The 56,475-nt window shown below is 61.5% G+C and carries 48 protein-coding genes, 9 tRNA genes and 4 pseudogenes (2 of these 61 cut by a window edge); 30 read left to right on the top strand and 31 right to left on the bottom strand.

Going from position 1 to position 56,475, the window contains the following annotated elements:
• The 7 genes from gltX to C8D04_RS07575 all read left to right on the top strand — a co-directional run.
• A protein-coding gene (gltX, locus tag C8D04_RS07605; RefSeq protein ID WP_116004295.1) for a glutamate--tRNA ligase crosses the window boundary here: on the top strand, positions 1–607 show its end. The gene continues 818 nt to the left of window position 1, outside the view; 607 of the gene's 1,425 nt are visible here — the last part of the coding sequence; its start codon lies off the left edge, out of view; the stop codon is at positions 605–607.
• Positions 608–672: 65 nt separating this feature from the next.
• Positions 673–748 (top strand) — tRNA-Ala (locus C8D04_RS07600).
• A 30-nt stretch (positions 749–778) separates the two neighbouring features.
• Positions 779–854 (top strand) — tRNA-Glu (locus C8D04_RS07595).
• Positions 855–905: 51 nt separating this feature from the next.
• Positions 906–982, top strand: a tRNA-Asp gene (locus tag C8D04_RS07590).
• Positions 983–1,045: 63 nt separating this feature from the next.
• Positions 1,046–1,121 (top strand) — tRNA-Ala (locus C8D04_RS07585).
• 30 nt (positions 1,122–1,151) lie between these two features.
• A tRNA-Glu gene (locus C8D04_RS07580) sits at positions 1,152–1,227 on the top strand.
• Positions 1,228–1,278: 51 nt separating this feature from the next.
• Positions 1,279–1,355, top strand: a tRNA-Asp gene (locus C8D04_RS07575).
• A gap of 104 nt (positions 1,356–1,459) precedes the next feature.
• Here C8D04_RS07575 and C8D04_RS07570 read toward each other — a convergent pair.
• The 3 genes from C8D04_RS07570 to C8D04_RS07560 form a co-directional block, all read right to left on the bottom strand.
• Positions 1,460–2,218, bottom strand: coding sequence for a 3-hydroxyacyl-CoA dehydrogenase (locus C8D04_RS07570; protein WP_116004294.1), 759 nt, complete (start codon positions 2,216–2,218; stop codon positions 1,460–1,462).
• A 126-nt stretch (positions 2,219–2,344) separates the two neighbouring features.
• Positions 2,345–3,400 carry an extracellular solute-binding protein gene (locus C8D04_RS07565; protein WP_116006082.1) on the bottom strand — a complete coding sequence of 352 codons (1,056 nt, stop codon included), beginning with the start codon at positions 3,398–3,400 and terminating at the stop codon, positions 2,345–2,347.
• A gap of 309 nt (positions 3,401–3,709) precedes the next feature.
• Positions 3,710–4,258: a phasin family protein gene (locus tag C8D04_RS07560; RefSeq protein WP_116004293.1), complete on the bottom strand. Its 549-nt coding sequence runs from the start codon at positions 4,256–4,258 to the stop codon at positions 3,710–3,712.
• A gap of 360 nt (positions 4,259–4,618) precedes the next feature.
• On the opposite strand from C8D04_RS07560, the gene C8D04_RS07555 reads away from it, so the two are divergent.
• From C8D04_RS07555 to rmuC, 4 genes are all read left to right on the top strand, one after another.
• A complete protein-coding gene (locus C8D04_RS07555; protein ID WP_116004292.1) occupies positions 4,619–5,077 on the top strand; it encodes a thioesterase family protein in 459 nt (152 codons plus the stop codon).
• Between the two features lie 276 nt (positions 5,078–5,353).
• Positions 5,354–6,763 (top strand): sodium:proton antiporter, encoded by a 1,410-nt coding sequence (locus C8D04_RS07550; RefSeq protein ID WP_116004291.1) that lies wholly within the window; start codon positions 5,354–5,356, stop codon positions 6,761–6,763.
• A 15-nt stretch (positions 6,764–6,778) separates the two neighbouring features.
• On the top strand, positions 6,779–7,756 hold the full coding sequence (locus C8D04_RS07545) for a D-glycerate dehydrogenase (protein ID WP_116006081.1): 978 nt from the start codon (positions 6,779–6,781) through the stop codon (positions 7,754–7,756).
• Positions 7,757–7,812: 56 nt separating this feature from the next.
• Positions 7,813–9,402, top strand: coding sequence for a DNA recombination protein RmuC (rmuC, locus tag C8D04_RS07540; protein WP_233521137.1), 1,590 nt, complete (start codon positions 7,813–7,815; stop codon positions 9,400–9,402).
• A gap of 15 nt (positions 9,403–9,417) precedes the next feature.
• On the opposite strand, the gene C8D04_RS07535 is transcribed toward rmuC, so the two are convergent.
• Positions 9,418–11,088, bottom strand: a complete 1,671-nt coding sequence (locus C8D04_RS07535; protein ID WP_116004290.1) for a methyl-accepting chemotaxis protein — start codon at positions 11,086–11,088, stop codon at positions 9,418–9,420.
• A 249-nt stretch (positions 11,089–11,337) separates the two neighbouring features.
• On the opposite strand from C8D04_RS07535, the gene pstS reads away from it, so the two are divergent.
• On the top strand, positions 11,338–12,435 hold the full coding sequence (gene pstS / locus C8D04_RS07530; protein ID WP_165829124.1) for a phosphate ABC transporter substrate-binding protein PstS: 1,098 nt from the start codon (positions 11,338–11,340) through the stop codon (positions 12,433–12,435).
• Between the two features lie 318 nt (positions 12,436–12,753).
• Positions 12,754–13,140, top strand: a complete 387-nt coding sequence (locus C8D04_RS07525; protein WP_116004289.1) for a single-stranded DNA-binding protein — start codon at positions 12,754–12,756, stop codon at positions 13,138–13,140.
• 67 nt (positions 13,141–13,207) lie between these two features.
• Here the strand turns inward: C8D04_RS07525 and C8D04_RS07520 are convergent.
• The 5 genes and pseudogenes from C8D04_RS07520 to cysM all read right to left on the bottom strand — a co-directional run.
• Positions 13,208–13,312: pseudogene (locus C8D04_RS07520) on the bottom strand (IS5/IS1182 family transposase); the annotation flags it as partial.
• Positions 13,308–13,913, bottom strand: a pseudogene (locus C8D04_RS07515) (DDE-type integrase/transposase/recombinase); the annotation flags it as partial. The pseudogenes C8D04_RS07520 and C8D04_RS07515, both read right to left, overlap by 5 nt.
• Positions 13,914–13,941: 28 nt before the next feature.
• Entirely contained in the window at positions 13,942–14,169 is a 228-nt protein-coding gene (locus C8D04_RS07510) for a sulfurtransferase TusA family protein (protein ID WP_116004288.1), read from the bottom strand.
• A gap of 5 nt (positions 14,170–14,174) precedes the next feature.
• A complete protein-coding gene (locus C8D04_RS07505) occupies positions 14,175–14,741 on the bottom strand; it encodes an NUDIX domain-containing protein (protein ID WP_116004287.1) in 567 nt (188 codons plus the stop codon).
• A gap of 66 nt (positions 14,742–14,807) precedes the next feature.
• On the bottom strand, positions 14,808–15,710 hold the full coding sequence (cysM, locus tag C8D04_RS07500; protein ID WP_116004286.1) for a cysteine synthase CysM: 903 nt from the start codon (positions 15,708–15,710) through the stop codon (positions 14,808–14,810).
• A gap of 39 nt (positions 15,711–15,749) precedes the next feature.
• Here cysM and C8D04_RS07495 point away from each other — a divergent pair.
• Positions 15,750–15,834: transfer RNA gene (locus C8D04_RS07495), tRNA-Leu, on the top strand.
• Between the two features lie 92 nt (positions 15,835–15,926).
• Here C8D04_RS07495 and C8D04_RS07490 read toward each other — a convergent pair.
• The 4 genes and pseudogenes from C8D04_RS07490 to map all read right to left on the bottom strand — a co-directional run.
• Positions 15,927–16,055 (bottom strand): annotated as a pseudogene (locus tag C8D04_RS07490) (IS630 family transposase); the annotation flags it as partial.
• A gap of 38 nt (positions 16,056–16,093) precedes the next feature.
• Positions 16,094–16,380 (bottom strand): annotated as a pseudogene (locus C8D04_RS19190) (transposase); the annotation flags it as partial.
• Positions 16,381–16,400: 20 nt separating this feature from the next.
• Positions 16,401–18,986: a [protein-PII] uridylyltransferase gene (locus tag C8D04_RS07480; RefSeq protein WP_116004285.1), complete on the bottom strand. Its 2,586-nt coding sequence runs from the start codon at positions 18,984–18,986 to the stop codon at positions 16,401–16,403.
• 173 nt (positions 18,987–19,159) lie between these two features.
• Complete coding sequence (gene map / locus C8D04_RS07475; protein WP_116004284.1) at positions 19,160–19,975, bottom strand: type I methionyl aminopeptidase; 816 nt, start codon at positions 19,973–19,975, stop codon at positions 19,160–19,162.
• 157 nt (positions 19,976–20,132) lie between these two features.
• On the opposite strand from map, the gene purL reads away from it, so the two are divergent.
• A complete protein-coding gene (purL, locus tag C8D04_RS07470; RefSeq protein ID WP_116006077.1) occupies positions 20,133–24,161 on the top strand; it encodes a phosphoribosylformylglycinamidine synthase in 4,029 nt (1,342 codons plus the stop codon).
• Positions 24,162–24,212: 51 nt separating this feature from the next.
• Here the strand turns inward: purL and C8D04_RS07465 are convergent, their stop codons facing one another.
• Positions 24,213–24,725 carry a hypothetical protein gene (locus C8D04_RS07465; RefSeq protein WP_116004283.1) on the bottom strand — a complete coding sequence of 171 codons (513 nt, stop codon included), beginning with the start codon at positions 24,723–24,725 and terminating at the stop codon, positions 24,213–24,215.
• Positions 24,722–25,387, bottom strand: coding sequence for an adenylate/guanylate cyclase domain-containing protein (locus C8D04_RS07460; protein ID WP_116004282.1), 666 nt, complete (start codon positions 25,385–25,387; stop codon positions 24,722–24,724). Before C8D04_RS07460 ends, C8D04_RS07465 begins: the two co-directional genes overlap by 4 nt.
• A 151-nt stretch (positions 25,388–25,538) precedes the next feature.
• Between C8D04_RS07460 and C8D04_RS07455 the strand changes: the two genes are divergently transcribed.
• A complete protein-coding gene (locus C8D04_RS07455) occupies positions 25,539–25,910 on the top strand; it encodes a hypothetical protein (RefSeq protein WP_233521135.1) in 372 nt (123 codons plus the stop codon).
• A 20-nt stretch (positions 25,911–25,930) separates the two neighbouring features.
• Here C8D04_RS07455 and C8D04_RS07450 read toward each other — a convergent pair whose 3' ends face one another.
• The gene (locus C8D04_RS07450; RefSeq protein ID WP_116004280.1) at positions 25,931–26,515 is read right to left on the bottom strand and encodes a C40 family peptidase; all 585 of its coding nucleotides are present in this window, start codon (positions 26,513–26,515) and stop codon (positions 25,931–25,933) included.
• 194 nt (positions 26,516–26,709) lie between these two features.
• Here C8D04_RS07450 and C8D04_RS07445 point away from each other — a divergent pair, with 194 nt between their 5' ends.
• From C8D04_RS07445 to C8D04_RS07420, 5 genes are all read left to right on the top strand, one after another.
• A complete protein-coding gene (locus C8D04_RS07445) occupies positions 26,710–28,239 on the top strand; it encodes a thymidine phosphorylase family protein (RefSeq protein WP_233521239.1) in 1,530 nt (509 codons plus the stop codon).
• A gap of 2 nt (positions 28,240–28,241) precedes the next feature.
• Positions 28,242–29,156 carry a ribose-phosphate diphosphokinase gene (locus tag C8D04_RS07440; protein WP_116004278.1) on the top strand — a complete coding sequence of 305 codons (915 nt, stop codon included), beginning with the start codon at positions 28,242–28,244 and terminating at the stop codon, positions 29,154–29,156.
• 65 nt (positions 29,157–29,221) lie between these two features.
• Positions 29,222–29,824: an isochorismatase family protein gene (locus tag C8D04_RS07435; RefSeq protein ID WP_116004277.1), complete on the top strand. Its 603-nt coding sequence runs from the start codon at positions 29,222–29,224 to the stop codon at positions 29,822–29,824.
• Between the two features lie 383 nt (positions 29,825–30,207).
• Positions 30,208–31,014: a TatD family hydrolase gene (locus C8D04_RS07425; RefSeq protein ID WP_116004275.1), complete on the top strand. Its 807-nt coding sequence runs from the start codon at positions 30,208–30,210 to the stop codon at positions 31,012–31,014.
• A gap of 2 nt (positions 31,015–31,016) precedes the next feature.
• Positions 31,017–31,679: an ankyrin repeat domain-containing protein gene (locus C8D04_RS07420; RefSeq protein ID WP_116006076.1), complete on the top strand. Its 663-nt coding sequence runs from the start codon at positions 31,017–31,019 to the stop codon at positions 31,677–31,679.
• Here C8D04_RS07420 and msbA read toward each other — a convergent pair whose 3' ends face one another.
• The gene (msbA, locus tag C8D04_RS07415; protein ID WP_116004274.1) at positions 31,680–33,473 is read right to left on the bottom strand and encodes a lipid A export permease/ATP-binding protein MsbA; all 1,794 of its coding nucleotides are present in this window, start codon (positions 33,471–33,473) and stop codon (positions 31,680–31,682) included.
• Positions 33,474–33,659: 186 nt separating this feature from the next.
• Between msbA and tolB the strand changes: the two genes are divergently transcribed.
• The 5 genes from tolB to C8D04_RS07390 all read left to right on the top strand — a co-directional run bounded on the left by tolB (position 33,660) and on the right by C8D04_RS07390 (position 37,219).
• Positions 33,660–34,910, top strand: a complete 1,251-nt coding sequence (tolB, locus tag C8D04_RS07410; protein ID WP_233521134.1) for a Tol-Pal system beta propeller repeat protein TolB — start codon at positions 33,660–33,662, stop codon at positions 34,908–34,910.
• A 42-nt stretch (positions 34,911–34,952) separates the two neighbouring features.
• On the top strand, positions 34,953–35,492 hold the full coding sequence (gene pal / locus C8D04_RS07405) for a peptidoglycan-associated lipoprotein Pal (protein ID WP_116004272.1): 540 nt from the start codon (positions 34,953–34,955) through the stop codon (positions 35,490–35,492).
• The gene (ybgF, locus tag C8D04_RS07400; RefSeq protein WP_116004271.1) at positions 35,492–36,283 is read left to right on the top strand and encodes a tol-pal system protein YbgF; all 792 of its coding nucleotides are present in this window, start codon (positions 35,492–35,494) and stop codon (positions 36,281–36,283) included. The genes pal and ybgF overlap by 1 nt, the downstream gene beginning before the upstream one ends.
• Before the next feature lie 47 nt (positions 36,284–36,330).
• Positions 36,331–37,101, top strand: a complete 771-nt coding sequence (locus tag C8D04_RS07395) for a tRNA threonylcarbamoyladenosine dehydratase (RefSeq protein WP_116006075.1) — start codon at positions 36,331–36,333, stop codon at positions 37,099–37,101.
• A gap of 42 nt (positions 37,102–37,143) precedes the next feature.
• Positions 37,144–37,219 (top strand) — tRNA-Lys (locus C8D04_RS07390).
• Between the two features lie 99 nt (positions 37,220–37,318).
• Here C8D04_RS07390 and C8D04_RS07385 read toward each other — a convergent pair.
• The 10 genes from C8D04_RS07385 to C8D04_RS07335 all read right to left on the bottom strand — a co-directional run bounded on the left by C8D04_RS07385 (position 37,319) and on the right by C8D04_RS07335 (position 49,865).
• Positions 37,319–38,146, bottom strand: coding sequence for an ABC transporter permease (locus C8D04_RS07385; protein WP_116004270.1), 828 nt, complete (start codon positions 38,144–38,146; stop codon positions 37,319–37,321).
• Positions 38,147–38,150: 4 nt separating this feature from the next.
• Positions 38,151–39,011, bottom strand: a complete 861-nt coding sequence (locus tag C8D04_RS07380) for an ABC transporter ATP-binding protein (RefSeq protein ID WP_116004269.1) — start codon at positions 39,009–39,011, stop codon at positions 38,151–38,153.
• Positions 38,992–39,996 (bottom strand): ABC transporter substrate-binding protein, encoded by a 1,005-nt coding sequence (locus tag C8D04_RS07375; protein WP_233521238.1) that lies wholly within the window; start codon positions 39,994–39,996, stop codon positions 38,992–38,994. Before C8D04_RS07375 ends, C8D04_RS07380 begins: the two co-directional genes overlap by 20 nt.
• A gap of 453 nt (positions 39,997–40,449) precedes the next feature.
• Positions 40,450–40,525 (bottom strand) — tRNA-Thr (locus C8D04_RS07365).
• A gap of 11 nt (positions 40,526–40,536) precedes the next feature.
• Positions 40,537–41,544, bottom strand: a complete 1,008-nt coding sequence (locus C8D04_RS07360) for a class 1 fructose-bisphosphatase (RefSeq protein WP_116004267.1) — start codon at positions 41,542–41,544, stop codon at positions 40,537–40,539.
• A 10-nt stretch (positions 41,545–41,554) separates the two neighbouring features.
• Positions 41,555–44,278, bottom strand: coding sequence for an aminopeptidase N (pepN, locus tag C8D04_RS07355; protein WP_116004266.1), 2,724 nt, complete (start codon positions 44,276–44,278; stop codon positions 41,555–41,557).
• A 9-nt stretch (positions 44,279–44,287) separates the two neighbouring features.
• A protein-coding gene (prfB, locus tag C8D04_RS07350) for a peptide chain release factor 2 (RefSeq protein ID WP_116004265.1) occupies positions 44,288–45,392 on the bottom strand; the annotation gives its coding sequence in 2 pieces (ribosomal slippage) (positions 44,288–45,310 and positions 45,312–45,392; 1,104 coding nt in all).
• Positions 45,393–45,492: 100 nt separating this feature from the next.
• Complete coding sequence (locus tag C8D04_RS07345; RefSeq protein ID WP_133243611.1) at positions 45,493–46,092, bottom strand: PAS domain-containing protein; 600 nt, start codon at positions 46,090–46,092, stop codon at positions 45,493–45,495.
• Between the two features lie 27 nt (positions 46,093–46,119).
• A complete protein-coding gene (locus tag C8D04_RS07340; RefSeq protein WP_116004263.1) occupies positions 46,120–48,684 on the bottom strand; it encodes a chemotaxis protein CheB in 2,565 nt (854 codons plus the stop codon).
• 263 nt (positions 48,685–48,947) lie between these two features.
• Positions 48,948–49,865 (bottom strand): alpha/beta hydrolase, encoded by a 918-nt coding sequence (locus C8D04_RS07335; protein WP_116004262.1) that lies wholly within the window; start codon positions 49,863–49,865, stop codon positions 48,948–48,950.
• Between the two features lie 136 nt (positions 49,866–50,001).
• Here C8D04_RS07335 and C8D04_RS07330 point away from each other — a divergent pair, with 136 nt between their 5' ends.
• The 3 genes from C8D04_RS07330 (at position 50,002) to plsY (ending at position 52,394) form a co-directional block, all read left to right on the top strand.
• A complete protein-coding gene (locus C8D04_RS07330) occupies positions 50,002–51,063 on the top strand; it encodes an aldo/keto reductase (protein ID WP_116004261.1) in 1,062 nt (353 codons plus the stop codon).
• 71 nt (positions 51,064–51,134) lie between these two features.
• Positions 51,135–51,638 (top strand): aminoacyl-tRNA deacylase, encoded by a 504-nt coding sequence (locus C8D04_RS07325; protein WP_116004260.1) that lies wholly within the window; start codon positions 51,135–51,137, stop codon positions 51,636–51,638.
• 69 nt (positions 51,639–51,707) lie between these two features.
• The gene (gene plsY, locus C8D04_RS07320; RefSeq protein ID WP_116004259.1) at positions 51,708–52,394 is read left to right on the top strand and encodes a glycerol-3-phosphate 1-O-acyltransferase PlsY; all 687 of its coding nucleotides are present in this window, start codon (positions 51,708–51,710) and stop codon (positions 52,392–52,394) included.
• 8 nt (positions 52,395–52,402) lie between these two features.
• Here the strand turns inward: plsY and C8D04_RS07315 are convergent, their stop codons facing one another.
• On the bottom strand, positions 52,403–53,269 hold the full coding sequence (locus C8D04_RS07315; protein ID WP_116004258.1) for a TIGR00730 family Rossman fold protein: 867 nt from the start codon (positions 53,267–53,269) through the stop codon (positions 52,403–52,405).
• A gap of 317 nt (positions 53,270–53,586) precedes the next feature.
• Here C8D04_RS07315 and C8D04_RS07310 point away from each other — a divergent pair, with 317 nt between their 5' ends.
• Positions 53,587–54,747 carry a cytochrome P450 gene (locus tag C8D04_RS07310; RefSeq protein WP_116004257.1) on the top strand — a complete coding sequence of 387 codons (1,161 nt, stop codon included), beginning with the start codon at positions 53,587–53,589 and terminating at the stop codon, positions 54,745–54,747.
• A 3-nt stretch (positions 54,748–54,750) separates the two neighbouring features.
• Here the strand turns inward: C8D04_RS07310 and crcB are convergent, their stop codons facing one another.
• The 3 genes in view from crcB to C8D04_RS07295 are tightly spaced (at most 30 nt apart) and all read right to left on the bottom strand, a layout consistent with a single transcriptional unit that may run on beyond the window.
• Entirely contained in the window at positions 54,751–55,134 is a 384-nt protein-coding gene (gene crcB, locus C8D04_RS07305) for a fluoride efflux transporter CrcB (RefSeq protein ID WP_116004256.1), read from the bottom strand.
• Between the two features lie 30 nt (positions 55,135–55,164).
• Complete coding sequence (locus C8D04_RS07300) at positions 55,165–56,469, bottom strand: TRAP transporter large permease subunit (protein ID WP_116004255.1); 1,305 nt, start codon at positions 56,467–56,469, stop codon at positions 55,165–55,167.
• Positions 56,462–56,475: the 3' portion of a TRAP transporter small permease subunit gene (locus C8D04_RS07295; protein ID WP_116004254.1), read on the bottom strand. It continues 496 nt past the right edge of the window; only the last 14 of its 510 coding nucleotides appear in the window; its start codon lies beyond the right edge, outside the window; it ends in the stop codon at positions 56,462–56,464. Before C8D04_RS07295 ends, C8D04_RS07300 begins: the two co-directional genes overlap by 8 nt.

The raw sequence follows: 56,475 nt of genomic DNA, 5'->3' as shown, positions 1-56,475 counted from the left end.
GGTGAACTACCTTGCCCGCCTGGGGTGGAGCCATGGTGATGATGAAATTTTCTCGCGGGCGCAGTTCCTGGAATGGTTCAACCTCGATCATTTGGGGCGCAGTGCCGCACAATTTGATGATGCCAAGCTGCGCTGGGTGAACGCACAGCACATCAAGGCCACCAACGACGATAGCTTGGCCGCTTTGGTCGCTGCTCAGTTAGTCCGGCGTGGTATTGCGGCAGATGCGCTCAATGATGGCCGTCTGCCTCGCATCTGTGCCTTGTTCAAGGATCGTTGCGACACTACTGTCGCGCTGGCGGACTGGGCCCAGTTGTTCTATGGCGATACGGTGACTCCGTCGCAGGAAGATTTGGATAAGCACGTCACGGCAAGCGTGCGCCCTGCGCTGAAGGCGCTGGCGACGGTGTTGCAGAGCTGCGCGTGGGACAAGGCGTCTATCGCTGCAGCCTTGAAGGAGGTGCTGGCCTCCCACAGTCTGAAAATGCCACAGCTGGCCATGCCGGTGCGTGTGCTCACGGCGGGCACGGCGCACACGCCTTCCGTGGATGCCATGCTGGAGTTACTGGGACGCGAAAAAGTTGTGGATCGATTGAAAAAGGTTTGAAAAAGCAGTCTATAATTCAAGGCTCAGAGAATGAAAGCAACCAATGATTGCGGTTGTTCGATGTGGGGGGTATAGCTCAGCTGGGAGAGCGCTTGCATGGCATGCAAGAGGTCATCGGTTCGATCCCGTTTACCTCCACCACAATTTGTTATCGGTTAGTTCCAAGGTTTTGACCCCATCGTCTAGAGGCCTAGGACATCACCCTTTCACGGTGAGTACCGGGGTTCGAATCCCCGTGGGGTCGCCAAGTTGTAGCGCTTGGCTTGTGTTGAGAAATGCAAGCGAAAGCTGCCTGCCAGGAGTGGTAGTTCAGTTGGTTAGAATACCGGCCTGTCACGCCGGGGGTCGCGGGTTCGAGTCCCGTCCACTCCGCCAGTCAAAACCCTTGCAGGTCTTTGATATGCAAGGGTTTTTCTTTGGCAAAAGCCAAAGTTTCGTGGGGGTATAGCTCAGCTGGGAGAGCGCTTGCATGGCATGCAAGAGGTCATCGGTTCGATCCCGTTTACCTCCACCACAATTTGTTATCGGTTAGTTCCAAGGTTTTGACCCCATCGTCTAGAGGCCTAGGACATCACCCTTTCACGGTGAGTACCGGGGTTCGAATCCCCGTGGGGTCGCCAAGTTGTAGCGCTTGGCTTGTGTTGAGAAATGCAAGCGAAAGCTGCCTGCCAGGAGTGGTAGTTCAGTTGGTTAGAATACCGGCCTGTCACGCCGGGGGTCGCGGGTTCGAGTCCCGTCCACTCCGCCAGCATTGAAAAGCCGCCAGTCGCAAGACTGGCGGCTTTTTTTTGAATTAAATTGGCCTCCAGCGCCTGGAGTACAAGCGCAGGGAGCTATCAAAAGAGAAGCAAATCAGCGCGGCGCCAGGCGAATGGCTCCATCCAGGCGGATGACTTCGCCATTGAGCATGTCGTTTTCAAAGATGTGTTGAACCAGTTTGGCGTAGTCCTGAGGCGTTCCCAGGCGGCTTGGGAAGGGCACGCCAGCGGCCAAGGCATCCTGCACTTCCTGGGGCATGCCAAACAGCATGGGCGTGCCAAAGATACCAGGGGCGATGGTCATGTTGCGGATGCCATTGCGGGCCAGGTCACGGGCAATGGGCAATGTCATGCCCACCACGCCGCCCTTGGAGGCGCTGTAGGCTGCCTGGCCAATCTGGCCGTCGTAGGCAGCGACGCTGGCGGTGGAAATCATCACGCCGCGCTCGCCGGTGGATTCGGGGTCGTTCTTGCTCATGGCTTCGGCCGCCAGGCGGATCATGTTGAAGCTACCAATCAGGTTGACCGTGATCGTCTTGCTGAAAACGGCCAGTGCATGCGCGCCATTTTTGCCCACGGTCTTTTCTGCTGGAGCGATGCCTGCGCAGTTGACCAGGCCCATGAGTTTGCCCATGGAAACTGCCTGTGCCACCACGGCCTGGCCGTCGGCTTCGCTGCTGACATCGCATTTCACAAAGGCGCCACCAATCTCCTGAGCGACCGCTGTGCCTTTTTCGACCTGCATGTCCGCAATGACCACCTTACCACCCTGGGCTGCCAGCATGCGTGCCGTGCCTTCACCCAGGCCCGATGCGCCGCCGGTCACGATAAATACCTTGCCCTTGATTTCCATATTGAGTCTCCAGTGAATGACGTTGACGTAAACGTCAATTATTACCGATGTCGTGCGCATAAAAATGCCCGGTCGGTGCCGGGCATGTGGAGAGCCTGGGGCTCCTGGGTGTTGTGGCGTTGCCGATTATTTGAAACCTACGCGGTCCAGCATTTGCTGCACCTTGGTCACATTGGCGCCCACGGCGCTGATTGGGATGGTTTCGCTCTTGAAGGGCGTACCACCGGTCATGGCCTTGAGTGCCGGGTTGTCGATAGCGACGTTTTTGGCAGCGGGCCACTCGTTGTTGCCATTGGCGAAGTAGTTTTGTGCTTGCGGGCTGGCCAGGTATTCCAGGAACCGGATCGCGTTGGCAGGGTGCTTGGCGTGCCGTGCGACAGCGCCTCCTGCAATGTTCATGTGGGTGCCCCAGGATTGCTGGTTGGGGAATACGACGCCCACTTTGTTGGCTACGGCCACGTCTTCTGGTTTGGACGAGCGCATCAGGCGTGCAAGGTAATAGCTGTTGGTGACGGCGATCTCGCACTCACCCGATGCCACGGCCTTGATCTGGTCGGTGTCGCCGCCCTTGGGGTCGCGAGCCAGATTGGCGACCATGCCTTTGAGCCAGGCCTCGGCCTTTTCTGGGCCCATGTGTTCAGTGACCGCGCCAAACAGGCTCAGGTTGTAGGGGTGCGAGCCTGAGCGAATACACAGCTTTCCCTTGTTCTTGGGGTCGCCCAGTTCCTCGTAGGTGTCCACATCGGTCTTGTCGACCTTGACTTTGTTGTAGACGATGACGCGAGCCCGGGTGGACAGGCCAAACCATGAGATGCCGCCGTCGGTTACTGGTGTGCTGCGCAGATGGGTGGGGATGGCGTCGTTCAGCAGCTTGGACTGGATTGGCTGGAACAGTCCGTCCACTTCGCCCTTGTACAAACGTGCGGCGTCTACCAGTAAAACTACATCGGCCGGCGATGCCGAGCCTTCGGCTTTAAGACGTGCCAGGATGCCTGCGTCGTCGGCGTCCACGCGGTTCACTTTGATGCCGGTGGCTTTGGTGAAGTCGTTGTACAAGGCCTCATCGGTGGAATAGTGCCGGGCCGAATACAGATTGACGACCTGGTCTTCAGCCAGGGCCGCACCCGCGGAAAGGCTCAGGAAACAGCCCGAAATCAGGGCGCGCAGAATCGTTTTGGACATGGATTGCATTGGAAATGTAGCGATTCCTCTATGCTAAAGCAAACGCGAACAATTCGCAATTGAATTGTGGGGTTCAGTGATGTCCGCTTGTCTGTTCCGTATGTTGTCTGCAAAGCCTTCAATGGCCCATTCAAACGAAAGGCCAAAAAAAAGCCCAGTCTTGCAACCGGGCTTTGAAAGGATCCTGAAACGGGGGTTTCGAGAGGATCCAAGGAGACAACTGGAGATCCCTGATTTCTCAAGGAGCTGTCCGCATTATGCGGGTAATCCCTTGCTGGCGCCTAGAGAGATTTCTCCAGACGTCGTGTATTAACGCTTGCGTGGAGCAGCGGTCTTGGCTGCGTCGGCAGCCGATGCGGCCACGGCGTTGAAGTTGGCTTCGGCAGCGTCGGTCGCTTGTTTGACGGCCTTTTGAACCGACTCAAAAGCGTTGTTGGCAGCAGAGACGGCGCTCTTCATCACGGCCACAGCGGTTTCTGAGCCTGCGGGGGCGTTCTTGGTAGCGGTGTCGACCAGGTTGGCGATGTTCTTCTGGGCTTCGGTGGTTTTGGCTTCCACGGCCTTGGTGAACTCGCTGCCGGTGCCCGAAGCGATGTCGTACAGGTGACGACTGTAAGAAGCAGTCTTTTCAGCCAAGGGCTGGAGGATGCCGGCTTGCAGAGCCATCAGCTCTTGAACGTCCTTGACGCTGAAAACGGCTTGGGCGTGGCTGGCGGCTTCGTTCAGTGCGGCGCGCGAAGCGGTCACATTGAGTTCAACCAGTTTTTCCACGCCTTCAAAAGCCTTGCTGGTCAGGCCGAAGAGGGTTTCGATGTTGGCTTTGTGTGCGGCCAGGATTTGTTCGGTAGTCAGCGACATGTCATATCTCCTAAAAGTGGTGCCTGGCGAATCCCAGGGGTTACAGACATCTGCGCTGATCAGAACCAGGTGGTTATGTTGCAGTGCAGCATGATGCGAATTCTACGCTGTTGCAGGCTGAATGCAAGCGAAATTGTTGCAATGCAGCATTTTAGGGAGGTGACTTTACAAACTGATGCCAGCAACTCTGCCGGGCTTCGGGTGCCGAAAGCTGCAAAAGCGGTGCGTTGGTACGGTTTCTGTCCTCCATTCCGTCATCATTAAAATTTCGCGGCCAAGTGCGGCGGCTCAGTAGGGCGGTTCACCAAGGTGACGGTCGCCGCTGTCACCGGAGCCTCGGCGCTGGCAGAATGGCCACCCATGAACCACGCGGCCTTACCCGCGCGCCCGGCACCGGTGTCGCGCAGTGCTTACCCTGTCTTTCGCACCATCACCACCCGCTGGATGGACAACGACGTTTATGGGCATGTCAATAACGTTGTTTACTACAGCTGGTTTGATACGGCGGTGAATGCCTATCTGATTGAACAGGGCGTGCTGGACATTCATACGGGTGCCACCATTGGCCTGGTGATTGAAACGCAATGCAATTATTTTGCGCCCCTGGCGTTTCCGCAGACGGTGGAGGCGGGTATCCGTGTGGCGCGCCTCGGTTCGTCCAGTGTGCGCTACGAGGTGGGCCTTTTTGCGGCTGGAGAGCCTCTTACGGCCGCGGCTGGGCATTTCATCCATGTCTATGTCGATCGTGCAACGCGCCGTCCGGTGTCCGTGCCGCCGTCTCTGCGTACGGTGCTGGAGACTTTGCTGATCAAGGACTGAGGGGCGGCCTGGGCGCAGCAGACGGCGTAGCGGGACTTCCTGACAGAAGGTTTGCAAGGGGGCTTGCCTATGGGGCTATGGCGTCCATGGGAAGAAACCTCGCCTACACTTTGAGGCAGCGTTCGCCGGGTTGGTGAGATGGGGATCTCTCGGCCGCTGCCGTCATGCCTTGTGGGGTGGCTGGGCCGATTTTTGCCTGGACACCTTGCACTTCCGTGTTGGCCGTGTGGCGACCGCCCAGTCTGTGGTTCCAACAAAAGATAGGGAGACAAACCCATGAAACTTTTTCGCTGGCTCACCTTGGCCGTTCTTGGGGCGCTGCCCAGTCTGGCCATGGCGGCAGACATTGATGGCAGTGCGTTGCCGCTGTGGTGGGGCATCCCCTTTGCGGGTATTTTGCTGTCCATTGCCCTCGTACCGCTGATGGCGCCGATTTTTTGGCACCACCACTTTGGCAAGGTGGCTGCTGTCTGGGGATTGCTGTTTCTGGTGCCGTTTGCCCTGGTTTTCGGCCCCGGTCTGGCGGGCGCAAGCCTCGTGCATGCCTTGCTGGCGGAGTATCTGCCTTTCGTCATTCTTTTGACGGCGCTGTTTACCGTGGCAGGCGGTATCTATATTCGCGGCAACCTGCATGGCAGTCCGGCGCTCAACACCACCATCCTGGCCATTGGCGCCGTGCTGGCCAGCTTCATGGGTACAACAGGGGCGTCCATGCTCCTGATCCGCCCCCTGATCCGTGCCAACGACAACCGTGCGCACAAAGCGCATGTCGTGGTTTTCTTTATCTTCATCGTCTCAAACGCAGGGGGCTCACTGACCCCGCTGGGCGATCCGCCGCTGTTCCTGGGTTTCCTCAAGGGCGTGGATTTTTTCTGGACGGTGAGCCACATTTTCCAGGAAACGCTGTTTCTCGTGGGTACGTTGCTGGTTCTGTTCTTTGCGCTCGACAGTTGGTTCTTCCGCAAAGGCGGGGAAGTTACGAAGTCGGACCCTACGCCTGATACGCGCGCGATTGGTTTTGACGGCAAACTCAATTTTGCCCTGCTGGGCGTAGTGGTTTCCCTGGTGCTGCTCAGTGGATTCTGGAAGTCGTCTGTTGTCTTTGATATCGCAGGCACCGAAGTCGGGCTGCCCGGCATCGTGCGGGACATCGGTTTGTTGATGGTCACGGGCCTCTCCCTTTGGCTCACGCCCAAGCTGGTGCACGAGAAAAACCAGTTCGGCTGGGGTCCCATGCAGGAAGTCGCCAAGCTGTTTGCGGGCATCTTTCTGACCATCATTCCGGTGATCGCCATGCTCAAGGCGGGCGTGAATGGCCCGTTTGGCGCCATCGTCAGTGCGGTGACCCGGCCCGATGGTTCACCCGATCCGGCCATGTATTTCTGGGCCTCCGGGATTTTGTCTTCGTTCCTCGATAACGCGCCGACCTATCTGGTGTTCTTCAACACGGCAGGCGGCGACCCCGCGGTGCTGATGACCACATTGGCCCCCACGCTGGCCGCCATCTCGGCGGGTGCTGTATTCATGGGGGCCAACACTTACATTGGTAACGCACCCAACCTCATGGTCAAGGCCATTGCCGAAGACCGCGGCGTGAAAATGCCCAGCTTCTTCGGCTACATGCTCTGGTCGTGTGGTATTTTGGTACCACTGTTCGTGTTGATGACCTTCATCTGGTTCCGCTGATCAATGGGCGCCACCATGGACAAACCCGCAATCCTGGTGGCGCGTGCCATCTTTCCCCAAGTGCTGGAAAAGCTTGCACAGCACTTCTGTGTCGACTCAAACACCGACGATCGAGACTGGACGCCAGATGAGTTGGTAAAGCGCCTGCAAGGCAAGGTGGGGGTACTCACTACAGGTGGCCAGCGCATCGATGCCGCACTGCTTGCCGCGTGCCCGCAACTGCGCATCGTGGCCAACATGGCCGTGGGGTACAACAATTTTGATCTTGATGCAATGACGCGGGCGGGAGTGCAAGGCACCAACACTCCCGACGTGCTGACCGAAACTACGGCCGACTTCGGCTTTGCCCTGCTGATGGCCACGGCCCGCCGCATAACCGAAAGCGAGCATTACCTGCGCGCAGGCCTGTGGAAAGACTGGCGCTACGACATGTTTGCTGGCGCCGAGGTGCATGGCAGCCGCTTGGGCATCATCGGCATGGGGCGCATCGGGCAGGGCATTGCACGGCGCGGTGCGCACGGCTTTGGCATGGACGTGGTTTATCACAACCGCTCGCGCCTGCCATCCGACCTGGAGGCCGCCTGCAAGGCGCGCTACGTAGCCAAGGACGAGCTGCTGCGCACGGCTGACCACGTGGTGCTGGTACTGCCTTACACGCCAGCATCGCACCACACCATCGGTGCGGCAGAACTCGCGTTGATGAAGTCCACGGCCACCTTGGTCAACATCGCGCGCGGCGGCATCGTGGATGACGCTGCGCTTGCCACCGCCCTGCGCGAGCGCCGCATCGCCGCTGCCGGGCTGGATGTTTTTGAAGGCGAGCCACAGGTGCACCCAGACTTGCTGGCAGTGCCCAATGTGGTGCTCACACCGCACATTGCCAGTGCGACTGTTGCGACGAGACGCGCCATGGCCATGCTGGCAGCAGACAACTTGATCGCCTTCTTTGACGGGCGCGGTGCGCTGACGCCGGTGAACACGCTTGCTACATAAAATACCAGTCAAAATGGCCATAAACGCTTATGCAGTAAGCGTAATAAGCTATCAAAATGAAAGCAAATGCCTTGGGTTTTGACCCCATGACCGTGCTGGCGATGGTCTTGCTGGCACTGGCAGCCTTGTGCCTGGGCTGGCTTTGGGGTGCCGCCCGTGCGCGCCGCGAGGCGGTTGTACAGCATGAGCAGATTGCAGTCCAGGCACGTCGCCAGGCGCAGATGGAAGTGCAGGCCACCGCCAACGCCCACATCGCCACCGCGCAGGAGCGGGTGCGGGGCCTGGAAGCCGAGCGCGTTAGCCTGCTGGGCGAGCTGCAGCACATCCGAGCGCAGGCCGCGGATTGGCGTCAGGCGCTGGACCTGGCACGCGACGACAGGGCCCAGCTGGCCGAGCGCGCGGCCCGCGTGCCGACCTTGGAGGCCCAGGCGCAGGACCAGGCTGCGCAGACCCAGGCGGCGCGCCAGCAGGTCGCCGAACTGCACAGCCAGCTGGCCGTGCTGGCCGCGCAAATGGACGCCCAGCGCCGCGCATCCGAAGAAAAACTGCAGCTTTTGAGCGAGGCGCGTGAGTCGCTTACCCACCAGTTCAAAAGCCTGGCCAACGACATTCTTGAAGAAAAAGGCAAGCGCTTTGCCGAGCAGAACCAGCAAAGCCTGGGTCAGTTGCTCGACCCCTTGCGTGCGCGCCTGCAGGAGTTCCAGGGCAAGGTGGAGTTGTTCTACGACACCGAAGGCAAACAGCGCTCCGCCCTGTCACAGCAGGTGCACCAGCTTATGGGCCTGAACCAGGCGCTGAGTGAGGATGCCAAAAATCTCACCCATGCTCTCAAAGGATCGACCAAGGCCCAGGGCAACTGGGGCGAACTGGTTCTGGATCGTGTACTCGAACTCGCTGGTCTGCGCCCGGGCATCGAATACGACGTGCAGGAAAACCACTTGCGTGACGACGGCACGCGCGCCCAGCCCGACGTGGTGATCCATCTGCCCGAAAACCGCCACCTGGTCGTGGACGCCAAGGTGTCGCTGATTGCCTACGAAGAATTTGCCAACGCCGAGACCGACTTGCAGCGCGCCGCCGCCCAGCGCCGCCACATTGAATCAGTGCGTCAGCACATCAAAGGCTTGGCCGAGCGCAACTACCAACAATTGCACGGATTGCAGTCGCTCGATTTCGTGCTCATGTTCGTACCCATCGAGCCCGCCTTCATGCTCGCCGTCACCAGCGACAGCCAGCTCTACAGCGACGCCTGGAACAAGAATGTGCTGCTGGTGAGTCCGTCCACCCTGCTGTTCGTCGTGCGCACCGTAGCCCACCTGTGGCGCCAGGAAGCGCAAAGCCGCAACGCCCAGGAAATCGCCAAGCGCGGCGCCGAGCTGTACGACCGCTTGGCCGGCTTTGTGGAAGATCTGGACAAGGTAGGCAAAAACCTGGGCCAGGCCCAGGATGCCTACACCAAGGCCTACAACAAGCTCAGCCAGAACAAGGGCAACGTAATCCGCCAGGCCGAAATGCTGAAAGAACTGGGAGTCAAGCCCACCCGTTCGCTGCCTTCGCCGCTGGTGGACAGGGCGCTGGACGATGAGGCCATGCCGACACCGGCAGCGCCGACGCAGGAAACGGAGCCCGGGCCGCCAGTGGACTGAGTGTCTTGCTGCACCTTATCCGGGCAAGGCAGGGCTGCGAGCCCACCGTTCTGCCGCATTGCGTTGTAGTGCCAGTGCGCGCTGTTGGGGCCCGTTCACCATGGGGGGTGCGCTTGCTTCCAGGGTATAGGGCGTGCCATCAGCGGTCAGTTTGAACTGATGAATGACTTTCAGCAGGTGCCTGACCTGGGTTTTCATACCCGTAGAAGCTAACGAATTGTCATCCACAAGCGCCGCATTCTGTTGTGTCACGGTGTCCAGATGCCGGACGGCTTCGTTGATCTGCGAAATACCCCGGGCTTGCTCTTGGCTAGCGTCCTTGATCTGGGTGATGAGGCTCACGACATGATTGACGTGTGTGACGGTGTTGGCCACGCGTTCTCCGGCCTGGCTGACCAAGGAGGAACCGAGTTCGACACCGCATACGCTGGCCGATATCAGTGCCCGGATCTCGCGGGCCGCCATGCTGCTGCGCTGGGAAAGTCGGCGAACCTCCCCTGCCACCACCGCAAATCCTCGGCCCTGCGCACCTGCACGGGCGGCTTCGACTGCCGCATTGAGTGCCAGAAGATTGGTCTGGAACGCGATGTCATCAATCACCTTGATGATGTCCGTCACTTTTCGAGACTGGCCGTTGATTTCCTGCATGGTTGCGATGACGTCCTGCATCACCGTTCTGCCCTCATTGGCCACCATGCTTGCCTCATGGGCGAGAGTTGCTGCGCGGCTTGCGTTGTCGGTGTTGTGCTGAACCGTGATGGTGAGCTGCTCCATGGACGCTGCTGTTTCTTGGAGGCTGGATGCTTGCACCTCTGTCCTCTTTGCCAGGTCCTCTGTTCCATCTGCAATGAATGCGGCGTCTCCTGCGACCCTGGCAGTGCTCTCGCCTACTTGCGTGATGACATGCACCAACTGGTTGTTCATCTCACGCAATGCCTGCAATAGCTCGGCCGTTTCGTCGGTGCCCTGCACTTCAATTTGCGTACTGAGATCGCCGCCGGCCACGGTTTGGGCCACGGTGACGGCCTGGCGCAATGGCCGGGAAATAGACCTTGTAATGACGAGAGCCATGCCAGCACCAATCAGAAGAGCCAGTACCGTGGCCCCCATCATCCAGGCATGGATGCTTTCACTCAGGTGCCTGGCAGCAGCGAATTCGGCGGCGGCCACTTCGATCTGCAATGCGACGAGCTGCTCGGCCGCCACCTGCACCTTGACCGCGTTTGGTCGAATCTGACTGATGTACAGCTCTGAGCCGTCATCGTATTTACCTGCAACCAAGGCCGATGCTGCGGGGATCAGGCCTTGCTCCAGGTAGGTGGTATTGGTCGTTGCAAAGGCTTTGGCCAGTGCTTCTTCATCAGAACGCAGCGGCCGGGATACATAGGTCTTCCACAAGGTATGGATCCGCTCGACGTTGGTGGTGAGCGCCGCATGGCTGGACTGGAGATTGCGGATGCCTGGATCCATCAGCATGTCCATGACCAGAACACGGTTGTGCTGGGTGAGGTGGCTGATCTCTGCCAGCAGGCCCATGGGAACCATGCGGTCGCCATACAGCGTGGCACTGCGTTCCGTCAGCTGCCTTGACCCGCTAATGCCGCCTGCTGCCAGCGCCGCGATCAGCGCAAGAAGCAATGCAAAGGCCAGGGCCAGCCTGGTGCCAATTTTCAAGTTTTGAAGCATCTGAAACTTTCGTGAATCACTGGAAGTGCCTGGCCTATCAGGGGTGATCGGGCTCAGGACGATGACAAAAGCCGCCAGCGCAACCGTGTGCCGCAGCGATCAGTAAACACTAATTGATACAAATGACAGTATTGTGAAAAAATGCCAAAACAGAATTTCAGTAGTGGATTGAAAAAAAGTGGATTTTTTGTGGAATGATCTCCAGGAAATTACTTGATTTTTGTTTTTAAATGGTTGATTTAAAATATTATGAAAAATAAAGATGCTATAGTATTTCTCCGTTGGGTTGCCTTGTGTAGCGTTGTTGTCTTCGCATTCCAGATGGCTTCTGCCAACGCAGCAACTGCCACCGGTGCAGGCTCTTCAGCTGCTGCACCCATTTATAGAACGTGGGCAAAATCTTATTTAAGAGCGACTGGTTCCATTGTTGAATATGATTCAATAGGATCCAGTGCTGGCATGAAAAAAATCCAGCAAAATGCCGTTGGATTTGGTGCGACGGATGTGTACCCCCGCGAAGAAGATCTGATTAATGGTGATTTGGTTGTCTTCCCGATTGCGATCACGGGCATCAGTCCCATCATCAATTTACCCCGGATACAGAATGGTCAACTTCGGCTGACAGGCGAAGTTCTGAGTCGCATCTTCATGGGAGAGATCAGCCATTGGAATGCCTCTGAGATCGCTGAGTTGAATCCAGATATCGTGCTTCCAGACCTGGCCATCAAGGTTGTCGTGCGGGCTGATGGTTCCGGGACAACTTACAATTTTGCTGATTATCTTGCAAAGACCAGTCAAAAATGGAAATCTACTTATGGCGTCAAAACTACCATCCAATGGCCGGATGGATTTGGTTCGTTCAAGGGCAGTGATGGCGTATCAAAGGCAGTACGAGACACCGTGGGTGCGATTGGCTATGTCGACTATGGATATGTTGCAGAATATGGGCTCACAGCTATTCAAATGAAAAACTCAGATGGTTTTTATATAAAACCTTCGTTGAGTTCATTTAAATCTGCCCTGAAAAATAGCGAGTGGTCTGCGAAAGGGAAATTTAACAACACCTTGACCAGCAAACCAGGTAAAGATGCATGGCCAATCACTATGGGTACTTTTGTTGTTTTCCCCAGAATGGCAAAGAATGCAGAGCAAACCGCAGCAGCGCTTCAGTTTATTCTTTGGTCATTTTTTAATGGGGATACACTGGTGCAAGAAAATAATTTTGTCCGTCTTCCAGATCGCGTTCAGGCATCAGCCTTTCGGATAATGACGTCTATAAGAGACCAGTCTGGTATGCCACTCAATATGGAGTTAATGTCGCTGCCCGCAGTGTCAAAAGGCGAGTGAGGGGTATGGCGAGCCTGGGTTGGACGGATCAGTATTGATACCGCGCAACATGTGAGAGGCGCCGCCTCTATGGCTGGTGCAATGCAGCGGAAGGAACACACTGTCGCCACTGGAAAAAATGGCCAGGCTTTTCACCGGTACGGTGTGGGGCCGACGGGAGCCTGGCCGTGTGACTGCTATGGTGTGGCGCCTGTGCTGCGTGCAGTGCGCCCTTTACTTGAAAAGACACCATAGCTACCTGGAAGGTGCAAGGCGTCCATGTGCAGGCACTGCAGCATGCGCCAACAACTACAGCGCCCAGCCGGGTAAGGAACCAACATGATTGACGGATTGATTGCAGGCCGACTGTACGGACAGGCCGCCGAGCGTACAGACAAGGCTGGAAAGACCTTCACGGTAGCCCGCGTGCGCGCCACCAGTAACGATGGCGAAAACCTGTTCGTCAATGTCATCGCCTTCGATGCCGCGTCCTGCGCCGCATTGGGTGCTCTGGCCGATGGTGACAGTGTGTCCCTTGCCGGGACCCTCACTCCCCGCATCTGGACCGACAAGCAAGGCAACACCCGCCCCAGCCTGGACATGGTGGCGCACCAAGTGCTGACGGCCTACCACGCGAATCGCAAGCGCCGCGCGATGGAAGGTGACTGGTCTCCTATGGGTGATCCACAAGGGGAAGAATTTCCGCCAGAACCGCTGAATTTATGAGTTGGATTGGGCGTGGAAGTAGGGTGTGTCATCAATCAATTCCGAGGGCGTAGCAGGGTTGCCAGGGTCATGTCAACCACACCATGGATGCCGCCAGATGGATGACCCCCAGAAAGTTGCGAGCAGTCTTGTCGTAGCGCGTGGCAATGGCCCGGTACTGTTGCAATGTCGCATCCCGGACGATCATAAGGCCGCTTGTGGAACAGGTGTGGATGCTCCTGGTACCACTTCTTCATGGCCTGCATAGGCGTCTTTCTGCCCAGTGCTGACTGCGGCAATTGGTGGTTGTACAAGGCCACATAGCGCAGCAAGGTCGCTCCATATCCTCACGGCTGTTGAACCTGTGGGTCTTGAGTACATCGGCCATGTGGCCATTGAACCGCTCCACCATGCCGTTGGTTCTCGGGGTTCGGGGCAGGGTCAACCGGTGCTCTATGCCCAGTTCCTGGTACAACTGGTCGAACTCATGGTTGCCGCTGGGCTGGCAAACAGGCGGTCGGTGAACTCCTTGCCGTTGTCGGTCAGCAGCTTGGTGATCCTGGGCGGGCAGGCCTTGTGCAATACCTTGAGGAAGGCCTGCGCACTGGCGACTGTCTTGTTGGTCTTGAGTTGTACGAACACCCACCGCGTGGCCCGGTCCATGGCCACGAACAGGTAGCGCCGTTGCGATTGGTCCTGCGTCTGGGGCAGGTATTTCACGTCCATGTGCATAGCGCCTGGCTCGTAGCTCTTGAACGCGCTTTGTGCACAGGTTGTGGCTTCTGGGGCTTGAGGGTGCATGGGTGGCGCCCTATAAGACGACTACCTCCGCCGCAGGATGTGGATGTATTCCTCGCCCACCGTCTGCTGCTCCACCAACTCATTGCCAGTCTGTTTGGCAAAGGCCTGAAAGTCACGCAGCGAGCCGACGTCGGTGGCCAGCACCTTCAGCAGTTCGCCGCTGTCCATGTCGGCCAAGGCCTTCTTGGCCTTGAGGATAGGAAGCGGGCAGTTCAGCCCGCGCGTGTCGATTTCCTTGTGGATGTCCATGTTTTTCAGTCCTTTGGCGGCTGGTCCAGCCCACGGCGGCGTTCAGCGTTTTCTTCAGCGGTAAAAAATACAGGCTCGTGCCCGCGCGTGCGCAGCCAGTCGGCCAGTGCGTAGCCCGTGCCGGCGGGCCAACAACGCAGATCAGGCAGGTCGTAGAGGCGGTAATCGACCAGTTCGGGCGAGAGTTTGACCTCGCCTTCTGCCACCACATGGTAGGCAATGATGACCTGATTCATGCGCATAAACTCATAGGCGCCAATCATCTGAATGGAACGCACATCGAGGTTGGTTTCCTCCTTCACCTCGCGCGCCACGCCCTTTTGCGGCGATTCGCCTGCTTCCATAAACCCCGTAATCAGTGCAAACATTTTGCCCGGCCAGGCCGCATTGCGCGCCAGCAGCACCTGGCCATTGAGCTCGACCACAGCCGCCAGAACCGGTGTGGGGTTGTTCCAGTGTGTCCACTCGCAGGCCGGGCAGCGCAGTCGCGTCACCAGGCCACTGTCTTCCTCGCGGGAGATCATCTCCAGCGGAGTTGCACAGTGGGGGCAAAAACGGGTTTCGTATTGCATTGCTATTTATTTTATAGCTTATAGCGCTTATAAATAGGGCGCCAGAAGGTGTTTTTATTAAAATTCTCAGGCGGGGAAAACGCCCGTGGAAAGGTAGCGGTCACCCCGGTCACACACCACAAAAACGATATGCGCGTCGTGCTCGCGCAGCGCAATCTGCTGCGCCACCCAGCAGGCGCCAGCGGCCGAGATGCCCGCAAAAATGCCTTCCTCGCGCGCCAGCCTGCGGCACATGTCCTCGGCATCATCCTGGGACACCAGCATCAACTCGTCTATCGCCCGTGCATCGTAGATGGCCGGCATATAGGCCTCGGGCCATTTGCGGATACCTGGAATGCGCGAGCCCTCCTGCGGCTGCGCGCCAATGATCAGCACATTCGGGTTCTGTTGCTTAAGGTAGCGCGACACACCGGTAATAGTGCCCGTGGTACCCATCGCGCTGATGAAGTGCGTGATACGCCCACCCGTCTGCTCCCAAATTTCAGGGCCCGTGGTCTCGAAGTGGATGCGCGGGTTGTCTGCATTGGCAAACTGGTCCAGCACTTTGCCCTCGCCGCGCTTTTGCATGGCCTCGGCCAAGTCGCGCGCATGCTCCATACCGCCGCTGCGGGGCGTGAGCACCAGCTCGGCACCGTAGGCCTTCATGGTTTGCGCACGCTCGATAGACAGGTCCTCCGGCATCACCAGCACCATGCGGTACCCCTTGATGGCCGCTGCCATGGCCAGCGCAATGCCGGTGTTACCCGAGGTAGCCTCAATCAGCGTGTCACCCGGCTTGATGTCACCGCGCTCCTCCGCCCGGCGGATCATCGACAGCGCCGGTCGGTCTTTCACCGACCCCGCCGGGTTGTTGCCCTCCAGCTTGCCCAAAATGACATTGCCACGCGCTGCGTTGTCCGGCGCTCCGATGCGCTGCAATGCAACCAGTGGCGTGTTACCGACGGCATCTTCAATCGTCTTGTATTTCATGCTCCCTACTGTGCCATAATTTGCGTCTCCCTAAATTCAGCCCGGGTGGTGGAATTGGTAGACGCAGGGGACTCAAAATCCCCCGCCGCAAGGCGTGCCGGTTCGATTCCGGCCTCGGGCACCACAGACAAGGCCGGTAGCTTCCACAAGCTACCGGCCTTTTTCTTTTTCTCTATGGAACGTGGCTTTAACATCTGTTGATCCGGCCCGGTTTATTCATGAAGCGGCGTAAGCCATTTTGGGGTCGCCAAAGTACTTCTCCACCCGCTCGGTGGGCTCTAGCATCGTCATGTGTTCAGTCGTAGCAGCCCTGATTTTTGCCTTCGTTCGCACCGGCAACCCCGAAGTTGAACACGCGCAAAGGCAGGGTGGTAGGTCGCTCGATAGCCCCGGTCGGCAGACACATCGCCGCTGGTGCTGTGCTCGACGAGCACATCGTCAAAGTGCGTGCTGTCTTGCTCGCTTGCGGTGCCAGTGGTGATTTTGCGGATGAACTTATGCCGCATGTCCACGCTGATGCTCAGCTTGTAGCCGTGGTATCCCTGGCCGTGCTTCTTGGGTAGTGGGTGGCGTCCAGGTCTTGTGGCCTGCGCTGGGCTTCGCTCCAGTCGCTGGGGATCGGGCCCTGGTCATTGTCTTCTTTGGTCAAGTGCCCGATGGGTGAGGCGGGCCCCGCGCAGCCCAAAAGAATCACTCCGACAGCGCGTGCAGCAGCTCCGTCTCGATCTCGATCTGCCGAAAATTGTTTTGCAACTCGCTGCCCTGCACCAGAAAGGTGTCTTCCACGCGCTCGCCCAGCGTGCTGACCTTGGCCAGTTGCACGCTCAGCCCGTGGCGGGCCAGCACCCGCGCCACCAGGTAGAGCAGACCGGCGCGGTCGCTGGCGGAGATGCCCAGTAGCCAGCGCTGCGCTTTTTCGTCGGGTCGCAGGGTGACACGGGGTGTGACTGGAAAGCTTTTTACCCGGCGCGAAACCCGCCTGCGTGCGGGTTCGGGCAGCGGGCCACCTTGTACGATGGCCTGCGCCAGGTCGTTCTCGACCATGTGGGTGAGTTCGCGGTAGTGTCCCTGCAGCTCTGCGCTGACCACCTGGAAGGTGTCGAGTGCGTAGCCATTGCTGGCGGTGTGCACGCGGGCATCCAGAATCGAGAATCCCGCCCGGTCGAAATACCCGCAAATGCGCGCGAACAGGTCGCTCTGGTCGGCGGCGTACACCAGCACCTGCAGGCCTTCACCCGCCAGCGACTGGCGCGCGCGCACCACGGGCTGCTGCGTGCCTACGTGGCGCGAGAGGTGGCGCGTGTGCCAGGCAATGTCGGCGGCCTCGTGGCGCATGAAGTAGCCCACGTCCAGCGTTTCCCAGAGCTTTTTGTGGGCCTCAAACGGCAGGGCGCTCAGGGCCAGCAGCACCAGGGCTTCGCGTTTGCGGGCTTCGATCAAGGCGGCGGCATCGGGGGCGCGCCCACCCAGCACGCGCAGCGTGGCGCGGTACAGGTCTTCGAGCAGCTTGCCTTTCCAGGCGTTCCACACCTTGGGGCTGGTGCCCCGGATGTCGGCCACGGTGAGCAGGTACAGCGCTGTAAGGTTGCGCTCGTTGCCCACGCGCTGGGCAAACGCGGTGATGACGTCGGGGTCAGAGAGGTCTTGCTTTTGCGCCACGTTGCTCATGGTCAGGTGCTCGCGCACCAGGAATTCGATGAGCTGCGTGTCGTCCCGCGCCACGCCATGCTGGCGGCAAAACCGCCGCGCCTCGATGGCGCCAATCTGCGAATGGTCGCCGCCGCGCCCCTTGCCGATGTCGTGGAACAGCGCGGCCACAAACAGCACCCAGGGCTTGTCCCAGCCACCGGCCAGTTGCGAGCAGAAAGGGTATTCGTGCGCGTGCTCAGCAATGAAGAAGCGCCGCACGTTGCGCAGCACCATCAGGATGTGCTGGTCCACGGTATAGACGTGGAACAGGTCGTGCTGCATCTGCCCGACGATGCGGCGAAACGGCCACAGGTAGCGTCCGAGCACCGAGGTTTGGTTCATCAGCCGCAGGGCATGGGTGATGCCTGCGGGCTGCTGCAGGATGCGCAGAAAGGCGGCGCGGTTGACCGGGTCGCGCCGGAAAGCGCTGTCCATCACGCCACGGGCGTTGTAGAGCGCGCGCAGCGTGCGCGCCGACAGGTTTTGCAGCCCGGTCGAGCTTTGGTAGAGCAAAAAGGTTTCGAGGATGGCGTGCGGGTCACGCTGGTACAGGTCGTCGCTGACCACGTCGATCATGCCGCCTTTGTCGAAAAACCGGTCGTTGATGGGCCGGGGTTGCTGTGTGGGCGGGTCCAGGCGCTCTTCGATGTTGAGCAGCAAAATCTGGCACAGCTGCGATACGGCCTTGGCGGCCCAGTAGTAGCGGCGCATCAGGGCTTCGCTGGCGCGCATGGGCAGGTGGGAGCCGTCCGGCGCCTGTGAGCGGTAGCCCAGCGATTCGGCCACTGCGGTCTGAAGGTCGAATACCAGCCGGTCTTCACGCCGCCCAGCCAGTGCGTGCAGGCGTGCGCGCACTAAAAACAGCACAGCTTCGTTGCGTTTGATCTGGCGCACCTCGAAAGGCGTGGCCAGGCCGCTGTCGGCCAGTTCTTCCCAGCTGCGGCCCAGACCGGCGGCGCGTGCCACCCACAGGATGAGGTGCAGGTCACGCAGGCCGCCGGGGGATTCCTTGCAGTTGGGCTCCAGTGCGTAGGGGGTGTTTTCGTAGCGGGTGTGGCGCTGGCGCATCTCCAGCGTCTTGGCGACCAGAAAGGCGTGGGGATTGAGTTGTGCACCAAACTGGTGCTGAAAATGCGTGAACAGGTCTGCATCGCCGCACACCCGGCGGGCTTCGAGCAGCGATGTCTGTACTGTGACGTCGCCTGCAGCCTCGCTCAGGCATTCCTGCACCGTGCGCACGCTGGAGCCAATCTCCAGCCCCGCGTCCCAGCAACTGCGGATGAATTCTTCCACCTGGCCGCGCAAGGTGTCTGCGCCTGCAAGCGCATTGGGCAGCAGCACCAGCACATCGACGTCGGAGTGCGGAAACAGCTGTTCACGGCCAAAACCGCCCACGGCCACCAAAGTCAGCGCAGGGGGCAGGGCGGCGCGTTGCCAGAGTGTGCACAGCAGTCCGTCGGCCAGGCGCGAGAACTTGCGCAGCAGCGCGTGAATGCCGCGTGTGGACGAGCCCGAGGCCTGCAGCGAGGCCAGGAGGGCGCTTTTTTGGAGCCGGTAAGCGTCGCGCAGTTTTTGGAGTTCGGTCATGGCTTTGCTAAGCAATAACCGTGCTCGTGCTTTGCTCCGACTGCGCTACCGCGCTGCATGCAGCCCCCGAAGTTTGACACTGGCGTGGTCCAGTGCCCCGTGCAAGGGCTGCCCCGCCGCACTGGGGGCGTCCCCCTGGGGATGACGCAAAGCGGCTCAGGGGGGGCATCATTTCAGGTGGCCGTGGCCTGCACGAAGGAAGGCAGGGGGGGGGAGCCGGCCGAGAGCGTCATCACCTCGTAACCCGTGGGCGTGACCAGCACGGTGTGCTCCCACTGTGCCGAGAGGCTGCGGTCCTTGGTGACGATGGTCCAGCCGTCGTTGCCAAACTCCTTGATCTCGCGCCGTCCGGCGTTGATCATGGGTTCGATGGTGAACACCATGCCGGGCTTGAGTTCTTCCAGCGTGCCGGGGCGGCCATAGTGCAGCACCTGGGGCTCTTCATGGAACACCTTGCCAATGCCGTGGCCGCAAAATTCGCGCACCACGGTAAAGCCATGTCCTTCGGCAAACTTCTGAATGGCGTGGCCGATGTCGCCCAGGTGCGCGCTGGGCTTAACCTGCAAAATGCCGTGCCACATCGCCTCAAACGTGATGGCCGACAGCCGTTTGGCGGCAATCGAGCACTCGCCAATCAGGTACATGCGGCTGTTGTCGCCATACCAGCCATCTTTGGTGATGACGGTGACGTCCACGTTCACGATGTCGCCTTTTTTGAGCGGCTTGTCGTTCGGGATGCCGTGGCACACCACATGGTTGACCGAGGTGCACAGCGAGGCAGGGTAGGCCGGGTAGCCCGGCGGCTGGTAGCCGACGGTGGCTGAAATGGTGCCCTGCTGGGCCATGCATTCGGCGCCGAGGCGGTCGATTTCTGCCGTGGTGATGCCCGGCCGGATATGGGGGGCGATGTAGTCCAGTACTTCCGAAGCAAGGCGGCATGCGACGCGCATGCCTTCAATGTCCGCAGCGTCTTTGATAGTGATGCTCATGGGGCGGAATTATCCCATCGCCCTTCGGTTCGTGCAGGGCAAGGGCCTGGTGATGCCGGTGCCCGGTAAAATGGCGGGCTTCGGTCGTGCGGGCCAAGGCCTCCTCGGGGCCACCGCCCGGCACGTTCCTCCCTCACTACTCACCCAGGCCGCCAACGTGACCTTGCACCTGACCACGATTGCGGGCGGCAACGCCCTCAGCCCCTTTCGCGCGCAGCAACTCCAGCCCGCACTCCAAGCCATCCACCCAAAGATTGCCGGCATTGCGGCCCGCTTTGTGCACCTGGTGGCCACCGATGCACCCCCGACGCACGAGCAACAGCAGCGCCTGGCCGCGCTGCTGACCTACGGCGACCCGTACCAGGGCCCGATCGATGGTGTGGCCATCATCGTCACGCCGCGCCTGGGCACGGTGTCGCCCTGGGCCTCCAAGGCCACCGACATCGCGCGCAACTGTGGCCTGGCGCTGCGCCGCATCGAGCGCGCCACTGAATTCCGCATCCAGATGCAGTCAGGCCTGCTGGGCAAGCCCACGCTGAGCGCCGAGCAGCAGGCCCAGGTGGCCGCGCTGCTGCACGACCGCATGACCGAGTCCGTGCTGTTTGACCTGGCCGATGTGCAGGCCCTGTTCACCGAACTGCCGCCCCAGCCCATGGAGCATGTGAACGTGCTGACCGGCGGCCGTGCCGCCTTGGAGGCCGCCAACACCCAGTGGGGCCTGGCGCTGGCCGACGATGAAATCGACTACCTCGTCACCGCTTTTACGGGCCTGGCGCGCAACCCTACCGATGTGGAGTTGATGATGTTTGCGCAGGCCAACAGCGAGCACTGCCGCCACAAGATCTTCAACGCGCAGTTCACCATCGACGGCGTGGCGCAGGACAAGAGCCTGTTCGGCATGATCCACCACACGCACCAGACCAGCCCGCAGCACACCGTGGTAGCCTATTCCGACAACGCCTCGGTGATGGAAGGCCACCAGGTCGAGCGTTTTGTGGCAAAAATGGCCTCTAGCGCCCAAGAAACAAGCGCGAGCAGCTATGGAAAAGAGAGCGTTCTCCAGCATGTGCTGATGAAGGTGGAGACGCACAACCACCCCACGGCCATCTCGCCCTTCCCGGGCGCCTCCACCGGCGCGGGCGGCGAGATCCGCGACGAGGGCGCCACCGGGCGCGGCTCCGAGCCCAAGGCGGGCCTCACGGGCTTCACCGTCTCCAAGCTGTGGGGCGGCGCGTCGGACCAGGAAGGCGGCAAGCCGTCGCACATCGCCAGCCCGCTGCAGATCATGACCGAGGGGCCGCTGGGCGGCGCCGCGTTCAACAACGAGTTCGGCCGCCCCAACCTGGCGGGGTACTTTCGCGAATACGAGCAGACCGTGGCCGGTGTGGCACGTGGCTACCACAAGCCCATCATGATTGCGGGTGGCCTGGGCAGCATCGACGCCCGGCTCACGCAAAAGATCGAATTCCCCGCCGGTTCGCTGCTGGTGCAGTTGGGCGGCCCGGGCATGCGCATCGGCATGGGCGGCAGCGCGGCCAGCTCCATGGCCACGGGGCAGAACGCGGCCGAGCTGGACTTCGACTCTGTGCAACGCGGCAACCCCGAGATCGAGCGCCGTGCGCAGGAGGTCATCAACCACTGCTGGGCGCAGGGCGAGGCCAACCCCATCCTGGCCATCCACGACGTGGGCGCGGGCGGTTTGTCCAACGCCTTCCCCGAGCTGACGAACGACGCCGGACGCGGTGCACGCTTTGACCTGCGCGCCGTGCAGCTCGAAGAATCGGGCATGGCGCCCAAGGAAATCTGGTCGAACGAGAGCCAGGAGCGCTACGTGCTGGCCATCGCACCCGAATCGTTGGAGCTGTTTCGAGCGTTCTGCGAGCGCGAGCGCTGCCCGTTTGCCGTGATCGGCACAGCCACGGAGGAACGCCAACTGGTGCTGGAAGATCCCGCCGCGCAGGCGGAAGACCAGAAGCTGCCAGTGGATATGCCCATGTCGGTGCTGCTGGGCAAGCCGCCCAAGATGCACCGCGACGTGACCACCGTGCAGCGCCAGTTCGCGCCCATCGACCTGACCGGCGTGCCGCTGCAGAAGGCCGTGATCGACGTGCTGAGCCACCCCACCGTGGCGTCCAAGCGCTTCCTCGTCACCATTGGCGACCGCACCGTGGGCGGCCTCACGCACCGCGACCAGATGGTCGGCCCCTGGCAGGTGCCCGTGGCCGACTGCGCCGTCACGCTGGCCGATTACAAGGGTTTCGCCGGCGAGGCCATGGCCATGGGCGAGCGCACGCCGCTGGCCGCCATCAACGCCCCGGCCTCGGGCCGCATGGCGGTGGCCGAAGCCATCACCAACCTGCTGGCCGCGCCCATCGAGCTGCCGCGCGTCAAGCTGTCCGCCAACTGGATGGCCGCCTGCGGCGAGCCGGGCGAGGACGCCGACCTCTACGCCACCGTCAAGGCCGTGGGCCTGGAGCTGTGCCCGCAACTGGGCATCAGCATCCCCGTGGGCAAGGACTCGCTGTCCATGCGCACGCAGTGGAAGGACGGCGACGCACAGAAGAAGGTGGTCTCGCCAGTGAGCCTGATCGTGAGCAGCTTCGCCACGCTGCAGGACGTGCGCGGCACGCTCACGCCGCAGCTCGACGCCACCGAGGAAGACACCACGCTGGTGCTCATCGACCTGGGCAAGGGCCAGTGCCGCATGGGCGGCAGCATCCTGGGCCAGGTGCTGGACCAGGCCGGCGACACAGTGCCCGATCTCGATGACGCCAAGGACCTGGTGAACTTGGTGAACGCCGTGAACGCGCTGCGTGCGCAGGGCCGCATCCTGGCCTACCACGACCGCAGCGACGGCGGCCTGCTCGCTGCCGTGGCCGAGATGGCCTTCGCCGGCCATGTGGGCGTGGCGCTGAACGTGGACATGCTGGTCACCGAGGGCGACGGCATCAATGACAGCCGCATGGACGCGGGCGACGCCAAGAACTGGGCCGGCCAGGTGAGCGCGCGCCGCGAGGAACTCACGCTCAAGGCGCTGTTCAACGAAGAGCTGGGCGTGGTGCTGCAGGTCAAGACCAGCGAGCGCAACGACGTCATGCAGACGCTGCGCGCGCACGGCCTCTCGGCGTGCAGCCATTTCGTCGGCAAGACGCGCCCGCTGTCCAGCCCCATCGATGCCGGCAAGGGCGAGCTGCAGGTGTGGCGCGACGCCAAGAGCGTGTTCAGTGCCAAGCTGGAAGACCTGCACCAGGTCTGGGACAGCGTGAGCTGGCAGATCTGCCAGCGCCGCGACAACCCCGCCTGCGCCGACGCCGAGCACGCGGCAGCCGGTGCACCGGCCGACCCGGGCCTGCATGTGCACCTGACGTTCGACCCCGCGCAGGACGTGGCCGCGCCGTACCTCAATCTTTCCAAGCCCAAGGTGGCCGTGCTGCGCGAGCAGGGCGTGAACTCGCATGTGGAAATGGCCTACGCCTTCACCGAGGCGGGTTTCGAGGCGCACGACGTGCACATGACCGACCTGCAGAGCGGCCGTGCGCGCCTGGAGGACTTCAAGGGCATCGTGGCCTGCGGGGGCTTCAGCTACGGCGACACGCTGGGTGCGGGCATCGGCTGGGCGCGTTCCATCACCTTCAACAAAGTGCTGGCCGAGCAGTTCCAGGGCTTCTTCGCGCGCCAGGACACCTTTGGCCTGGGCGTGTGCAACGGCTGTCAGATGTTCGCCGAGCTCGCCGATATCATCCCCGGCGCGCAGGACTGGCCGCGCTTCACCACCAATCAGAGCGAGCGTTTCGAGGCCCGCCTGTCGCTGGTGGAAGTGCTCGAATCGCACAGTCTGTTCCTGCAAGGCATGGCCGGCAGCCGCCTGCCGATCGCCGTGGCGCACGGCGAGGGCTACGCCAACTTCAAATACCGTGGCAACGCCGACAAGGCCATCGCCGCCATGCGCTTCGTGGACCACATGGGCGCCGCCACCGAGCAGTACCCGTTCAACCCCAACGGCAGCCCCGGTGGCCTGACGGCGGTGACCACCGCAGACGGGCGCTTTACAGCCATGATGCCGCACCCCGAGCGTGTGTTCCGCAACATCCAGATGAGCTGGATGGACCATGTCGCCGCGGGCGGCCAGGAGGCCTTCAGCCCCTGGATGCGCTTGTGGCGCAATGCCCGCCGCTGGGTGGGTTGATTTTGTAATTAAATGGGCTCTAGCGCTTTGTGTGTAAGCGCTAGCAGCTATTTATTTAATAGCATCCGGAGCAGGTAACTGCAATTGCGTTGCCTGTACCACCTGCAAGCAGTCGCGGATGTGCTGCTCGCCCAGGTAGCGCAGCGTGGCATAGCCCAGCGTGGCTGCCAGGGCCTGGCCTGCCAGCGGTACGTATTTACTGGCCTGGCGGGTGGTCATGCGCATGCCCATGGTTTTGGTGAGTTTGAGCACCAGGTCGCGGGTGATGAACTTGCCGATCAACACTGAGCCCACCATGGCTGCAGCCTTCTGCACCTGTTCGCGTTTGGCGGGGTTCAGCCGGTCCAGCTGTTCGGGTGTGAGCCCAAATTCTGCGTTGATGCGCGGCAGCAGCCGCGAAAGCAGGGCGGCATCCATGGCCCAGTCCAGGCCGGGCACGGGTATCACACCCGCCGCTGCTGCCACCAGGGCGCGCTTGTGCAGCAGGCGGCGCGCACGGTGCGCTGCGGCTTCCAGGGCCGTATCGTGGGGTGTCTGGGTCTCAGGGGGTGTTTTTTTCTTCATCGTGCAAGCGGACGTTCATACAGGCAGCCTTCCAGCCGAAAAGAGGGCAGGACGATGCCACCAACGGTGTACGGTACTTCGCTGAACACGTAGCGGCCCTCAGGCAGCGCGCGGCAGGCGTTTTCCGTGAGATAGATTTCACCTGGATCTGCAATGTCCTCGCCCAGTTTGCAGGCATGGTTCATCTCATGGCCGAACAGATCCTTGTCGGCAATCACCAGGGTCGGGCCGTAGCCGATGCCTATGCTGACATGCAGGGCGGCCTCAGGGGTTTGTACGGCGTTCATGGCGTTCAGGGCGCGGCCAATGTCCAGTGCGGCTTCGAGCGCCTGTTCCGGGTGGCTGAAGACGGCAAACAGGTTGTCGGCTTCCTGCTTGACCACTTCGCCGCCATTGCCAGCAATGGCGGGGCGGGCGGCTTGCTCCATCTGGTGCACCATGGCCAGGAAATGAATGATGCCGTGGCAGGCCGTGATGCGCGAGAAACCGCACATGTCCAGCACCAGCATGGAAACCGTGCGCACAAAGGCCTGCTCAATCGCCGCGTCGATCTCGGCGACACGCCCCTCGGACTGGTTGCGCTGCGAAAGCAGCTGTCGCAGGTAGGCCCGGTCATGTGCAAAGGCGGCGCCGGGGCGGGCGGAAAGCGGCGTGGTGGGCATAGGCGGGGTGGTTGTCAGCGTGGGCCTTGTCCGACATCGTAGCGCGCAGCTGCCTGACTCTCTGTGCCCGGTGCCGCATTTATGCTGCAGTGGTAAGGCGCCTGGAACGTTTGTCGTTGTGGGATCGTCTCGCTTCTGAAAAGGAATCACCATGAAGAAACTATCGATGGCGCAATACGCGCTTTGTGCTGCGCTGTTGCCCGCCGTGGCCTTGGGTAGCGTTGCCGTAGCCCAAACACAGCCCTACGCTGCGGCGCTGGAGCGCACGGAGGTGCCTGACGCCACACCGCAGCAGCGCTACCAAAGCGCCATCCGCGAGGCCGGTGGCGGGCTGAAGGTGGGACTGGAGGAGTGTCGTGCGCAGGCGCAGGCACGCAAGTCGTGCGAAGCGCAGGCCCGTGCGCGCTACCAGGCTGACATGGCACAGGCGAAAGCCATGCTGCACGATCCGCAGGCGCGCCCTGTCAATGAAACGGGTGGTCCGATCCGCAGCACCGAAACAGTGACCGTGATCCGGCCCTGAGTGGATGTGCGGTAAGAGTTTTACTGTGGTGCCGCCTGGGCGGTCGTGGCGGTCGCTACCAGCGGCATCACACGGCGGGCGCCATCAAATCGGCGCTGCCAGTAGGACTGGTGCATGTCTTCCACCCGCACTTCGGAGCCGCTGCGTGGTGAGTGGATGAACTTGCCGTCGCCCACATAAATGCCAACATGGCTGAACGCGCGGCGCATGGTGTTGAAAAACACCAGATCGCCCGGTTGCAGTTCTTTTTTGTCGATTTTTTCGGTCGAGGCGGCCTGCTGGTCGGCGCGGCGCGGCAGCAGCATGCCTGCCGTCTGCTGGTAAATGGCACGAACAAAGCCGCTGCAGTCAAAGCCCGTCTCGGCGCTGTTACCCCCGCGGCGGTAGGGGACGCCCAGAAAACCCATGGCCGTGACCACGAGGTCGGACGTCCGGTCAACGACTTGATGGGCTTGCCCAGCGACGCTTTGGCGCATTTCAGCCAATTGGGCGAGGAGACCCTTGTCGTGCAGGAAGCTGTCGATATCGTCGGTGGGTGCTGCGCCTGGTGCTGCCTGGGCGCTGGAGCAAGCCAGCAACGTGAGTATGTAAAACCAACGAAACATGGGGCGCAAGGGTACCACGATCGGAAAACGACTTGCCCGGTATGTCGGTGCGGGCTCAAACGGGTGCCTGTCGCGTGGGGGATTCCCGGGCAGGGGAGGCCCTGATTCCGGTGTAGCCTTGCAGTATGCAAGCACAGAATGCCCCCGAAGTACCTGCTGCCCAAAACGGCAACCATGGCGCTCTCATCTCCCAATTGGCTCTGCGCCGTGTCGCCATCGACACCTGGCGTGAAAACGTTGCCTACCTGCACCGCGACTGCGCCGTGTACCGCGCTGAGGGTTTTCAGGCGCTGTCCAAGATCGAGGTGCGCGCCAATGGGCGCCGAATTCTGGCCACGCTGAACGTGGTGGACGATCTGTCCATCGTCGGCTGCCGCGAGCTCGGGCTGTCGGAAGACGCCTTTGCCCAGCTGGGAGTGGAAAACGGCCATATGGTGGCGGTGGCCCAGGCGGAGCCACCCGAGTCTATGGGTGCGCTTTTTCGCAAAATCTCAGGCGAGCGTCTGGAGCGCGGGGATTTCCTGGCCATCGTTCGGGACATTGCCGACCACCGCTATTCCAAGATCGAACTCACCGCCTTTGTGGTGGCCTGCAACCGCGACGAGCTGGACCGTGAAGAAGTCTTTTTCCTGTCCGACGCCATGGTCGCCACGGGCCATAGGCTGGACTGGCATGAGCCTTTGGTGGTGGACAAGCATTGCATTGGCGGCATACCGGGCAACCGCACTTCGATGCTGATCGTTCCTATCGTGGCGGCCCATGGGATGCTGTGCCCCAAAACCTCCTCCCGCGCTATCACGTCTCCCGCTGGCACGGCCGACACCATGGAGGTGCTGGCCACTGTAGAGCTGCCCCTGGAACAACTGCGCGACATCGTGCGCGACCAACGGGGTTGTCTGGCCTGGGGTGGCACCGCCCATCTCTCGCCGGCTGACGATGTGCTGATTTCGGTCGAGCGCCCGCTGTCCATTGACTCTCCGGGGCAGATGGTGGCATCCATCCTGTCCAAAAAAATTGCTGCTGGCTCGACCCACCTGGTGCTCGATATTCCCATTGGTCCCACGGCCAAGGTGCGGTCCATGCCCGAGGCGCAGCGTTTACGACGTTTGTTTGAATATGTGGCGCAGCGTATGCGGCTGTCGCTGGATGTGGTCATCACCGATGGGCGCCAGCCCATTGGCAACGGTATCGGCCCCGTGCTGGAAGCCCGTGATGTGATGCGCGTGCTGGAAAACGACCCCCGGGCGCCCAACGATCTGCGCCAAAAGGCCCTGCGCCTGGCAGGCCGCTTGATCGAATGTGACCCTGATGTGCGCGGCGGCGACGGCTACGCAATCGCGCGCGATATTCTTGACTCGGGCCGTGCCCTGGCACGCATGCAGGCCATCATCACGGCCCAGGGAGGCAAAGATTTCGACCACAACAATCCCCAGCTGGGTGCGCTGACGTTCGAGGTTTCGGCGCCCGATAGCGGAGTGGTGGCCGGCATCAATAACCTGCAGATTGCGCGCATTGCCCGCCTGGCGGGCGCGCCCAAAGTGCAGGGCGCAGGGGTGGATTTACTGTGCAAGCTCGGTGACACCGTGATTGCAGGGCAAACGCTGTACCGGGTGCATGCCGGATTTCCGACCGACTTGGAGTTTGCGCGCCAGGCTTGCTCTAAAACCAGCGGTTACTACATCGGTACTGCGGACGATGTACCGCGTGTTTTCGTGGAGTTTTGAACATGATTGCGTCCGAACCGGCCAAGGGCTGCCTGCTGTATTTTGACGACGAGCAGGGTGCTGCCGAGCGTCTGGCGACGGCATCCGGTTTGGCACTGTGGCCCGTGCAGCGCCACCGATTTCCTGACGGCGAACTGCGGCTGACGCTGCCGGTCGATGTGGCTGGACGCATGCCCGAACGTGCCGTCTTGTTGCGCAGCTTGCACCAGCCGAACGAGAAACTCATTGAACTGCTGCTGGCGGCCCGTGCGGCCCGCGATCTGGGCGTGCGCCACCTCACCCTGGTAGCGCCGTACCTGGCCTACATGCGCCAGGATATTGCATTCCATCCAGGCGAAGCCGTCAGCCAGCGCATCGTGGGCCCTTTTCTGGCGAGCCTGTTCGATGCCGTGGTCAGCGTGGATCCCCACCTGCATCGCGTGGCCACTCTGGAGGAGGCCGTGCCCGCTGCGCAGACCCAGGTCATCAGCGGTGCGCTGCTGTTGGCTGACTGGATTGCGCAGCAAAGGCCTGGTGCGATGCTCATGGGCCCCGATGGTGAATCCGCCCAGTGGGTGGCCCAGGCGGCAGAGCGTCATGGTTTTGACTACGCCGTGTGCACCAAGGAGCGCCATGGCGACCGCAGCGTGACCGTTGCGCTGCCTCCGGTGAGTGTGCAAGGCCGCTGCGTGGTGCTGGTCGACGACATGGCCAGCACCGGGCACACGCTGGCCCAGGCCACGCGCCTGCTGCGTGCAGCCGGTGCGGCTTCGGTGGATGTGGCGGTGACGCACGCGCTGATCGACGCCGCTGCGCTCGACGCCTTGCATGCGGCAGGCGTCGGCCAGTTCTGGAGCACTGACTGCGTGGCCCACCCCACCAACGCCATTGCGATGGCGGGTGCGCTGGCCCAGGCCTTGCAGCATTTGAAGGCATGAAGTGCGGTGCAGACCGCGCAGGCGCTGCGACAATCACGGCATTGTTTTGACCGAAGGACCCCGCCATGCTGCTTGACGCCTCTGAATCCCAACTCGTACTGGTGGATTTCCAGGAAAGACTGATGCCTGCCATCCACGAGGGGGCTGCCGCGCTGGGCAATGCCCGCCGTCTGGCCCAGATTGCCCAAATGCTGGAAGTGCCGGTGTGGGGCACCGAGCAAAACCCCTCGCGCTTGGGCGCCAATGACGCGGCGCTGCGCGCCCTGTGCCGCAACACTTTGCCCAAGATGCATTTCAGCGCTGTGGAAGAAGGCCTGGGTGAATGGCTGCGCCCACCGGCCAAACCCCCTGCCGGCAACGCCCGCAGTTTGCCCAAGCACATGCAAAAAACTGCGCAAAGCGGCCCGGACCGCAGCACCATCGTCATTGCCGGGTGTGAGGCCCATGTATGCCTGCTGCAAACCGCGCTGGACTTGATCGAGGATGAATTTGACGTGTGGGTAGTGACAGACGCCTGCAGCTCGCGCACCGAGCGCAACCGTGATGCCGCTTATGACCGCCTGGCTGGTGCTGGCGCCGAACTGGTCACCACCGAGATGGTGGCGTTTGAATGGCTGCGCAGTTGCGAGCATCCGGCCTTCAAGGACATGCTGGCCTTGGTCAAGTGAGGTTTCAGCCGCTTGCGTGGAGGATGTCCCTTGCCTGTTGATTTCGGAGAGCCCCGGAAGGCCTTGCTCAAGACAGAAGCCCCCCGCATGCTTGCGGGGGGCCAGCGGCTGGTGTATTTGTCTTTGGGCTTGAGTGCTGTCGCCCTGTGTGGGGCGGGTTTGTGGTTCTGGTTGCGTCCACCGAGCTGGCTTGACGCAGGGACTGGGCCCTTTTTTGGGCTTGCGCTGATGGCAATGGCCGTTGCCGATGTGGTCGCCGTGTTCTTTCTTCGCTGGCATTGGGGCCGAGCCACATCGTGAATCTGGTCGGCTGACCGTGGAAAATCCAGAATTTTTTATTTTTTTGTGCTCCGAACGTAAAAACCAGGAGCGCGCTGCACCACATGTTTACCGATTCCCACTGCCATCTCACTTTTCCTGAACTGCAAAGCCAGTTGCCTGTCATTCGCCAGGCGATGCAGGCGGCGCAGGTTGACCGCGCTTTGTGCATTTGCACGACCATGGAAGAGTTTGGCGATGTACACGCCCTGGCTGTGGGCTATGACAACTTCTGGTGCTCCGTGGGCGTGCATCCTGATAACGAAGGTGTGGCAGAGCCCAGTGTGCAGGATCTGCTCGACCGTGCCGCCTTGCCAAGGGTGGTGGCCATCGGTGAGACCGGGCTGGACTACTACGGCATGGAAGACCGCAAGGGCGGACGTAGCATTGCGGACCTGGAATGGCAGCGCGAGCGTTTTCGCACCCACATCCGCGCGGCCCGTCAGTGCGAAAAACCTTTGGTGATCCACACCCGCAGCGCATCACACGACACGCTGGCCATTTTGCGTGAGGAGGGCGAGGATGGAGCCCGTAACCGCGCAGGAGGCGTTTTTCACTGCTTTACTGAGACAGCCGAGGTGGCGCGCGCTGCACTCGATCTCGGGTATTACATTTCTTTCTCCGGCATCATCACTTTCAAGAGCGCCCAGGATCTGCGCGATGTGGCGGCTTTCGTGCCCCTTGACCGGATGCTGATTGAGACGGATAGCCCCTATCTGGCACCCGTGCCGTACCGGGGGAAAGTCAACAATCCGTCTTATGTGCCCCACGTGGCGCGCCAGATTGCAAGCATCCGCGGCATGGAGGTGGACGCTGTGGCGCAAGCCACCAGCCAGAATTTTGACCAGCTGTTCTCGGGAGTTCGGGCATGAAGATGCTGCGCCGCGATTTTTTGCTGCTGGGTGCTGCGGGTTGCATGCCTGCCCGGGCCGGGTCGTATGAGGATTTTTTTGTCGCCATTCAGCGCGATGACGCCACCACGATCACGACACTATTGCAGCGAGGTTTTGATCCCAATACGCTCGACCTCCGAGGTCAGGCTGGGCTGATGCTGGCGCTGAAGGCCGATATGCTCAAGGCCTTCGCTGCCCTGATGCAGGCGCGCAATTTGCAGGTCGAGGTGCGTAATGCGCAGGATGAAAGCCCCCTCATGATGGCGGCTCTGCGCGGCCATCTGGAGGCCGTGCGTGCGCTCATCGCGCGCGATGCCGATGTCAACAAGCCCGGCTGGACGCCTTTGCACTACGCTGCCTCAGGGACGCAGCCCCAGCAGGCGGCCATCATCGCTCTGCTCCTTGAAAACCACGCCTTTATCGATGCGGCATCGCCCAACGGCACTACGCCGTTGATGATGGCCGCGCACTACGGCACAAGCGAGTCGGTGCAATTGCTGCTGAAAGAAGGGGCGGATCCTTCGCTTAAAAACCAGCTGGGGTTGACCGCCGCAGATTTTGCGCTGCGTGCCAGTCGCAAGGAGATCGCGGACCTGATTGCGCAGGCCATTCGTCGACGGCAACCCAATCGGGGGCGCTGGTAATCAGGCTGGCGCGGGGCGCGCCTGGAGTCGCGCATACAGCCCGTCTTGTGCCAGGAGTTCGGCATGGGTGCCTTGTTCGACAATGCACCCGCGCTCCATTACCACTACGCGGTTGGCATGTTCGATGGTGGAGAGCCGGTGTGCAATCACCAAAGTGGTGCGCCCCTGCATGAGGCGTTGCAAGGCCTCTTGCACCAGACGCTCGGACTCGGTGTCCAGAGCGGACGTTGCTTCGTCCAGGATCAGGATAGGGGCGTTTTTATAAAGCGCCCGTGCAATCGCCAGGCGCTGGCGCTGGCCACCAGACAACTGGGTGGCGTTATGCCCGACCATGGTGTGCATGCCTTGCGGCAGTGCTGCGATATGTTCAGCCAGATTGGCCGCCTGCAGGCACTCTTGTACCCGTTGCGTATCGATGGCCTGTCCCAGTGCGACGTTCGCGGCAATGGTGTCGTTGAACATGACCACGTCCTGGCTGACCAGTGCGAACTGTGCCCGCAGAGCAGCGAGGTTCCAGTCCTGCAGTGTATGTCCATCCAGAAAAATCTGGCCCGTGCTGGGTTGCACAAAGCGCGGCAGCAGATTGACCAGGGTGGTTTTGCCCGCGCCCGAGGGGCCCACCAGCGCCACAATTTCACCGGGTTGGACTTCCAGCGTGACGCGGTCCAGCGCGGGTGCTTGGTCGGGAGCAAAGGCCACACTGACGTTCTGCAGCGCAATGACACCGCGCACCTGGCTGGGCGCATAGTTGCCACCGCTCTCCGCCGGTGTGTCTCCCAGCAGGTGCAGGCCGCGTTCCAGCGCAGCAACGCCCCGGGTGATGGGGCTGGCCACATCGGCCAGGCGGCGGATCGGTGCGATCAGCATCAACATGGCTGTGATGAATGCGACAAAGCCGCCCACGGTCACATCCTGCGTCGTACCGGCAGCGCGGCTTTGCCACAAAGCCACGCAAATGACGGTCGACAGGGCTGCTGCTGCCAACAGCTGTGTGAGGGGCGTCATGGCAGAAGCGGCAATGGTGGACTTGATGGCCAGGCTGCGCAAACGTCGACTCAGGGCGTCGAACCGCCGGGCTTGCCCGGGCTGTGCTGCGTGCAGGCGCACCATGCGGTGTGCGAGCACGTTTTCTTCGACCACGTAAGCCAGTTCATCCGTGGCCTGCTGCCCGCTTTTGGTGAGGTGGTAGAGCCGACGCGAAAGCGTCTTCATGATCCACGCCACGCCGGGCACGACCACGGCCACGATCAGTGTGAGCTGCCAGTTCAGGTAGAGCAGGTAACCCAGCAAGGCCACCAGGGTAAAGCCGTCGCGCGAAATTCCCAGCAAGGCCTGCACCAGCAGCGTAGCGCCGGTCTGCACCTCATAGACGACCGTATTTGACAGCGTGCTCGCACTTTGCCGGGCGAACAAACCCATTTCCGCTGCCAGAAGGCGGTCAAACAGGGCTGCGCGCAGTGCCAGCATGCCTTCATTGGCAATGCGGGCCAGCGCATACTGCGCCACAAACTGGGCTACACCACGCACCAGAAAAACACCCATGATGGCCGCCGGAACGATCCAGAGGTGCAGGGTTCCTTTGGTGAAGCCCTGATCTAGCAAAGGTTGTAGCAATGCGGGAATCAGAGGTTCGGTGATGGCGCCCACCAGGGTGGCAACGATGGCAGCGATCCAGCCAAGCCGCTGGCCGCCAAAGTAAACGGAAAGCCGGGACAACCGGACTGTCAGTCGCTCGGAGGGGGGAGGGGGGGCGTTGCCGGGGGCGGGATTCGCGCCGTGATCTGGAGCTTGCATGAGCCTGGGATTCTACTTTTTACGGCCATGCTCAACAGTTTGTGACACGGGGGCACTTCCCAGTGTGTAACATTCAGGGCTGACAATCGGCTTTTGTCCGGTTGCTCCTGACTGCGAATGAACAACGTACGAACACTCTTTTCTTCTCTTTCTTCGGCTCAGCCGCATCCCTCGCGTCGCCTCGCTATGGTATCCATGGCTTCGTTGGCCGCCACCCCGGCGCTGGCCCAGTTCCGGGTCGAAGTTTCGGGCGTTGGCATGACGCAGTTGCCCATCGCGATTGCCCCGTTTCGGGACGAGGCCCAGTCACCCCAGAAAATTGCCAGCATTGTGCAGGCCGATTTGGAGCGCAGCGGCCAATTCCGCAGCGTGGACACGGCCGGGGCGCGCCTGGATGAAACCTCTCGTCCGGACCTGGCCTTGTGGCGACAGAAGAGCGCCGACTCACTGGTCTCCGGCAGCATCACCCGTTTGGGTGATGGGCGTTTCGATGTTCGCTTTCGTCTATGGGATGTGGTGCGCGGGCAGGATCTGGGCGGACAAAGCTATATCGTCGTTCAGGGTGATTTGCGCTTGGTATCGCACCGCATTGCTGATTTTGTGTACGAAAAACTAACGGGTGATCGGGGCGTGTTCTCGACCCGCATTGCGTACGTGACCAAGGCGGGGCCGCGCTACAGCCTATGGGTGGCCGATGCCGATGGTGAAAATGCCCAGTCAGCCCTCTCCAGCCCCGAGTCCATCATTTCTCCAGCGTGGTCACCATCGGGTGGACAGATTGCCTATGTGTCGTTCGAATCGCGCAAGCCTGTGGTCTATGTGCACGATGTAGCCACCGGGCGCCGCCGCCTCGTCGCCAACTTCCGTGGCTCCAACAGCGCACCAGCCTGGTCGCCTGATGGGCGCACCCTGGCTGTCACATTGAGCCGGGATGGTAATTCCCAGCTCTACACGATTGACGCTAATGGCGGTGAGCCGCGTCGGCTCATGCAAAGTACCGGGATCGATACAGAGCCGGCTTTTTCACCGGACGGACGCAGCATTTATTTCGTCAGTGACCGGGGTGGCGCACCCCAAATCTACAAGGTTGCCAGTACGGGCGGCAATGCAGAAAGGGTCACGTTCAGCGGCAGCTACAACATATCGCCCAGCCTGAGTCCCGACGGTCGTTTCCTTGCGTACATCTCACGTTTAGGGGGCGCCTTCAAGCTGCATGTGATGGAGCTAGGGACAGGAACCGCCACCGCGATCACCGAAACCACTGCAGACGAACGCCCCAGCTTCGCGCCCAATAGCCGCCTCATTGTCTACGCTACGCAGCACCAGGGGCGGGAGTCTCTGATGACCACCACGCTGGACGGCAAGATCAAGGCCCGTCTTGCGGGGCAGGGCGGTGATATCCGCGAGCCGGACTGGGGTCCGTTCCAGGCGCGTTGAACTTTTCGGCAGTTTTTGTTTCCGTCTTTCAGGAGTTTTCAAATGATTAAACGTATTTCTATCGCCATGGCCGTAGTGGCCCTTGTTGCAGGCTGCAGTTCTGGAGTGGATCTGGACAATGTGCCGGTTGAAGACAAGAACGGTGCGCCACTGTCCACCGGCGCCAATGGAGCCAATGCGGGCAACACTGGGCAGAGCGGTGTGCGCGGGGTTGACCTCTCGCAAACGGCCGGTGATGCAGCCGGCCCCGTGGGCGTGAGCCGCATTGTGTATTTTGACTACGACAGCTACGTCATCAAGCAGGACTACCAGTCGCTGATCGATGCCCATGCGCGCTTTCTGAAGTCCAGTAATGCGCGCAAGGTGGTCGTCGAAGGCCATACCGATGAGCGTGGCGGCCGTGAATACAACCTGGCTCTGGGACAGAAACGTGCAGAAGCTGTGCGCCGTTCGCTGGGCCTGCTGGGCGTGCCCGATGGCCAAATTGAAGCGGTCAGTTTTGGCAAAGAGAAACCAGCTGCCCAAGGCAGTGGTGAAGACGTTTACGCGCAAAATCGCCGCGCCGAACTGTCTTACCGCTAATGAGCGCCGCGGATTCCTTGCGTCTGGGGCGCGCGTTGGTTGCTTTGGCGCTGTCCTGCTCCTTCCTGTCAGCGGGGCATGCGGCAATTTTTGAAGATGGCGAGGCTCGACGCGCCATTCTTGAAATGCGCCAGCGCGTGGATGCCATGCAGCAAAACAGTCAACGCTCGGCAGAGGACGCCCGCCGCGCCACCGAAGACAGCGGTCAATTGCGCCGCAGTTTGCTCGATCTGCAAACACAGATTGAAACTCTGCGTGTGGAAATGGCCAAGCTGCGTGGACAAAACGAGCAGCTGACGCGCGATGTCTCGGAGTTGCAGCGCCACCAGAAGGAGATCACCACTGGTGTGGATGAGCGTTTGCGTCAGTTTGAGCCGCTCAAAGTGACGGTGGATGGACTGGAGTTCCAGGCGGAGCCGTCTGAGAAAAAAGACTTTGAGTCGGCGCTGGCCAAATTCCGTGAGGGGCGTTTTGCCGATGCGGAAACAGCCTACACGACCTTCCTCCGCCAGTATCCCCGCAGTGGCTATGGGCCTTCGGCGCGCTTCTGGCTGGGCAATGCCCAGTACGCGAACCGCAATTACAAAGAAGCCATTGTCAACTTTAAGGGTTTGCTGGCCACCTCTCCCAACCACGCACGCGCGCCTGAAGCCGCTCTGTCTATCGCCAATTGCCAGATCGAACTGAAGGAAACACGTGGTGCGCGCAAGACGCTAGAAGACCTGCTACGCGCCTACCCGCAATCTGAGGCCGCAGTGGCTGCTAAAGAGCGGCTCTCGCACCTCAAATAGTGGTGAATTCTTTGGTTGCTCCGCCTGGATTGCTGCCGGGTGCGCCCATGTCGCCGCTGCAGCAGCGCCGGTTTGGTGGTCTTGAGCGCCTCTACGGAGTGCAGGGATCTGCGCAGATTCGTGCTGCCCACATAGTGGTAGTGGGCATTGGCGGCGTTGGTTCCTGGGCGACAGAGGCCCTGGCCCGCAGTGGCGTGGGCCAGCTGACACTGATCGACCTGGACCATGTGGCTGAGTCCAACATCAACCGCCAGATTCATGCTCTGGAAGGAACTGTGGGGCAGGCCAAGGTGCTGGCCATGCGTGACCGAGTGGCGCAGATCAATCCAGATTGCGTTGTGCACTGTATCGAGGAGTTTGTCGAGCCCGCCAACTGGCCTGCTTTGTTGCCACGCAATGTCGATGCCGTCATCGATGCTTGTGACCAGGTACAGGCCAAGACGGCCATGTCAGCCTGGGCGCGCACCGCCCGTAACCTGTTCATCAGCGTCGGCGCAGCTGGTGGCAAGCGACAAGCGCACCTGGTGGACATTGCAGATTTGGCCAGTGTGACGCACGATCCTTTGCTGGCCCAACTGCGCTATCGCCTGCGCAAGCACCATGGTGCACCGAAAGACGGCAAGAAAATGTCTGTGCCCTGCGTTTTCAGCCGTGAGTCTGTTGCACCACCCGACGCTTCTTGCGGCCTCGAAGGCGATGGCAGTCTTAATTGCCACGGATACGGCTCAGTGGTTGCGGTGACTGCCACCTTTGGGCAATGCGCCGCAGGCTGGATTCTGGATGGATTGGCCAGCAGGACGAAGAAGGAAGAAAAATAACGCTATAATGCGAGGCTATTCTGGTTTAATCAATCAGGATATGGGACGTTAGCTCAGTTGGTAGAGCAGCGGACTTTTAATCCGTTTGTCGTGGGTTCGACCCCCGCACGTCCCACCAAAATTTGGTTATGAATTAAGCACTTAGCGCAGAAATGCCTGGGTGCTTTTTTTTGGGGTGGAGCAGAATCTGTGCGCTCGCATGTTGTGAAAACTCCCATCAGAGTTTTTCCACCTCACCCGCCTTGGGCTGCCATTTCAGCAGCCGCTTTTCGATTCGCCCGACCAGTCCATCAAGGATCAGGGCAAAGGCGGTGAGAACCAGGATGCCTGCCATCACGGTATTGATGTCAAAAGTACCCTCGGCCTGCAGGATCAGGTAGCCCACCCCCTGGCTGGAGCCCAGATACTCTCCGACCACCGCGCCCACAAAAGCCAGCCCCACCGAAGTGTGCAGAGAACTGAAAACCCAACTGGTGGCGCTGGGCAGATAAACGTGGCGCAGCAGCTGTCGCTGGCTTGCGCCCAGCATACGCGCGTTGGCCAGCACTACGGGGCTCACTTCCTTGACGCCCTGGTAGACATTGAAGAACACGATAAAGAACACCAAAGTGACGCCCAATGCCACCTTTGAGCCCATGCCCAGGCCAAACCACACCGAAAAAATAGGTGCCAGAACAATGCGCGGCATCGAGTTGAAGGCTTTGATGTAGGGCTCCAGCAGGGCTGATGCGGTGGGTGAGAGCGCGAGCCACAGGCCGCCTGCAAGCCCGCTGCACGCGCCAATGGCAAAGGCCATCGCAGTCTCCATCAGAGTGACAGCCAGATGGCGATAAATATCGGCATCGGTGACGAACCAGTCCCAGACGCGCTCGAGAATCGCCAAAGGCTGACCAAAGAAGAACGCTGCCTGGCGGTCGTTGTCGAACATGAATGGTGGAATAAACCCAGGCCGGGTCATTGCGTCCCAGAACAGGAACAGCAGCACCAGCAGGCCCAGCTGCCATGCACGCATGGTGGCTGCGCGCGGTTTGATCATTTGCCACATAGTCTCAAGTCGCCTTTTGCAACTGTTGTTGATAGCCCTTGAGCACTTCGCTGCGCAGGACATCCCAGATGCCGGCGTGTAGTTCGCGAAAGCGTGCGGTGGATTTGATTTCTGCAACGTCGCGGGGACGTGGAATATCGATCACGAATTCGCCCATGGGATAGGACGCGGGGCCAGCGCTCATCACCACCACGCGGTCGCTCATGGCAATGGCTTCGTCCAGATCGTGGGTGATGAAGAGCACAGCTTTGCGCTTGGCCTGCCAGAGCTGAAGCAGCTCGTTTTCCATGAGTTGGCGGGTCTGGATGTCGAGTGCGGAAAACGGCTCGTCCATCAGGATGATGTCGGGGTCGAGCACCAACGTTTGCGCCAGGCTGGCACGCTTGCGCATGCCGCCACTCATCTGGTGTGGATACCGGTCGCCAAACCCTGCCAGGCCTACGCGGGCAAGCCAGTCCTGTGCCTGGGCGGTGGCTTCCTTCGAAGGGGTTCCGCGAAACTCCAGCCCAGCCGATACGTTGGCCAGTGCTGTGCGCCAGGGCATCAGGCTTTCGGCCTGGAACATGTACCCGGCACGCCGATTGAGCGTCGTAAGGTGTTCGCCAAACACCGTCACGCTGCCCGTGCTGGGCGCCAGCAGACCGGCGGCCACGTTGAGCAGCGTACTTTTTCCACACCCCGTGGGGCCCACAACGCTGACGAATTCGCCTGCACTGACGTGCAGGTCCACGTTTTCAACAGCGGTATAGCGCTGGCCCGGAGCGTCCTTGCTGACGAAGGTGCAAGCCACGCCCGAGAGCGTGAGCGCTGGCGGTTGCCCGCTGGGGTTGCGGCCGTTGTGCACGTCAGCCGCGCTTGCGGGCATGGGCTTTCTTGACGAATTCGTTGGTATAGACCGCATCGAGGTCGAGTTTTGCGGCAGCAATTTTGGGGTCCACGCTGGCCAGAGCACGGAATGCGGTGCGAGCCCCGGCGGGTGGAATCATGCCATCGGGCGAAAGGGCTTTTTGCGCGGCCAGAAAGCCATCGATATAGATGGCGCGGTCGCCCAGCAAATAATTTTCGGGCACGACCTTGATCACATCGCCAGGGCCAGCTGCCTGGATCCAGCGGTCGGCCCGCACCATGGCGTTGGTCAGCGCCTGTATGGTGGCAGGGTGCGCCTCCACAAAGGGGACAGGCGCATACAGGCATGCTGCGGGCATGGGGCCGCCAAAGACCGCTTCGGCCTCAGACACGATGCGTGTATCGGACACGATCTTGAGATCGCCTGAGCGCTGCAGTAGCGTGATGACCGGGTCAAGATTGCTGATGGCGTCGATCTGCCCTGACCGCATCGCGGCCACCGCGCCGCTACTGGCGCCCACGCCCACAAAGCTCACCTCGCTGGGTTTTACGCCAGCCTTTGCCAGCACGTAGTTGACCATCACGTTGGTGGAGCTGCCGGGCGCCGTCACACCAATCTTTTTGCCACGCAAGTCGGCAATGGATTTGTAGTGGGGCATGGTCTTTGGGTTGATACCCAGTACCACCTGCGGCGCCAGTCCTTGCAGTACAAAGGCGCGCATGGGCTGGCCCTTGAACTGCATGTTTACGGTGTGCTCAAAAGCACCGGAGACTACATCGGCACTGCCTCCCACCACGGCTTGCAGCGCTTTGGAGCCGCCCGCGAAATCGACCACAGTGACGTCCAGCCCCTCGTCCTTGAAGTAACCCAACTGCTCGGCGATGGTCAGCGGCAGGTAGTAGAAGAGATTTTTGCCCCCGACCGCGATCGTGAGCTTTGGTTTTTCGATGGACTGGGCCAGTGCAATACCGGGTAGTGCAGCACTGGCAAGTGCGGAGGCCATGAGGTGGCGACGGTTAAGCATGGGTGTGTCTCCTTTGGTTTGATTTGACTTCCCACACTGCAGGCCCCATGGGAAGTGGCTGGCAAGGCATCGTAGCACCGCAAGCGCGCAAACTGCAGCCGACTGCCCGTTTTTGCGGCAGTGCAACACAAACCCATGTAAGCCGGGCACTTGCGTACGGCTTGTGTAGGCAGGTCACGGGTTGTCCACAGGTTTGTCCCCGTGAAATGGGGAGAACCTTGTGGGGTCACCCATGCTCATCGGCCATTCGTTCTACACGCGGTTGTCGCGCGTCCACAGCAGGCACTCGTGCCGGGTCAAGTCTTCTGGCGTGCGGGGTGTTTCTGCCTGTGCCTGGTAAGCGGGGGCAGCTACCAGGGCCCGAGGGGGTGTCAGCCAGCAAAATCAAAAAACCCCGCTACCTTTTCGATAGCGGGGTTTTCTTTACTGACTTGGTGCCGGAGAGATGAATCGAACACCCGACCTTCTCATTACGAATGAGCTGCTCTACCGACTGAGCTACACCGGCTTAGCCTCGAATTATAGCGCTGAATGGTAGCTGGTTACGCGCTCGACCTCATTTTTTGAACCGAGGATGACACTTACGCGCTCATGGAGCTGGGTGGGCTGGATGTCTAGGATGCGCTGGCGACCGTTGGTGGCGGCGCCGCCGGCCTGTTCGATGAGCCAGGCCATGGGGTTGGCCTCGTACATCAGGCGCAACTTGCCGGGTTTGTTGGGCTCGCGCTTGTCCCAGGGGTACATGAAGATGCCGCCGCGCGTCATGATGCGGTGCACGTCGGCCACCATGCTGGCAATCCAGCGCATGTTGAAGTCCTTTTCGCGTGGGCCTTCACGGCCTTGCAGGCACTCGTCAATGTAGCGACGCACGGGCTCGTCCCAGTGGCGCATGTTGCTCATGTTGATGGCAAATTCTTGTGTGTCGGAGGGGATGCGTACGTTTTCCTGGGTGAGCACAAACGAGCCCTGCTCGCGGTCGAGTGTGAACATGGCAACGCCGTCGCCCACGGTCAGCACCAGCGTGGTCTGTGGGCCATAGACGCAATAGCCGGCGGCTACTTGCTGCGTGCCGCTCTGGAGGAAGTCGCCCTCGTCCACGCCGCGGTCGTCTTCGGGCATGCGCAGCACGCTGAAGATAGTGCCAATGCTTACGTTCACGTCGATGTTGCTGGAGCCGTCCAGGGGGTCGAAGAGCAGCAGGTATTCGCCCTTGGGGTAGCGGTTGGGCACAACGTAGATGGCGTCCATTTCTTCGGATGCCATGCCCGCCAGATGCCCACCCCATTCGTTAGCCTCGATCAGCACCTCATTGGCGATGATGTCGAGTTTTTTCTGCACTTCGCCCTGCACGTTCTCGCTGTAGGCGCTGCCCAGCACACCGCCGAGGGCGCCTTTGTTAACGGCTTGGCTGATACCTTTGCACGCGCGTGCCACCACTTCCAGCAGCAGGCGCAGCTGGCCGGGGATGAGCCCGTCCACCCGTTGCTGTTCGACCAGATAGCGTGTCAGGCTGACTCGTTTTGCCATGGGTTTCTCCTTATTCGGCCAGTGCGTGGGTGATGACTTCGCGCACGTCGTTGCTCAGGGTTTCTCGTGCGGCGACGCGGGCGATGGCTTCGCGGGCTGCGGTGCGCCAGGGTTCGGCCAGCTTCTTCCAGCGGTCTAGGGCGCGTGCCAGACGCGCGGCGACTTGTGGGTTGATGGCATCGAGTTCAATGACGCGCTCGCACCAGAACACGTAGCCCGCGGCGTCCTGCCGGTGAAAGGCGCCAGGGTTGGCGCTGCAGTAGCTGAAGACGAGGCTGCGTGCGCGGTTCGGATTTTTCAGGCTGAAGTCGGGGTGCTGCATGAGTTGGCGCACGATGGGTAGCACGTGGCCGCCACGGTCGGGGCAGCCTGCCTGCAGCGCGAACCATTTGTCGATGACCAGCGGCTCATCCTTGAACAGCGCATGAAAGCGCGCCAGCGCAGGTGCTGCCAGGGCGTGGCCACTGCCCACCAGGGCGCTGAGCGCATTGAAACGGTCGGTCATGTTGCCCGCGTCCTTGAAGCGCTGCAGCGTCTTGCCGGGCCAGATCGCATCGCCCGTGTGCTGCGCCGCCAGGCACAGCATGGACAACGCCATACCGGTGAGAGCGCGGCGCCCGCTGGAAATGGCGTCGGGCCGGTAGGCGCCGACTTGTTCGTGCTGCTCGCACGCCCACTGCCAGTCGTCGTGCAGCGCCAGGGCCAGTTGCAGGCGCATGGCTTCGCGCACGGCATGCACGCGCTGCGGGTCCACCACTTCGAGTTGTTCGGCGATGTAGGTCTCAGACGACAACGTGAGCGCCAGCTCCTTGAACGCAGCGTCCAGTTGGGGGTGGCGCAGCACGCCGCGCATCGCCTGGGTGAAGCTGTCAGGCAGAATTTTTTGATTAAATTGGCCGCTAGAGCTTACCTGTAGGGCGCTATCAGCTATCGCATTGATAGCGATTCGCAATGCCAGGCGCTGTCCTGCCTCCCAGCGGTTGAAGGCGTCGCTGTCGTGCGCCAGCAGGGTCAGCAAGTCCTCGTCGCTGTAGTCGCAGTCCAGCACTACCGGGGCGCTGAAAGACCGCAGCAGCGAGGGCACAGGGGCGCTGTCGACATTGACAAACGTCAGCGACAGGCTTGGTTCGGCCAGCACCACCGTGCGCGTGGGCGCGCCAGGGGCGTCTTCGCCCGCCAGTTGCAAGGGCAGGGCACGGCCATCTTGTGCGAGCAGGCCCAGTTCCACGGGAATGACGAAGGGGGCCTTGACCGGCTGGCCGGGTGTGGATGCGCAGTTTTGTGTGAGCGTGAGCGTGTAGCTGCGTGCCTGTGCATCGTACTGGCCAGTGGCGTGCACATGGGGCGTACCGGCCTGGCTGTACCAGTGCTTGAACTGGGGCAGCAGGGTCGCCAGACTGCTGTGCGGATTGGCATCAGCGATGGCTTGCGCAAAATCATCGCAAGTGACGGCGTGGCCGTCATGGCGTTCGAAATACAGCTTCATGCCACGCGCAAAGCCGTCGCGGCCCACCAGGTTATGCATCATGCGCACCACCTCGGCCCCTTTTTCGTAGATGGTGACGGTGTAAAAGTTGTTGATCTCGACGTAACTGTCGGGCCGCACCGGGTGGGCCATGGGGCCGGCGTCTTCGGGGAACTGGGCGGTGCGCAGCACGCGCACGTCCTCGATGCGCTTGACGGCGCGGGCCGAAGGGCTGCCCGCCATGTCCATGGAAAACTCCTGGTCGCGGAAGACGGTGAGACCTTCCTTCAGGCTGAGCTGGAACCAGTCGCGGCAGGTGACGCGGTTGCCCGTCCAGTTGTGGAAATACTCGTGGCCCACCACGCTTTCTATGTGGGCGAAGTCAGCATCCGTGGCCGTGGCTTCGCTGGCCAGAACGTATTTCGTGTTGAAGATGTTCAGGCCCTTGTTCTCCATCGCGCCCATGTTGAAATCGCTGGTGGCGACGATCATGAAGCGCTCCAGATCGAGCGACAGGCCAAAGCGTGCCTCGTCCCAGGCCACGCTGGCCATGAGGGAGTTCATCGCGTGCTCGGTCTTGCCCAGGTCGCCCTGGCGCACGTACACCTCCAGCAGGTGCTCGTTGCCGGCGCGCGAGACGATGCGCTGCTGGCGCGCCACCAGCTTGCCCGCCACCAGGGCAAACAGGTAGCTTGGCTTCTTGTGCGGATCGACCCATTTGGCGAAGTGGCGGCCTCCGTCAAGCTCGCCCTGCTCGACCAGGTTGCCGTTGGACAGCAGCACCGGGTACGCAGCCTTGTCGGCCCGCAGTACCACGGTGTAGCTGGCCATGACGTCAGGCCGGTCGAGGAAGTAAGTAATGCGCCGGAAACCCTCGGCCTCGCACTGCGTGAAGAACGTGCCCTGGCTGACGTACAAGCCCATGAGCTTGGTGTTTTTCTCGGGTGCGCAGGTGGTGAAGATCTCCAGCTCCACCGGCTCGTAGCCTTCGGGCAGGTTTTCCAGTACGAGCACGTTGCCGTCCATCTTGAACGAGGTGCCAGCGCCCCCCACCAGTACGCGCGAAAGGTTCAGTTCCTCGCCGTGCAGGCGCAGCGGTTGTGCGGCCACATCCGGATTGCGGCGCACGTGCATCTTGTTCAGGACGCGGGTCTTGGCCGGATCGAGGTCAAAGGTGAGTTCCACGCTGTCAATCCACCAGGCAGGGGCCTGGTAGTCAGCACGGTAGATGGCGGTGGCCGGGGCCTGTCCGTCACGCATTGATGGCATGTGGTTTCCTTATATGCCTTGCTTGAGCGAGGCTTCGATGAAAGCGTCGAGATCACCGTCCAGCACTTTTTGCGTGGCGGAGATTTCAACGTTCGTGCGCAGGTCCTTGATGCGGCTGTTGTCCAGCACGTAGGAACGGATCTGGTGGCCCCAGCCGACATCGGTCTTGGTGTCTTCGAGCTTTTGCGCCTCTTCCTGGCGCTTGCGCATCTCGAAGTCGTAGAGCTTGGAGCGCAGGCGCTGCCAGGCGATGTCGCGGTTGCCGTGCTGGCTGCGCCCGTCCTGGCATTGCACCACGATACCGGTCGGCATGTGTGTCAGGCGCACAGCCGAGTCGGTCTTGTTGATGTGCTGGCCGCCAGCGCCCGAAGCGCGGTAGGTGTCGGTGCGCACGTCCGACGGGTTGATGTCGATCTGGATCGAGTCGTCGATTTCAGGGTAGACAAACACACTGGCAAAGCTGGTGTGGCGCCCGCCGGAGCTGTCGAACGGCGATTTGCGCACCAGGCGGTGCACGCCGGTCTCGGTGCGCAGCAAACCATAGGCGTACTCGCCTTCGATGTGGATGGTCGCGCCCTTGATACCGGCGACGTCGCCCGGCGTTTCGTCGTCCACACTGGTCTTGAAGCCCTTGCGCTCGGCGTAGCGCAGGTACTGGCGCAGCAGCATGCTGGCCCAGTCGCAGGCCTCGGTGCCGCCAGCGCCAGCCTGGATGTCGAGGTAGCAGTTGAGCGGATCGGCCTCGTGGCGGAACATGCGGCGAAACTCCAGCTCTTCGATCTCGGGCTGCAGTTTGGCGGCTTCGGCAGCAATGGCCTCCAGGTCGTCGTCGTTGCCTTCTTCGACGCTCATTTCGTACAACTCGGTGTTGTCGGCCAGCTCGCGCGTCAGGCGCTCGAGCGTCAGCACTACGCCGTCGAGGGACTTTTTTTCCTTGCCCAGCTCTTGGGCCTTCTTCGGATCGTTCCAGACCGCCGGGTCTTCGAGCGAGGCGTTTACCGTGCGCAGGCGTTCAAATTTGGCATCGTAGTCAAAGATACCCCCGTAACTCACGGGTGCGCTCCGCGAGGTCGTTCAGGATGTTGCCGATGAGGTTGATGCGTTCTGCTTCCATGATGGTGTCCTGGGTGTTCTGTAAATAACCCGTGATTTTCTCATGCGCAGCGCTGCGCCGGTTTTCGGGCCGGCAAGCCTGACAACGAGGGCGCTTTCTTTCAGCGTGTCGGCATGTCGAGAAAAGCCAGCAAGATGCCAAGGCCGGCGGGATCGATCCGCGCTGATGCGCACACTGTGCGTGCCTTGGCATCGCTGTCAGGGCGCGCCACGAGGGTCAGCTCGCTCGATGCGTGGCCTTGTCCGGCGCGGGCCAGCAAGGCTTGCAATGCGATGGCGCTTTGCGGGGTCAGGAAGTGGTCCAGTCTTTGTCCCCGCACAAGTTCGCGCTCGGCCCCTAACTGCTGCGCACCGGTCAGGTTGACATCCGCCACACGCCCATGGCTGTCCAAGATCAAGTGGCCCGCTGGGGATTTGTCGTAGCGCTGCATTTGGCGCGCGAGCTCGGCCTCCAGGGTGGCTGTTGCCGTGCGCAGTTCTTCGGCTTGCAGATCCAGTTCGACCTGATGGACCTGCAACTCATGTAGCAGAGCGAGTGCGCCGGGCGCCGTCTTGGGAGATAGCGCCAGTTCGTAGAGCACGCCCAAGGCCTCAGAGGCACTGGCATTGGTTTCGCGCAGATTGACGGAGCGGCCCAGACGCGACTGGGCTATGGTGCGCAGGTTGGTAGAGCTGTTCGGTTTTTTGGGGGGGATAGCCATGGCACCTTTTTGGCGGTAGGGCACCGCCTATTTGCGACTATAGCCCTCACGCAGGCGAAACTCCAATTCCTTGGCCACCGTGATTTCCACAAAGGTCAGCACCACGCCCTGGATCATGTTGGTCAGGGTGCGGTACGGCATGATGCGCACCGAAAACCAGCGCCCGTCGGTGGTCGCAATCTGCTGCAGTCCGGGGGTGAGCGTGCGCAGGGTTTCCTTGGCGTCGCTGTGCAGTTGCGGGTAGACGAGGGTGCTGGCCAGGTCGCTCAAGGGGCGCCCGATGTCGCCCTCGCGCAAGTGAAAAATGCCGGTGGCTTTTTCTGTGAATCGGCGCACGTTCAGGTCGTTGTCAAGGAACAGTGTGGCGATGTCCGTGCTGTTGAGCAGGTTCTGCATGTCGCTCTGGGCCAGTGCCAGATCGTCGAGCTTGGTTTGCAGTTCGCTGTTGATGGTCTGCAGTTCCTCGTTCATCGACTGCGCTTCTTCCTTGGAGGTGGTCAGCTCCTCGTTGGCCGACTGCAGTTCTTCATTGGCCGACTGTAGGGCTTCGTTGGTGGCCTGCAGTTCCTCCTTGGAGGCCAGCATTTCCTTGCGCAGCGCGGAAATCTCCTCATGCGCTCGCTCCAGTTCTTGACGCAAGCTGTCGTCCAGCGGTGCCTGCGTCTGGCCTTTCCTGGCACGCGATGCCCGGGGTGCGGCCACCTCGCGAAACACCACCATCACCATGCCTTGCAGCGCCTTGGGTTCTTGCACCGCCTGCACGGTGACGTTGACGGTGCGCGGCGTGTCTTCCTCAATCTGCAGGCCGCTCAGTTCCACTGCCGTTTTTTCCCGGAAGGCCTGGCGCAGGGCCACGGCCAGCTGGGTGCGCAGGCCCGGGCGCGCCATCACATGGATATTCCAGTTGGCCTTGCCTGCTGCGGGTTCGAGGTAGCGGCCGGTTCGGCCGCTGATATAGAGAATGTCACCGGCCTCATTGACGAGCACGGCCGGCGGCGAAAACGTCTGCAGCAGCATTTGGTCGGCCAGGGTCTGGAGGTTGGTGGTGTGCGTAAAGGGTGTAGGCACGTGGTTTTCCTGCTCTGACTTGTGGGATGCCCTGTGGCGGTTGACGGGAAAATCGACAGCACCCGCGTTCAAGGCGTGGTCGGTGCGTCGGTACAGCCTGGACTTTGGGCTCAGTGGCGTGAACAGTGATTGCGAGCGCCCGACCGTCTCCGACCCGCCCAGTAAGAGCACGCCACCGGGGCGCAGGCTGTAGTGAAAGAGCGGCATCAGGCGCTGCTGCAGCACGGTGTTGAAATAGATCAGCACATTGCGGCAGGCCAGAAGATCCAGGCGGGTAAAAGGTGGATCGAGGATGACATCGTGCCTGGCGAACAGGACCATGTCACGGATGGATCTGTCGATCAGCAGGCCCCCTGTTTGCGCGTGGAAGAAGCGCGCAACACGATCGGGGGCCATGCCCTGTGCCGCCTTGGCGGGGTACAGCCCATTACGGGCCACGGCAATGGCGTCTGCACTGAGGTCTGTGGCAAATATCTGCAGCGTGCGGTGCGGGATTTGCGGCTGTGCGTCCACCACTTCCCTGAACACCATCGCCAGCGAATAGGCCTCTTCGCCGGTCGAGCAGCCAACGATCCAGGCGCGCAGGGGGGCATCATCCGTGCGCTGTGCAAGCAACCGCGGCAGTACCGTCTCCTTCAAATCGATCCATACGTCCGGGTCTCGAAAGAAGTGGGTCACACCGATCAATACCTCCGCGAACAGCAGGTCCAGCTCTTGCGGGTTGTTCTGCAAAAACTGCGCATAGGCTGGCATCGAATCGAGCTTGTGCACCGCTACGCGCCGCTCGATGCGCCGCTGCAAGGTGCTGACTTTGTAGAGCGAAAGATCATGTTTGCAGTGGTTGCGCAGCAGGAGCAGTATGGCGCCCAGCGCATCGGTTTGCCCTTCGTCCGGGCGCTGCGGCGCCGGGGGAGCCGCTTCGCGTGCTGCCGCGCGGGCGATGCAGGCCGGCATCGCCTCGGGCAGCGCAATAATATCGACGCAGCCCGAGGCGATGGCATTTTTGGGCATCGAGTCGAATTGGGCCGATTCGGGCTGCTGCGCCAGCGTCAGGCCACCCCGGCGTTTGATTTCCTTGAGCCCGAGCGTGCCGTCTGCACCCATACCTGAGAGCACCACCCCAATGGCCTGCGGGCCTTGGTCGCGCGCCAGCGAACGGAGCAGCACATCGATTGCGAGCCGTCGACCCCGGGGTGGGTGTACGGCCACCAAGCGCAGATGGCCCCCACCCACGGTCATCTCGTAACCAGGGGGAATGACGTACACGCCATCGGGTTGTACAGCCATGGCGTCGGTCACTTCGCGCACCGGCATGGAGGTTACGCGCTGCAGCAGGGTGCTGAGCAGGGCCTCGTGCGTGGGGTCCATGTGCTGCACCACTACATACGCGAAACCGCTGCCTGTGGGCACCTGGGAAATGAATTTTTCTAGCGCCGACAAACCACCAGCCGAGGCACCCAAACCTACGATGCGGGCTGCATTTGGAAAGCCCAATGGAGGGGGAGGGTGTATGGCAGCGCTCATGCGCCAGTATGCCGTTCCTGGCGGGGGCTTGTGAGGTGTTGGATATGAGCGCTATTGGACAGACGGTGTGAATGGTCAGGGCTGGTCTGATGGAACCAACACCACGATCGCCCAAATCATGAGCCTGCGTTCACCATGCTGGTCGTGGGCGATGAGCGCAGCATCAAGGGTTGCGGACGCTGCTGCAGCGTTGAGTGCTACACGGCGAACTCCGTGCGCAACAGGTATCAGGCGCTGGCTGCTGCGGTGAATGGGTATTTCCGTTACGCCAGAAAGGATTCGATCAAAGCCGCCACGGCCTGCGGCTGGTCGTGGTGCAGCATGTGACCGGCGTCTTGCACCATGGCGGTGCGGCAGTCAGGTACCGACTGGAGCCGCTCGTGGTACTGCTCCAGCGTGTACCGGCCTTTCCACCACAGCCCCAGGCTGTCGTCGCTGGCTTCGATGGCCAGGGTGGGCGCGGTGATGGCGGCGTAGTGGGCCAGCGCCTCTTCCAGGCGAAACAGCTGTGCGTTGGTGATCTTGTGCGCCGCATCGCCCAGGATGTGCCATTGCCCCTGGGCATCGGGCTGGGCCCAGTGCGGGGCCAGCCAGTCGGCCTTGTCTTGCGAGAGACGGGGGTTGGTCTTCATCAGGCGCCGGGCCACGCCGTCCACGCTGTCATAGGTCTTGAGCGCCATCTCGCCGCGCTGCAAGGCCTTGAGCTGGTCCATCCACTCGGCATAGCGCGCCGGGGCCTTGGCGGGTTGGTTGTCGGGCATGCCAAAGCCTTCCAGGTTGACCAGGCGGCGAATGCGCCCGGGCCGTGCACCGGCGTAGAACATGACGACGCTGCCCCCCATGCTGTGGCCCACCAGGTCGACCGGGGTGTCGCCAGCGTAGTGGTCGAGCAACTGGTCGAGGTCGGCCAGGTAGTCTGGAAAAAAATAATGGTCGGTCGGTGAGGGCGGCGCCGTCTGGCCAAACCCCCGCCAGTCGGGGGCAATGATGCGCCGTCCCTGCATGAAGGCCGCGCCAAAGGCATCCACCACAAACTGGTACGAGGCGGCCACGTCCATCCAGCCATGCACCAGCACCAGGGGCGGAAGGCTGGAGGTTTCGGGACCCCACAGTCGCACATGGTAGCTGAGCTGGCGGATGGGCACGAATTCGCTGCGTGAGGTGTAGGCGGTCTGGTACATGGGTTTTATTATTACCAAGCATTTGCTTTGTTGATGTCAATCCCGGGACAATTTTTGCGGCTGGGCCGGAGATAAGCCCTGCCCAGCAGCCGCAGCGCTGGCGCCGTAAACTGGCGCGCTTGTCAACGGAGACCGCATGAAAACGATTCCACTGGGCCAAAGCGACCTGCACGTCACCCCCATCTGCCTGGGCACCATGACCTTTGGCGAGCAGGTGACCGAACAGGATGCCCACTGCATTCTTGACCGCTCGCTGGAGCGGGGCGTGAACTTCATCGATACCGCAGAGATGTACGCCGTGCCCGCCCGCGCCGAGACCTTTGGCGCCACCGAGGCCATCATCGGCAACTGGTTTGCCCAGCGCCCCGGCACGCGCGGTAAGGTGGTGCTGGCCTCCAAGGTGGCCGGCCCCTCGCGCGGCATGCCCTGGATTCGCGAAGGCCAAGGCATGACGGCGGCCGACATCGTGGCCTCGTGCGAGGCCAGCCTGCGCCGCCTGCAGACCGATGTGATCGACCTCTACCAGATCCACTGGCCTGAGCGACACGTGCCCGCGTTTGGTATCAAGTACTACGACCCGGCCAAGGAGACCTCGCAAACGCCGATCCACACGCAACTCGAAGCATTGGCCGGGCTGGTCAAGGCGGGCAAGGTGCGAACCATCGGTTTGTCGAACGAAACGCCCTATGGCGTGCACGAATTTGTGCGTCTGGCCGAGCAGCATGGCTTGCCACGTGTGGCCTCGGTGCAGAACCCTTATTGCCTGGTCAACCGCAGCTACGAGAACGCGCTGGATGAAACCTGCCACCGGCTGGGCGTGTCGCTGCTGGCGTATTCGCCGCTGGCCTTTGGTCTGCTGACCGGCAAGTTTGACCAGAGCGGCACGACTGGCCCCGATGCCCCGCAGGGCGCGCGCATGGCCCGCTACGAGCAGGTGCGCAAACAGCGCTGGGGCCGCCCTGAGGCGCTGGCGGCCGCACGCCGCTACAACCAGCTGGCCCGCGACCACGGCTTGAGCCCCACGCAGATGGCGCTGGCTTTTTGCTATACCAAGTGGCAGGTAGCCAGCACCATCATCGGCGTGACATCGCTCGCGCAGCTGGATGAAAATCTGGACGCCTGGGGAGCGACTCTTTCGCCGGAGTTGCTGGCCGCCATCGACGCCATTCGCTGGGAGCTGGGCGATCCGGCGCTTTAATGAAAATATGATGGAAAATGGGCTCTAGCGCTTATAGATAAAGCGCTAATAGCTATTAAATTTGAATTTTCATGGCCAAAAAAGACGGCAAAACCGCCCATGTGAGCGAAACCCCTGCCACGCAAATGCTCAAGGCGCACAAGGTCGAGTTCACCGGTCACCCCTATGAGTACGTGGACCACGGCGGTACTGCGCACAGTGCCGCCTGCCTGGGTCTTGATGAACACCACGTCGTCAAGACCCTGGTGATGCAGGACCAGGACGCCAAGCCGCTCATCGTGCTGATGCACGGTGACTGCAAGGTTTCCACCAAGAACCTGGCACGCCAGATGGGCGCCAAGTCGGTCGAGCCCTGCACGCCCGAGGTGGCCCATCGCCACAGTGGCTACCTTATTGGCGGCACCTCTCCCTTTGGCACCCGCCGGGACATGCCGGTGTACATCGAGGAAAGCATCCTGCAACTCCCGCGCATCGCCATCAACGGCGGGCGCCGGGGCTACCTGGTGCAGCTCGATCCGCAGGTGTGCGTGCGCTTGCTGGGCGCGCAGCCTGTGCAGTGTGCGCTGGCCGAATAGGCTGGCAGAATGAGCGCCGCCTCCGTGCCGTCCTGGCATGGCCGTTTGCTGTGATCTGGAGAATTTTTCGTGCCCGTTGTCTATTCTGTTTGTGTCGTGCTGGCGGCTTACCTGCTGGGCTCGCTGTCTTTTGCCGTCATCGTGACGCGCGCCATGGGCCTGAGCGACCCGCGCACCTACGGCAGCAAGAACCCGGGTGCCACCAACGTGCTGCGCTCGGGCAGCAAGGCCGCCGCCGTGATCACACTGCTGCTCGATGCCATCAAAGGCTGGTTGCCCGTGGTGCTGGTGCGCTGGTTTGGCGAGCCCTATGGCCTGGGTGAGGGCGCCGTGGCCATGGCGGGGCTGGCCGCATTCCTTGGGCACCTGTGGCCGGTGTTTTTTCGCTTCGAGGGCGGCAAGGGCGTTGCCACGGCACTGGGCGTGCTGGTCGGCATCAGCCCCTGGCTGGGCCTGTTCACTGCGCTGACCTGGCTGGTGGTGGCAGCGGTGTCGCGTTATTCATCCCTGGCTTCGCTGTCTGCGGCGTTGCTGGCGCCGCTGGTGTATGTGCTGGCGGGCGGCATGCTGTGGTCCACGGACCGCGTCACCGTGGTCGCCATCATCGCCATGTCGGCCTTGCTGGCCTGGCGCCACAAAGAGAACATCAGCCGCCTGGTGCAAGGCAAGGAATCACGCCTGGGCAAAAGCAAGGAAGTCGCGGCCACCGCTGCCGTGCCAGGGTCCGCGAACCGCAAGCGCCGCAAAAGGCACTGAGCCGTTTTTTACGCGAGTTGGTAAAACTCCCGAATCATTTCCCAGGCCTCCTTCGGGTCGTCGGTGTAGCGAAAGAGGCCCAGATTCTCGGGGGAAATCGTGCCTTCCTCGACCAGGAAATCGAGGTTGATCAGCCGCTTCCAGAATTGCGTGCCGAACAGGATGATGGGCACCGGCTTGGTCTTGCCGGTTTGCACCAGGGTGAGCACTTCAAACAATTCGTCCATGGTTCCAAAACCGCCGGGAAAGGCTACCAAGGCCTTGGCGCGCATCATGAAATGCATCTTGCGCAGCGCAAAATAATGGAACTTGAAACTCAATGAAGGCGTGATGAACCGGTTGCCGCTTTGTTCGTGCGGCAGGGTGATGTTCAGCCCGATGTTGAGTGCGCCTGCGTCATGCGCACCGCGGTTGGCGGCTTCCATGATGCCGGGGCCGCCGCCGGTGCAGATATACAGGCGATTGGCCGGGGACTGGCGGTTGCTGTGTTCGGCCACCATGCGCGCGAACTGGCGGGCCTGGTCGTAGTAGCGGGCGTTGCGCACGGCGCGTTCGGCCCGTGCGATGGTCTCGGCGTCGCCGCTGGCCAGCGCATCGGACAGTTGCTGCTCTGCCTTGTTCGGGGCGACAAACCGGGCACTGCCGTAAACCACCACCGTGCTTTCGATGCCTTGCTCGGCTTGCCCCAGGTCGGGTTTGAGCATTTCGAGCTGGAAGCGGATACCCCGGGTCTCGCGTCGGAATAAAAACTCAGGGTCCGCAAAGGCCATGCGGTTGGAGTCGGCGAGCAGCGGGTTGCCGTTGTTGGCTTGCGAATGCAGTTCTTCCCAGGCGTCGGCCAGGCGGCGTTCGTTCAGTTGTGTGTTGGCTTCCATCAAATTTTCCGAGGGGCGCGGCCATTGCCACGCAGTTTTTTGAAGTGGTTTCAGGCCAGGGCCTGCGTTCCAGTGTAGCCCTGAATTTTTACAGAATATGGCATTTTCTCTTACCTGATAATGCTTTATTGCTATTGTTTGCATAGTGATTTGTCTGCAGTGTAAAAGCCGCCAGAGCCGTGCGGCGCATTGGCAAAACCTGGGCCGTGGCGCGGATGGTGCTTGGCTGGCGCAGGCACCTGGGCCATACTGGTCCTCTATCCGAATGTGGGCGGTATAGCCGCCACAGAGGTCAGCTTGAGAAGCAACGGAGTGCCATGAATACCGCACCACAGCCAGACTGGAACCCACGGGCCGAAGAGGTTCAGCGGGCCCCCATCGCCACCGGCGATCATTTGCGAGAACAGTGCCCAGTGGCCTACAGCGAGTTGTTGGGGTGGTCGCTGTTCCGCCACGAAGACGTCAAGCGCGTATTGCACGACCATGTGCGCTTTAGCAGCGTGGTGTCGCGCCATGTCGCCGTGCCCAATGGTATGGACCCGCCCGAGCACACGGCGTACCGCAGCGCCATCGAGCCGTACTTTTCTGTACGCCGCGTCGATGCGTTCGAGCCCCTTTGCCGGGCCATTGCGGCCCAATTGGTGCAGGATTTGGCGCGGGGCGAGAGGGTGGAGTTGATGTCTGCCTGGGCGCTGCCTTTTGCCGTGCAGGTGCAGTGTGCCTTTCTGGGCTGGCCGGCAAGCCTGCATGCCCCGCTGGCGCAATGGACGCGCCAGAACCACCAGGCGACTCTCGCGCAGGACCGCAGCGCGCTGACGGCACTGGCGCTGCAGTTCGAAACCATGGTGGACGATGTTCTGCAGCAGCGGCGCCTGGACGGTGTGGCGCCGGGGCATGATGTCACTGCATCGCTCATGCACGAAAGCGTGCAGGGCCGCACGCTCACCGTGGCGGAAATTGCCAGCATCCTGCGCAACTGGACGGTGGGAGAGATCGGCACCCTCGCCGCCGCCGTGGGCATTCTCGCGGGCTGGCTGGCCGAGCATCCCGACATACAGGCCCAGTTGCGCACGGACCCGGCACTCCAGCCCGAGGCCATTGATGAAATCCTGCGGCTCCATGGCCCGCTGGCCACCAACCGTCGCACCACGACCTGCCCGGTGGTGCTGGGTGGTCGGCGGATTGAAGAAGCGGAGCGGGTAACGGTGCACTGGGCTGCAGCCAACCGCGATGCGCGCGTTTTCGAGGCGCCGGAGACCTTTCGCTGGGGCCGCAACCCCGCCGACAACCTGCTCTATGGTGCAGGCATCCACGTGTGTCCGGGTGCGCCGTTGGCGCGCATGGAACTGCGTGTGGCCTTGCGGGCGCTGCTCGACGCCACGCAGGATTGGGCGTGTGTGGCAGACCAGCCCTTCACCGTGGCGCAGTACCCTGCCAGCGGTTATGCCACGGTGCCGCTGCGCATGCGCTGGGCGTAAGAATCACCCGCGGCCGGGCAATAACAGGGCGGCAGACTGCAGACCGAGCACGGTCATCAGCAAAGAACCACACAGGTGCAGCGCCACCGTGCCCAGGGCCAGCAGGTAGCGCTGTTGTTGCAACATGGCCACCACTTCGGCCGAGAAGCTGGAAAAGGTGGTCAGCGCGCCCAGAAAACCCGTGATGAGGGCCAGCCGCCAGACCGGGTCGATCTGCGGCAGGGCCTGGAAAACAGCGACACACAACCCAATCAGGTAGCCCCCGATCAGGTTGGCAGCGAGCGTGCCCCAGGGCAGCACGCTGCCGGGGCTGAGCCACAGGCCCAGGCGCCAGCGGGCCAGTGCACCCAGGCTGGCACCGAAGCAGATGGACAGGACATTCAACATGCTGCCATTGTCATCGCAAGCGCGCCCGCATCAGTTCGCCGACATCTGCTGCGGCAGCCAGGTGACGATAGCCGGGAAGAGGTAAATCAACATGACCGCCGCGCACATCAGCAGGAACATGGGCAGGGTGACCCGGGCAATCCAGGTCAGTTCTCGCCCCGTCATGCCCTGCAGCACAAACAGGTTGAAGCCCACGGGCGGCGTGATCTGCGCCATCTCGACCACCAGTACCACAAAGATGCCAAACCAGATCGGATCGATCCCGGCGGCTTGCACCGTGGGCATGAGGACCCCCATGGTCAGCACCACCATGGAGATGCCGTCCAGGAACGAGCCCAGCACAATGAAGAACAGGGACAGCGCCAGGATGAGTTGCGCCTGGCTCAAACCCAGCGATGCAATCCATTCGGCCAGGTGGCGCGGCAGGGCGATGTAGCCCATCGATAGCGTTAGAAAGGCTGCGCCCGACAGGATCAGCGCGATCATGCAATACAGCCGCGTGGCGCCCATGAGGGCATCGCGAAAACTCACCCAATTCAGTGAGCCCTGCAGTGCCGACAACACCAGTGCACCGACCACGCCCACGGCGGCGGCCTCGGTAGCGGTGGCGATGCCGGTATAGATGGAGCCCAGTACCGCTGCGATCAGCAATACCACCGGTATGAGGGCGCGTGAGGCGGCCAGCTTTTGCCGCAGTGGGAGTTGCTCGGTGGCCTGCGGAATCGCTCCGGGGTGGCGCAGCGCCCACAGCATGATGTATCCCGAGAACAGCCCCGCCAGGAGCAGGCCGGGCAGCACCCCGGCCACGAACAGTCGGGAGATCGAGACGTCGGCCATGACCCCGTAAACGATCATGATGATGGACGGCGGTATCAAAAGTCCCAGTGTGCTGGCCCCTGCCAGGGTTCCGATCACCATGTGCTCGGGGTAGCCGCGCCGGGTCAGTTCGGGCAGCGTCATCTTGCCGATGGTGGCGCAGGTGGCGGCGCTGGAGCCAGACACCGCTGCAAAAATGGTGCAGCCCACCACGTTGGTGTGCAGCAGGCGTCCGGGCAGGCCTTGCACCCAGGGCGCCAGGCCCTTGAACATGTCTTGCGAGAGCCGGGTGCGGAACAGGATTTCACCCATCCAGATGAACAGGGGCAGGGCGGTCAGCGTCCAGCTCGATGCCGATCCCCAGATGGTCACGGCCATGGCATCGCCCGCCGGGCGTGACGAAAAAAGCTGCATGCCGATCCACGCCACACCCGAGAGCGTGAGCCCGATCCACACGCCGCTGCCCAGAATCAGGAACAGCGAAAGCACCAGCAGGCCGGTGATGGCAAGGTCACTCATTGCGCA

The organism is Simplicispira sp. 125 (assembly GCF_003096555.1).
Taxonomy (GTDB): Bacteria; Pseudomonadota; Gammaproteobacteria; order Burkholderiales; family Burkholderiaceae_C; genus Simplicispira.
The sequence above is the reverse complement of the archived record's forward strand: the minus strand, read 5'-3'. Positions and strand labels throughout refer to the sequence as shown.

Excerpts from the sequence above, each read along its gene's own strand:
- pepN (WP_116004266.1), bottom strand. The coding sequence starts at position 44,278 with ATGCCATCAATGCGTGACGGACAGGCCCCGGCCACCGCCATCTACCGT.
- C8D04_RS07385 (WP_116004270.1), bottom strand. The coding sequence starts at position 38,146 with ATGTGGCAAATGATCAAACCGCGCGCAGCCACCATGCGTGCATGGCAG.
- C8D04_RS07560 (WP_116004293.1), bottom strand. The coding sequence starts at position 4,258 with ATGTCGCTGACTACCGAACAAATCCTGGCCGCACACAAAGCCAACATC.
- cysM (WP_116004286.1), bottom strand. The coding sequence starts at position 15,710 with ATGAAATACAAGACGATTGAAGATGCCGTCGGTAACACGCCACTGGTT.
- C8D04_RS07310 (WP_116004257.1), top strand. The coding sequence starts at position 53,587 with ATGAATACCGCACCACAGCCAGACTGGAACCCACGGGCCGAAGAGGTT.
- ybgF (WP_116004271.1), top strand. The coding sequence starts at position 35,492 with ATGAGCGCCGCGGATTCCTTGCGTCTGGGGCGCGCGTTGGTTGCTTTG.
- pal (WP_116004272.1), top strand. The coding sequence starts at position 34,953 with ATGATTAAACGTATTTCTATCGCCATGGCCGTAGTGGCCCTTGTTGCA.
- C8D04_RS07325 (WP_116004260.1), top strand. The coding sequence starts at position 51,135 with ATGGCCAAAAAAGACGGCAAAACCGCCCATGTGAGCGAAACCCCTGCC.
- C8D04_RS07335 (WP_116004262.1), bottom strand. The coding sequence starts at position 49,865 with ATGTACCAGACCGCCTACACCTCACGCAGCGAATTCGTGCCCATCCGC.
- C8D04_RS07525 (WP_116004289.1), top strand. The coding sequence starts at position 12,754 with ATGATTGACGGATTGATTGCAGGCCGACTGTACGGACAGGCCGCCGAG.
- C8D04_RS07315 (WP_116004258.1), bottom strand. The coding sequence starts at position 53,269 with ATGGAAGCCAACACACAACTGAACGAACGCCGCCTGGCCGACGCCTGG.
- C8D04_RS07440 (WP_116004278.1), top strand. The coding sequence starts at position 28,242 with ATGATTGCGTCCGAACCGGCCAAGGGCTGCCTGCTGTATTTTGACGAC.
- C8D04_RS07455 (WP_233521135.1), top strand. The coding sequence starts at position 25,539 with ATGAAGAAACTATCGATGGCGCAATACGCGCTTTGTGCTGCGCTGTTG.
- C8D04_RS07465 (WP_116004283.1), bottom strand. The coding sequence starts at position 24,725 with ATGAAGAAAAAAACACCCCCTGAGACCCAGACACCCCACGATACGGCC.
- C8D04_RS07435 (WP_116004277.1), top strand. The coding sequence starts at position 29,222 with ATGCTGCTTGACGCCTCTGAATCCCAACTCGTACTGGTGGATTTCCAG.
- map (WP_116004284.1), bottom strand. The coding sequence starts at position 19,975 with ATGAGCATCACTATCAAAGACGCTGCGGACATTGAAGGCATGCGCGTC.
- C8D04_RS07480 (WP_116004285.1), bottom strand. The coding sequence starts at position 18,986 with ATGACCGAACTCCAAAAACTGCGCGACGCTTACCGGCTCCAAAAAAGC.
- C8D04_RS07375 (WP_233521238.1), bottom strand. The coding sequence starts at position 39,996 with ATGGCCTCCGCACTTGCCAGTGCTGCACTACCCGGTATTGCACTGGCC.
- crcB (WP_116004256.1), bottom strand. The coding sequence starts at position 55,134 with ATGTTGAATGTCCTGTCCATCTGCTTCGGTGCCAGCCTGGGTGCACTG.
- C8D04_RS07395 (WP_116006075.1), top strand. The coding sequence starts at position 36,331 with ATGTCGCCGCTGCAGCAGCGCCGGTTTGGTGGTCTTGAGCGCCTCTAC.
- tolB (WP_233521134.1), top strand. The coding sequence starts at position 33,660 with ATGGTATCCATGGCTTCGTTGGCCGCCACCCCGGCGCTGGCCCAGTTC.
- pstS (WP_165829124.1), top strand. The coding sequence starts at position 11,338 with ATGAAAAATAAAGATGCTATAGTATTTCTCCGTTGGGTTGCCTTGTGT.
- C8D04_RS07420 (WP_116006076.1), top strand. The coding sequence starts at position 31,017 with ATGCTGCGCCGCGATTTTTTGCTGCTGGGTGCTGCGGGTTGCATGCCT.
- C8D04_RS07510 (WP_116004288.1), bottom strand. The coding sequence starts at position 14,169 with ATGGACATCCACAAGGAAATCGACACGCGCGGGCTGAACTGCCCGCTT.
- rmuC (WP_233521137.1), top strand. The coding sequence starts at position 7,813 with ATGAAAGCAAATGCCTTGGGTTTTGACCCCATGACCGTGCTGGCGATG.
- C8D04_RS07380 (WP_116004269.1), bottom strand. The coding sequence starts at position 39,011 with ATGCCCGCAAGCGCGGCTGACGTGCACAACGGCCGCAACCCCAGCGGG.
- C8D04_RS07330 (WP_116004261.1), top strand. The coding sequence starts at position 50,002 with ATGAAAACGATTCCACTGGGCCAAAGCGACCTGCACGTCACCCCCATC.
- C8D04_RS07340 (WP_116004263.1), bottom strand. The coding sequence starts at position 48,684 with ATGAGCGCTGCCATACACCCTCCCCCTCCATTGGGCTTTCCAAATGCA.
- C8D04_RS07505 (WP_116004287.1), bottom strand. The coding sequence starts at position 14,741 with ATGCAATACGAAACCCGTTTTTGCCCCCACTGTGCAACTCCGCTGGAG.
- C8D04_RS07460 (WP_116004282.1), bottom strand. The coding sequence starts at position 25,387 with ATGCCCACCACGCCGCTTTCCGCCCGCCCCGGCGCCGCCTTTGCACAT.
- C8D04_RS07425 (WP_116004275.1), top strand. The coding sequence starts at position 30,208 with ATGTTTACCGATTCCCACTGCCATCTCACTTTTCCTGAACTGCAAAGC.
- C8D04_RS07550 (WP_116004291.1), top strand. The coding sequence starts at position 5,354 with ATGAAACTTTTTCGCTGGCTCACCTTGGCCGTTCTTGGGGCGCTGCCC.
- C8D04_RS07555 (WP_116004292.1), top strand. The coding sequence starts at position 4,619 with ATGAACCACGCGGCCTTACCCGCGCGCCCGGCACCGGTGTCGCGCAGT.
- C8D04_RS07345 (WP_133243611.1), bottom strand. The coding sequence starts at position 46,092 with ATGGCTATCCCCCCCAAAAAACCGAACAGCTCTACCAACCTGCGCACC.
- C8D04_RS07450 (WP_116004280.1), bottom strand. The coding sequence starts at position 26,515 with ATGTTTCGTTGGTTTTACATACTCACGTTGCTGGCTTGCTCCAGCGCC.
- C8D04_RS07565 (WP_116006082.1), bottom strand. The coding sequence starts at position 3,400 with ATGTCCAAAACGATTCTGCGCGCCCTGATTTCGGGCTGTTTCCTGAGC.
- C8D04_RS07360 (WP_116004267.1), bottom strand. The coding sequence starts at position 41,544 with ATGGCAAAACGAGTCAGCCTGACACGCTATCTGGTCGAACAGCAACGG.
- C8D04_RS07300 (WP_116004255.1), bottom strand. The coding sequence starts at position 56,469 with ATGAGTGACCTTGCCATCACCGGCCTGCTGGTGCTTTCGCTGTTCCTG.
- C8D04_RS07535 (WP_116004290.1), bottom strand. The coding sequence starts at position 11,088 with ATGCTTCAAAACTTGAAAATTGGCACCAGGCTGGCCCTGGCCTTTGCA.
- C8D04_RS07545 (WP_116006081.1), top strand. The coding sequence starts at position 6,779 with ATGGACAAACCCGCAATCCTGGTGGCGCGTGCCATCTTTCCCCAAGTG.
- C8D04_RS07570 (WP_116004294.1), bottom strand. The coding sequence starts at position 2,218 with ATGGAAATCAAGGGCAAGGTATTTATCGTGACCGGCGGCGCATCGGGC.
- msbA (WP_116004274.1), bottom strand. The coding sequence starts at position 33,473 with ATGCAAGCTCCAGATCACGGCGCGAATCCCGCCCCCGGCAACGCCCCC.